The organism is Methylobacterium sp. C33D (assembly GCF_053345825.1).
On record NZ_JBKFAV010000023.1, the window covers coordinates 55,237 to 107,197 of the forward strand.

The 51,961-nt window shown below is 71.3% G+C and carries 49 protein-coding genes and 1 pseudogene (1 of these 50 cut by a window edge); 25 read left to right on the forward strand and 25 right to left on the reverse strand.

Annotated features, from left to right (window positions below; genetic code table 11):
* From ACLBXO_RS19030 to ACLBXO_RS19045, 4 genes are all read right to left on the reverse strand, one after another.
* A protein-coding gene (locus ACLBXO_RS19030) for a DUF6894 family protein (protein WP_447686320.1) crosses the window boundary here: on the reverse strand, positions 1 to 116 show its beginning. It extends 262 nt beyond the left edge of the window; only the first 116 of its 378 coding nucleotides appear in the window; its start codon is at positions 114 to 116; its stop codon lies beyond the left edge, outside the window.
* 46 nt (positions 117 to 162) lie between these two features.
* Entirely contained in the window at positions 163 to 396 is a 234-nt protein-coding gene (locus ACLBXO_RS19035) for a hypothetical protein (RefSeq protein WP_447686321.1), read from the reverse strand.
* Between the two features lie 145 nt (positions 397 to 541).
* The gene (locus ACLBXO_RS19040) at positions 542 to 1,459 is read right to left on the reverse strand and encodes a response regulator (RefSeq protein ID WP_447686322.1); all 918 of its coding nucleotides are present in this window, start codon (positions 1,457 to 1,459) and stop codon (positions 542 to 544) included.
* Complete coding sequence (locus ACLBXO_RS19045) at positions 1,452 to 4,826, reverse strand: hybrid sensor histidine kinase/response regulator (protein ID WP_447686323.1); 3,375 nt, start codon at positions 4,824 to 4,826, stop codon at positions 1,452 to 1,454. Before ACLBXO_RS19045 ends, ACLBXO_RS19040 begins: the two co-directional genes overlap by 8 nt.
* 295 nt (positions 4,827 to 5,121) lie before the next feature.
* Here ACLBXO_RS19045 and urtA point away from each other — a divergent pair, with 295 nt between their 5' ends.
* From urtA to ACLBXO_RS19095, 10 genes are all read left to right on the forward strand, one after another.
* Complete coding sequence (urtA, locus tag ACLBXO_RS19050) at positions 5,122 to 6,390, forward strand: urea ABC transporter substrate-binding protein (RefSeq protein WP_447686324.1); 1,269 nt, start codon at positions 5,122 to 5,124, stop codon at positions 6,388 to 6,390.
* A gap of 90 nt (positions 6,391 to 6,480) precedes the next feature.
* Entirely contained in the window at positions 6,481 to 7,407 is a 927-nt protein-coding gene (gene urtB / locus ACLBXO_RS19055) for an urea ABC transporter permease subunit UrtB (RefSeq protein ID WP_012322399.1), read from the forward strand.
* An 11-nt stretch (positions 7,408 to 7,418) separates the two neighbouring features.
* On the forward strand, positions 7,419 to 8,588 hold the full coding sequence (gene urtC, locus ACLBXO_RS19060) for an urea ABC transporter permease subunit UrtC (RefSeq protein WP_331312760.1): 1,170 nt from the start codon (positions 7,419 to 7,421) through the stop codon (positions 8,586 to 8,588).
* A gap of 7 nt (positions 8,589 to 8,595) precedes the next feature.
* Positions 8,596 to 9,381, forward strand: coding sequence for an urea ABC transporter ATP-binding protein UrtD (urtD, locus tag ACLBXO_RS19065; RefSeq protein ID WP_447686325.1), 786 nt, complete (start codon positions 8,596 to 8,598; stop codon positions 9,379 to 9,381).
* Positions 9,382 to 9,383: 2 nt separating this feature from the next.
* Complete coding sequence (gene urtE / locus ACLBXO_RS19070; protein ID WP_447686326.1) at positions 9,384 to 10,148, forward strand: urea ABC transporter ATP-binding subunit UrtE; 765 nt, start codon at positions 9,384 to 9,386, stop codon at positions 10,146 to 10,148.
* 9 nt (positions 10,149 to 10,157) lie between these two features.
* Positions 10,158 to 11,177, forward strand: coding sequence for an alpha/beta fold hydrolase (locus tag ACLBXO_RS19075; RefSeq protein WP_447686327.1), 1,020 nt, complete (start codon positions 10,158 to 10,160; stop codon positions 11,175 to 11,177).
* Positions 11,178 to 11,239: 62 nt separating this feature from the next.
* Positions 11,240 to 12,469: a formamidase gene (gene fmdA, locus ACLBXO_RS19080; RefSeq protein WP_012322394.1), complete on the forward strand. Its 1,230-nt coding sequence runs from the start codon at positions 11,240 to 11,242 to the stop codon at positions 12,467 to 12,469.
* 156 nt (positions 12,470 to 12,625) lie between these two features.
* Positions 12,626 to 12,943, forward strand: a complete 318-nt coding sequence (locus ACLBXO_RS19085; RefSeq protein WP_447686328.1) for an FmdB family zinc ribbon protein — start codon at positions 12,626 to 12,628, stop codon at positions 12,941 to 12,943.
* 46 nt (positions 12,944 to 12,989) lie between these two features.
* Positions 12,990 to 14,045, forward strand: a complete 1,056-nt coding sequence (locus tag ACLBXO_RS19090) for an aliphatic amidase (protein WP_020090552.1) — start codon at positions 12,990 to 12,992, stop codon at positions 14,043 to 14,045.
* A gap of 56 nt (positions 14,046 to 14,101) precedes the next feature.
* Complete coding sequence (locus ACLBXO_RS19095; protein WP_447686329.1) at positions 14,102 to 14,671, forward strand: ClpP family protease; 570 nt, start codon at positions 14,102 to 14,104, stop codon at positions 14,669 to 14,671.
* A 102-nt stretch (positions 14,672 to 14,773) separates the two neighbouring features.
* Here ACLBXO_RS19095 and ACLBXO_RS19100 read toward each other — a convergent pair whose 3' ends face one another.
* Together ACLBXO_RS19100 and ACLBXO_RS19105 are read right to left on the reverse strand one after the other, a co-directional pair.
* Positions 14,774 to 15,622: an oxidoreductase gene (locus ACLBXO_RS19100; RefSeq protein WP_447686330.1), complete on the reverse strand. Its 849-nt coding sequence runs from the start codon at positions 15,620 to 15,622 to the stop codon at positions 14,774 to 14,776.
* A 27-nt stretch (positions 15,623 to 15,649) separates the two neighbouring features.
* Positions 15,650 to 17,611 (reverse strand): cytochrome C oxidase Cbb3, encoded by a 1,962-nt coding sequence (locus tag ACLBXO_RS19105; protein ID WP_447686331.1) that lies wholly within the window; start codon positions 17,609 to 17,611, stop codon positions 15,650 to 15,652.
* A gap of 119 nt (positions 17,612 to 17,730) precedes the next feature.
* On the opposite strand from ACLBXO_RS19105, the pseudogene ACLBXO_RS19110 reads away from it, so the two are divergent.
* Positions 17,731 to 17,868: pseudogene (locus ACLBXO_RS19110) on the forward strand (LysR family transcriptional regulator); the annotation flags it as partial.
* A gap of 10 nt (positions 17,869 to 17,878) precedes the next feature.
* Here the strand turns inward: ACLBXO_RS19110 and ACLBXO_RS19115 are convergent.
* Positions 17,879 to 18,820 (reverse strand): 2-hydroxyacid dehydrogenase, encoded by a 942-nt coding sequence (locus ACLBXO_RS19115; protein WP_447686332.1) that lies wholly within the window; start codon positions 18,818 to 18,820, stop codon positions 17,879 to 17,881.
* A gap of 104 nt (positions 18,821 to 18,924) precedes the next feature.
* On the reverse strand, positions 18,925 to 19,212 hold the full coding sequence (locus tag ACLBXO_RS19120; protein WP_447686333.1) for a hypothetical protein: 288 nt from the start codon (positions 19,210 to 19,212) through the stop codon (positions 18,925 to 18,927).
* Between the two features lie 159 nt (positions 19,213 to 19,371).
* On the opposite strand from ACLBXO_RS19120, the gene ACLBXO_RS19125 reads away from it, so the two are divergent.
* On the forward strand, positions 19,372 to 20,844 hold the full coding sequence (locus tag ACLBXO_RS19125) for an MFS transporter (RefSeq protein WP_447686334.1): 1,473 nt from the start codon (positions 19,372 to 19,374) through the stop codon (positions 20,842 to 20,844).
* A gap of 50 nt (positions 20,845 to 20,894) precedes the next feature.
* On the opposite strand, the gene ACLBXO_RS19130 is transcribed toward ACLBXO_RS19125, so the two are convergent.
* From ACLBXO_RS19130 to otsB, 3 genes are all read right to left on the reverse strand, one after another.
* Positions 20,895 to 21,896: a glucokinase gene (locus tag ACLBXO_RS19130; RefSeq protein WP_447686335.1), complete on the reverse strand. Its 1,002-nt coding sequence runs from the start codon at positions 21,894 to 21,896 to the stop codon at positions 20,895 to 20,897.
* Between the two features lie 117 nt (positions 21,897 to 22,013).
* Positions 22,014 to 22,418, reverse strand: a complete 405-nt coding sequence (locus ACLBXO_RS19135) for a DUF4260 domain-containing protein (RefSeq protein ID WP_331312772.1) — start codon at positions 22,416 to 22,418, stop codon at positions 22,014 to 22,016.
* A 27-nt stretch (positions 22,419 to 22,445) separates the two neighbouring features.
* Positions 22,446 to 23,189, reverse strand: coding sequence for a trehalose-phosphatase (otsB, locus tag ACLBXO_RS19140; RefSeq protein ID WP_447686336.1), 744 nt, complete (start codon positions 23,187 to 23,189; stop codon positions 22,446 to 22,448).
* A gap of 114 nt (positions 23,190 to 23,303) precedes the next feature.
* Here otsB and ACLBXO_RS19145 point away from each other — a divergent pair, with 114 nt between their 5' ends.
* Together ACLBXO_RS19145 and ACLBXO_RS19150 are read left to right on the forward strand one after the other, a co-directional pair.
* The gene (locus ACLBXO_RS19145; protein ID WP_331312774.1) at positions 23,304 to 23,813 is read left to right on the forward strand and encodes a DUF427 domain-containing protein; all 510 of its coding nucleotides are present in this window, start codon (positions 23,304 to 23,306) and stop codon (positions 23,811 to 23,813) included.
* A 52-nt stretch (positions 23,814 to 23,865) separates the two neighbouring features.
* Positions 23,866 to 25,089, forward strand: coding sequence for a serine hydrolase domain-containing protein (locus tag ACLBXO_RS19150; protein WP_447686337.1), 1,224 nt, complete (start codon positions 23,866 to 23,868; stop codon positions 25,087 to 25,089).
* 28 nt (positions 25,090 to 25,117) lie between these two features.
* Here the strand turns inward: ACLBXO_RS19150 and ACLBXO_RS19155 are convergent, their stop codons facing one another.
* The 5 genes from ACLBXO_RS19155 to ACLBXO_RS19175 form a co-directional block, all read right to left on the reverse strand.
* The gene (locus ACLBXO_RS19155; RefSeq protein WP_331312776.1) at positions 25,118 to 25,732 is read right to left on the reverse strand and encodes a DUF2147 domain-containing protein; all 615 of its coding nucleotides are present in this window, start codon (positions 25,730 to 25,732) and stop codon (positions 25,118 to 25,120) included.
* Between the two features lie 241 nt (positions 25,733 to 25,973).
* Positions 25,974 to 26,504 carry an N-acetyltransferase family protein gene (locus ACLBXO_RS19160; protein WP_447686338.1) on the reverse strand — a complete coding sequence of 177 codons (531 nt, stop codon included), beginning with the start codon at positions 26,502 to 26,504 and terminating at the stop codon, positions 25,974 to 25,976.
* A 139-nt stretch (positions 26,505 to 26,643) separates the two neighbouring features.
* Complete coding sequence (locus tag ACLBXO_RS19165; protein WP_331312778.1) at positions 26,644 to 26,853, reverse strand: hypothetical protein; 210 nt, start codon at positions 26,851 to 26,853, stop codon at positions 26,644 to 26,646.
* A 396-nt stretch (positions 26,854 to 27,249) separates the two neighbouring features.
* The gene (locus ACLBXO_RS19170) at positions 27,250 to 27,450 is read right to left on the reverse strand and encodes a hypothetical protein (protein WP_331312779.1); all 201 of its coding nucleotides are present in this window, start codon (positions 27,448 to 27,450) and stop codon (positions 27,250 to 27,252) included.
* Between the two features lie 98 nt (positions 27,451 to 27,548).
* Entirely contained in the window at positions 27,549 to 28,652 is a 1,104-nt protein-coding gene (locus ACLBXO_RS19175) for a helix-turn-helix transcriptional regulator (RefSeq protein WP_447686339.1), read from the reverse strand.
* 458 nt (positions 28,653 to 29,110) lie between these two features.
* On the opposite strand from ACLBXO_RS19175, the gene ACLBXO_RS19180 reads away from it, so the two are divergent.
* From ACLBXO_RS19180 to ACLBXO_RS19200, 5 genes are read left to right on the forward strand one after another with little or no spacing between them, the layout of a single operon-like run.
* The gene (locus ACLBXO_RS19180) at positions 29,111 to 30,259 is read left to right on the forward strand and encodes a polysaccharide biosynthesis/export family protein (RefSeq protein WP_447686340.1); all 1,149 of its coding nucleotides are present in this window, start codon (positions 29,111 to 29,113) and stop codon (positions 30,257 to 30,259) included.
* Entirely contained in the window at positions 30,256 to 31,788 is a 1,533-nt protein-coding gene (locus tag ACLBXO_RS19185) for a GumC family protein (RefSeq protein WP_447686341.1), read from the forward strand. Before ACLBXO_RS19180 ends, ACLBXO_RS19185 begins: the two co-directional genes overlap by 4 nt.
* Positions 31,785 to 32,426, forward strand: a complete 642-nt coding sequence (locus tag ACLBXO_RS19190) for a CpsD/CapB family tyrosine-protein kinase (protein WP_447686342.1) — start codon at positions 31,785 to 31,787, stop codon at positions 32,424 to 32,426. Before ACLBXO_RS19185 ends, ACLBXO_RS19190 begins: the two co-directional genes overlap by 4 nt.
* On the forward strand, positions 32,423 to 34,027 hold the full coding sequence (locus ACLBXO_RS19195) for an O-antigen ligase family protein (protein ID WP_447686343.1): 1,605 nt from the start codon (positions 32,423 to 32,425) through the stop codon (positions 34,025 to 34,027). The genes ACLBXO_RS19190 and ACLBXO_RS19195 overlap by 4 nt, the downstream gene beginning before the upstream one ends.
* Positions 34,024 to 34,956: a glycosyltransferase family 2 protein gene (locus ACLBXO_RS19200; RefSeq protein WP_447686344.1), complete on the forward strand. Its 933-nt coding sequence runs from the start codon at positions 34,024 to 34,026 to the stop codon at positions 34,954 to 34,956. The genes ACLBXO_RS19195 and ACLBXO_RS19200 overlap by 4 nt, the downstream gene beginning before the upstream one ends.
* A gap of 13 nt (positions 34,957 to 34,969) precedes the next feature.
* On the opposite strand, the gene ACLBXO_RS19205 is transcribed toward ACLBXO_RS19200, so the two are convergent.
* Positions 34,970 to 35,707 (reverse strand): class I SAM-dependent methyltransferase, encoded by a 738-nt coding sequence (locus tag ACLBXO_RS19205; protein WP_331312785.1) that lies wholly within the window; start codon positions 35,705 to 35,707, stop codon positions 34,970 to 34,972.
* A gap of 39 nt (positions 35,708 to 35,746) precedes the next feature.
* Between ACLBXO_RS19205 and ACLBXO_RS19210 the strand changes: the two genes are divergently transcribed.
* Positions 35,747 to 36,922, forward strand: coding sequence for a DUF1972 domain-containing protein (locus ACLBXO_RS19210; protein WP_447686345.1), 1,176 nt, complete (start codon positions 35,747 to 35,749; stop codon positions 36,920 to 36,922).
* A gap of 28 nt (positions 36,923 to 36,950) precedes the next feature.
* Here ACLBXO_RS19210 and ACLBXO_RS19215 read toward each other — a convergent pair whose 3' ends face one another.
* The gene (locus tag ACLBXO_RS19215; RefSeq protein WP_331312787.1) at positions 36,951 to 37,541 is read right to left on the reverse strand and encodes a serine acetyltransferase; all 591 of its coding nucleotides are present in this window, start codon (positions 37,539 to 37,541) and stop codon (positions 36,951 to 36,953) included.
* 8 nt (positions 37,542 to 37,549) lie between these two features.
* The gene (locus ACLBXO_RS19220) at positions 37,550 to 38,071 is read right to left on the reverse strand and encodes a serine acetyltransferase (protein WP_447686346.1); all 522 of its coding nucleotides are present in this window, start codon (positions 38,069 to 38,071) and stop codon (positions 37,550 to 37,552) included.
* Between the two features lie 259 nt (positions 38,072 to 38,330).
* Here ACLBXO_RS19220 and ACLBXO_RS19225 point away from each other — a divergent pair, with 259 nt between their 5' ends.
* The 4 genes from ACLBXO_RS19225 to ACLBXO_RS19240 are packed head-to-tail and all read left to right on the forward strand — an operon-like array spanning position 38,331 to position 43,207.
* A complete protein-coding gene (locus tag ACLBXO_RS19225; RefSeq protein WP_447686347.1) occupies positions 38,331 to 39,761 on the forward strand; it encodes a lipopolysaccharide biosynthesis protein in 1,431 nt (476 codons plus the stop codon).
* Complete coding sequence (locus ACLBXO_RS19230; RefSeq protein WP_447686348.1) at positions 39,758 to 40,699, forward strand: glycosyltransferase family 2 protein; 942 nt, start codon at positions 39,758 to 39,760, stop codon at positions 40,697 to 40,699. The genes ACLBXO_RS19225 and ACLBXO_RS19230 overlap by 4 nt, the downstream gene beginning before the upstream one ends.
* Positions 40,696 to 42,078, forward strand: a complete 1,383-nt coding sequence (locus ACLBXO_RS19235) for a right-handed parallel beta-helix repeat-containing protein (protein WP_447686349.1) — start codon at positions 40,696 to 40,698, stop codon at positions 42,076 to 42,078. Before ACLBXO_RS19230 ends, ACLBXO_RS19235 begins: the two co-directional genes overlap by 4 nt.
* A 1-nt stretch (position 42,079) precedes the next feature.
* Positions 42,080 to 43,207, forward strand: coding sequence for a glycosyltransferase family 4 protein (locus ACLBXO_RS19240; protein WP_447686350.1), 1,128 nt, complete (start codon positions 42,080 to 42,082; stop codon positions 43,205 to 43,207).
* Positions 43,208 to 43,231: 24 nt separating this feature from the next.
* On the opposite strand, the gene ACLBXO_RS19245 is transcribed toward ACLBXO_RS19240, so the two are convergent.
* Positions 43,232 to 44,545 carry an MFS transporter gene (locus ACLBXO_RS19245; protein ID WP_447686351.1) on the reverse strand — a complete coding sequence of 438 codons (1,314 nt, stop codon included), beginning with the start codon at positions 44,543 to 44,545 and terminating at the stop codon, positions 43,232 to 43,234.
* 179 nt (positions 44,546 to 44,724) lie between these two features.
* On the opposite strand from ACLBXO_RS19245, the gene ACLBXO_RS19250 reads away from it, so the two are divergent.
* Positions 44,725 to 45,876: a dimethylmenaquinone methyltransferase gene (locus ACLBXO_RS19250; RefSeq protein ID WP_447686352.1), complete on the forward strand. Its 1,152-nt coding sequence runs from the start codon at positions 44,725 to 44,727 to the stop codon at positions 45,874 to 45,876.
* Between the two features lie 36 nt (positions 45,877 to 45,912).
* Here the strand turns inward: ACLBXO_RS19250 and lptB are convergent, their stop codons facing one another.
* From lptB to ACLBXO_RS19275, 5 genes are all read right to left on the reverse strand, one after another.
* Positions 45,913 to 46,755, reverse strand: coding sequence for an LPS export ABC transporter ATP-binding protein (lptB, locus tag ACLBXO_RS19255; protein ID WP_419539296.1), 843 nt, complete (start codon positions 46,753 to 46,755; stop codon positions 45,913 to 45,915).
* Positions 46,756 to 46,763: 8 nt separating this feature from the next.
* Complete coding sequence (locus ACLBXO_RS19260; RefSeq protein WP_447686353.1) at positions 46,764 to 47,435, reverse strand: LptA/OstA family protein; 672 nt, start codon at positions 47,433 to 47,435, stop codon at positions 46,764 to 46,766.
* A complete protein-coding gene (lptC, locus tag ACLBXO_RS19265; protein ID WP_331312796.1) occupies positions 47,432 to 48,151 on the reverse strand; it encodes an LPS export ABC transporter periplasmic protein LptC in 720 nt (239 codons plus the stop codon). The genes ACLBXO_RS19260 and lptC overlap by 4 nt, the downstream gene beginning before the upstream one ends.
* Before the next feature lie 229 nt (positions 48,152 to 48,380).
* Positions 48,381 to 50,213 carry a molecular chaperone HtpG gene (gene htpG / locus ACLBXO_RS19270; RefSeq protein ID WP_447686354.1) on the reverse strand — a complete coding sequence of 611 codons (1,833 nt, stop codon included), beginning with the start codon at positions 50,211 to 50,213 and terminating at the stop codon, positions 48,381 to 48,383.
* Positions 50,214 to 50,345: 132 nt separating this feature from the next.
* Positions 50,346 to 51,961 (reverse strand): potassium transporter Kup (locus tag ACLBXO_RS19275; RefSeq protein WP_447686355.1); only part of this gene is annotated, 1,616 nt, incomplete at its 5' end.

The following is a 51,961-nucleotide window of genomic DNA, read 5'->3' on the forward strand; positions in this document are numbered from 1 at the left end:
CCCTGCACGATCGTGCGCGCGGTCGACCGGGCGGCCTCGACATCCTCGACCCACTGGGCCGCCGAGGCCGGGAGCGAGGCGTTGCCGAGGCGGATGGTGAAGTGGGCGCGGACCATGGAGCGCTCCTGGAAGGGACCGGCGGCACGCCGCCGGCAACGGGTGTCAGGCGGCCTGGGCGTCGTCGACCGGCTCGCCGGCGGATTCGGCGACGGGCTCGGACCTCTCGGCCGCGGATTTCGGATCGAAGGCATCCGCGAGCAGGCCGAGGCGCCGCGCCATGTCGCGCACCTCGTTCAGGGCGATCGACTTCTGGCCTTCCTTCACCGCCCGCGTGATGTCGCTGACCTGGGTGGTGGCGATCCGCTTCAGTTCGTCGGCGAGCTGCTGGCTGGTCATCATCGCATCCGGACTCGGCATGTCGGGTTGAGCCGGGACCGTGGGGCGGCGGGGCTTACCAAGGCGTTTCGCCGCGGAACGAGGCCTGTGGACAAGCTTGGGGATTCGCGGCCGGCGCAACCCTGCCGTTCGGTTTCGAGCGGGCTCAATCCTGCAGGTGCCGCGCCGCGATGATCGAGGCCGCCGTGCGGTTCTCCACGCCGAGCTTCGCGTAGATGCCCTCGAGGTGCTTGGTCACGGTCCGGTGACTGAGCCCGAGGATCTCGCCGATGTCGCGGCTCGACTTGCCCCGGGACAGCCAGAGGAGAACCTCCGCCTCGCGCCCGGTGACCGGCAGGCGCGCCCGCAGCCGCTCGACCCCCGCCGAGAGCGCGTCGCGCGACAGCCGGAGCAGGATCTCGTCCGGGGTGCGGCCGATGAAGCTCAACGCGTAGGCGACGCCGTCGCGATCGGTCAGCGTGAGCGGCTGGGCGGCCCCGGCGAGGCACCCGCGCAGCCACTCGCGGGCCTTGGCGGGCAGCCCGTTCGCGGCGGACGTGTCCGCCCCGAGCCCGGCGAGGAGCCGCCCGGCCTGCGGCGTCGACCATAGGACCGTGCCGTCCTCCGCGACGGCGAACAGCGTCCGCCCCGCCGTGTCGAGGGCGGCCCGGGCGCTCTGCGCGGCGCGGGCGCTCGCGAGATGCACGCGGATCCGGGCCAGGATCTCGTCGGGGGCGATGGGCTTCGTGACGTAGTCGATCCCGCCGGCGGAGAGCCCCTTCACGATGTGCTCGGTCTCGCTCAGCCCGGTCATGAAGATCACCGGCACGCCGGCGAGCTGCGGCTTGGCCTTCAGCCGCCGGCAGGTCTCGAACCCGTCGAGGCCGGGCATCACCGCGTCGAGGAGGATCACGTCGGGGGTGATCTCGTCCACGAGTGTCAGGGCGAGGTCGCCGCCGACCGCGACCAGCACGGTGGCGCCGGACCGCTCGATCGCCTCGGTGAGGAAGCTCAGCGTGTCGGGCGAATCGTCGATCACCAGGACGATGTCCCTGTGCGGCTGGGTCTTCGGCGCCTCAGTCATGGCGGGCGAGTTCCTGCAGGACCGCCAGGTAGCGGCGAAGGTCGTACCCTTCGACTAGACCGCGCATCCGGGCGACGAAAGCGGGCGGCACGGCCGCGTCGGCCTCCATCTGGGTCAGCTTGGCCTCGATGGCGCGGATATGCCCGATCCGGCCGAGGCGCAGGAGCTCGCCGACATGCTCGGGCCCCGGCCCCGGGAGGTCCGCCGCGGCCGCGGCCGGCTCGGGCCGCGCCGGCCCGGCGTTCTCGGTCCATTCGAGGTGCAGGAGCTTGCCGATGCGCTCCATCACGTCGCGCAGGTCGAAGGGCTTGGCGAAGATCGCGTCGTGGGGGGCGTCGTCGCCCCGGGTCGGGCTGATCTCGTGGACGTTGGCGGACATCATGGCGATCGGGCCGGTATGGCCGGCCTGCCGAAGCGCCGCCGCCGCCGCCCAGCCGCTCATACCGGGCATCGCGATGTCGAGGAGGACGAGGTCGATGCCGCCCAGCGCGACCGTCGCGAGGCACTCGGTCCCCGACCCCGCCTCCCGCACGGAGATGCCCTGCGGCTCCAGGATCGCCCGCATCAGCGCGCGGTGCGCGCTGTCGTCGTCGGCGACCAGGACGGTCCGGCGCGCGCCCGCGTAGGCCCGCTCCGGGGCCGCGACCGGCGCGGGCGGCGCGATCGGCGCGGGCTGGGCCACGGAGGCCAGCATCAGGCGCAGCCGCGCCTGCGTGCCGCCGCCGGGGGCGGCGGTCACGGTGATCTCGCCGCCCAGGAGCTGCGCCAGCAGGTTGGCGATGGTCAGCCCGAGTCCGGTCCCCGGCGTGCTGCGGGCGGCCGGGGTCGAGCCGCGCTCGAACGGCTCGAAGATCCGCGCGAGGTCCGCCTCCGGGATGCCCGGCCCGGTGTCGCGGATCGTGAACACCGCGATCTGGCTCCGGTAACTCAGGTCCAGCGACACGGTGCCGGCTTCCGTGAACTTGATGGCGTTCGACAGCAGGTTGAGCAGCACCTGCCGCAGGCGCTTCTCGTCGGTGGCGACCACCGCGGGCAGGATCTCGGGCCGTGAGAACCGGAACTCGAGCCCGGCCTCCCGGGCCTGGAGGCGGACCATATCGACCAGCTGGTCCAGGAAGTCGGTCAGCCGGACCTCGTCGCGGTGGATCTGGAGGCGGCCGGCCTCCATGCGCGAGATGTCGAGGAGGCCGTCGATCAGGCCCGACAGGTGCTGGGCGCTGCGCCGGATCACCCGCAGGCCGTTGACACGGTGAGCCGGGATCGCCGGGTCGGATTCGAGGAGCTGCGCGTAGCCGAGCACGGTGGAGAGCGGCGTGCGCAGCTCGTGGCTGATCCCGACCACGTAGCGGCTCTTGGCCTGATTGGCGGCCTCGGCCCGCTCCTTGGCCTCCTGCAGCTTGGCGTCGGTGACCTTATGGGCGGCGATCTCGGCCTGGTAGAGCGCGGTCTGGCGCATCGTCTCGGCCTGGGCGACGCGCCGGCTCTCCTGCGCGAGCACGAACAGCCACGCCACGACGCCGAGGATCACCACCAGGGTGAAGAACACGCTGGTCAGCGCTGTGCGCAGGAACTCGCGATTCTCCGGGTGGGCGATCGTCGCGCCCGCGTGCACGATGCCGAGAATCAGCCCGATCACCGCGCAGAGCGTCAGCATCACCGCGAGGTAGCGGCCGAGCGGGGCGCCGATCCAGGCAGCGGTGCGGACCGGCAGGATCCGCGCGACGGCAGCCTGCGCCTGCACCTCCAGGCGTCCGTGGGGCTTGCACAGGTCGCCGCAGCGGGCGTCGAGCGAGCAGCAGAGGGAGCAGATCGGCGCGTCGTAGGCCGGACAATGGGCCATGTCCTCGCCCTCGAAGGGCAGTTCGCAGACCCGGCAGACCACCTCGGCCGCGCCCCAATCCCGCTTCGGCGTCCGGGCGAGATACCAGCGCCCGGCGGTGGCCCAGGCGATCGCCGGGGCCGCGCAGAACGCGATGGCGAGGGTGAGCAGCGGCGCGAAGGGCTGCAGGGTCGCGCCGAGCCAGCCGACATAGGCCGCGCCTCCGGCCGCGAGGGCCAGCGCCATGGCGCCGGTCCCCACCGGGTTCACCGCGTAGAGATGGGCGCGCTTGAACTCGATGCCGGGGGGCGAGAGGCCGAGCGGCTTGTTGACCGCGAGGTCGGCGGCCAGCGCCCCGACCCAGGCCGAGACCACGGAGGCGTAGAGCGGCAGCGTGCTCTCGATGGTCTTGTCGATACCGAGCTCCATCAGGAGCACCGCGATGGCGACGTTGAACACGAGCCAGACCACCCGCCCCGGATGGCTGTGGGTCAGGCGCGAGAAGAAATTCGACCACGCGATCGAGCCGGCATAGGCGTTGGTGAGATTGATCTTGAGCTGAGAGACGAGAACGAACAGCCCGGTGAGCAGCAGGGCCGCCCGGCTCCCCTCCCCCGTCAGGTAACCGAACGCGACCGCGTACATGCGGGTCGGCTCGGCGGCGTGCTCGGCGGGGACGCCATGGTCCAGCGCCAGGACCGCCAGTGCGGCGCCGAGCAGGATCTTCAGCATCCCCGGCAGGATCCAGCCGGCGCCCCCGGCCAGGACGGCGAGCCACCAGCGGCGGTCGCGCGGGCCCTCCGGCTCCGGAACGAAGCGCAGGAAGTCGACCTGCTCGCCGACCTGGGCGAGCAGCGCCAGCAGGACGCCGGTGGCCAGGCCGAAGCGCGCGAGATCGAAACCGCCCCCGCCGCCGTCGAGGCCCGGGAAGCCCGCGAGCGCCCGCAGCGGCGCCGCGCCCTGCGCCGCCACGAAGATCAGCGGCAGCAGGCTCAGGCCGAGCCAGATCGGCTGGGTCCAGATCTGGAACCGACTGATCAGCCGGATCCCGTAGACCACCAGGGGAATCACCGCCCCGGCGCAGAGCAGGTAGCCGACGCCGAGCGGCAGCCCGAAGCAGAGCTGCAGCGCCAGCGCCATGATCGCCGCCTCGATGGCGAAGAACAGGAAGGTGAAGCTCGCGTAGATCAGCGACGTGACGGTCGAGCCGAGATAGCCGAAGCCCGCGCCCCGGGTGAGCAGGTCCATGTCGACGCCGTAGCGGGCGGCGTAGACCGTGATCGGTGCCGCCGTGGCGAAGATGATCAGCCCGACGACCAGCACGGCGGCGACCGTGTTGGGAAAGCCCGCGGTGAGCGCCAGCGTCCCGCCGATCGCCTCCAGCGCCAGGAACGAGATCGAGCCGAGGGCGGTCTGCGCCACCTCGAGGCTCGACCAGCGCCGCGCCTTCTTGGCGGTGAACCGGAGGGCGTAATCCTCCAGCGTCTCGTCGGCGACGAAGCGGTTGTAGTCCCGACGGATGGGGATGATGCGCTGCGGACCGCTCATCGGGCCCCGGCCGGCACGATCCGGCCGCCGCGCCCCGGCGGCACTCTCGCCGCGGTCGCGCACGGGCGGCCGCGCGGCGCGCGCGCGCGCGAAACACCGGACACCGGCGCGGTGTCCTCACCCTGCGCGCTTTTAACCACCCCGACCTCGAAGTATTCCGTCGCGATGGTGCAGCGCATGCAAGAGCACGGCCATACGCAAAATCGCGTATAGGCCGCACCGCAACCCAGGACCTAGCCTGCGCTCGTCGATCCGGGCCGCCTCTCAAGGCCCGGACGCGAACAGGGTCAGGCACATGGCAGACGACACCGAGACCGGCGCCGATCACGGCTTGCGCTCCCCGCTGCGGCGCAGGCTGCTCATGGGGTTGGCGGGCGCCCCGGCACTGGCGCTGTTGCCGCGCACTGCGTGGGCGGCGCCGCCGACCTCGGCGGTGAACACCACGGGCCTCGCGGTGACCGACAGCGAGGTGACGGTCGGCATCCTGCACTCGATCACCGGCACGATGGCGATCTCCGAGACGGGCGCGCAGGAAGCGGAGAAGCTCGCGATCCAGCAGATCAACGATTCCGGCGGTGTGCTCGGCCGCAAGATCAAGATCATCCAGGAGGACGGCGCCTCCGATTGGCCGACCTTCGCCGAGAAGGCCAAGAAGCTCCTCGTCAACGACCATTGCGCGGCCGTGATGGGCTGCTGGACCTCGGCCTCGCGCAAGGCCGTGCTGCCGGTCTTCGAGCAGTATAACGGCCTGCTCTACTACCCGACCTTCTACGAGGGCCTGGAGCAGTCCAAGAACGTCTTCTACACCGGCCAGGAGGCAACCCAGCAGATCCTCGCGGGCCTCGACTGGGTCCACAAGGAGAAAGGCGGCGACAGCTTCTACTTCATCGGCTCGGACTATATCTGGCCGCGCACCTCCAACAAGATCGCCCGCAAGCATGTTGAGAACGTGCTCAAGGGCAAGGTCGTCGGCGAGGAGTACTTCCCCCTCGGCCACACCCAGTTCAACTCGGTGATCAACAAGATTAAGCTGACCAAGCCGAAGGTGATCTTCGCCGACGTGGTCGGCGGCTCGAACGTGGCGTTCTACAAGCAGCTCAAGGCGGCGGGCATCGACCTGTCCAAGCAGGTGCTGATGACGATCTCGGTCACCGAGGACGAGATCGACGGCATCGGCGGCGAGAACATCGCCGGAGCCTATGCCTGCATGAAGTACTTCCAGTCGATCGACAACGAGAACAACAAGGCCTTCGTGGCCGCGTTCAAGAAGATGTGGGGCGAGAAGACCGTCATCGGCGACGTGACGCAGGCGGCCTATCTCGGACCGTTCCTGTGGAAGATGGCCTGCGAGAAGGCCGGCTCGTTCGACGTGGACAAGGTGGTGGCGGCCTCGCCGGGGATCGAGTTCAAGGGCGCGCCGGAAGGCTACGTCAAGATCGACGAGAACCATCACCTCTGGTCGAAGACGCGGGTCGGCCGGGCGAAGACCGATGGTCAGTTCGAGATCGTCTACACCAGCCCGGAGCTGATCAAGCCGGACCCGTTCCCGAAGGGATATCAGTAAGCGCACCGATTTTTCCCTCCCCCCTCAGCGGGGGAGGGAGAGCGGCGCGGGCTTCAGTCGCGTAGTCTCTCTCGCAGAAGGCCGAAAGACATGCTCGGCGACTATTCCCTCGGCGACCTCGGCGCGATCTTCGCCATGCAGGGCTTCGCCGGCCTGATCCTGTTCTCCGTCTACCTGCTGATGGCGCTCGGGCTCGCCATCATCTTCGGCCAGATGGGCGTGATCAACATGGCGCACGGGGAGTTCATGATCCTCGGCGCCTACGTCACCTATCTCTGCTCGACCTTCTTTCAGACCTACCTGCCGGCGCTCTTCCCGATCTATTTCTTCATCGCGATGGGCCTGGCGTTCCTCGCCTCCGGGGCCTTAGGGATGCTGGTGGAATGGGGCCTGATCCGGTTCCTCTACAAGCGCCCCCTCGACACGCTGCTGGCCACCTGGGGCCTCTCGTTGATCCTCCAGCAGGCCTACCGGTCGATCTTCGGCGCCCGCGAGGTCGGCGTCGAGCTGCCGTCCTGGCTGATCGGCTCCGTGCAGGTCACCGACACGATCGAGATCCCGATCAACGGCCTGTTCGTCATGGCCGTCACCATCCTGATCACCGTCAGCGTCGCGCTGCTGATCTTCCGCTCGCGCTTCGGTCAGCAGGTCCGCGCCGTCATGTCGAACCGCGCCATGGCGGGGGCGGTCGGCATCGATACCGAGAAGGTCGACCGCTACACGTTCGGACTCGGCTGCGGCATCGCGGGCATCGCCGGCTCGGCCTTCACGATGATCGGCTCGACCGGACCGACCTCGGGCCAGCTCTACATCGTCGACACCTTCCTGATCGTGGTGTTCGGCGGCGCCGCGAGCCTGCTCGGCACCATCGCATCGGCCTTCTCGATCTCCCAGACGCAGTCGACCCTGGAGTTCTTCCTCTCCGGCTCGATGGCCAAGGTGATCACCCTGCTGGCGGTGGTCGGCATCCTGATGCTGAGGCCGCAGGGCCTCTTCACCCTCAAGGTCCGGCGCTGAGGATTTTCCCGATGACGAACCCGGTCCAGACGCTCACCAAGTCGGTCACCGTCAACGACAACCCGTTCATGAAGCCGGTCGAGTGGCTGAGCTTGGCTCTGCTGGCCGGGGTGATCCTGGTGGTCCTGCCGCTGGCCCTTGACGCCTTCCGCCTCAACCTCGTCGGCAAGTACCTGACCTACGCCTTCGTGGCCCTCGGGCTGGTGATCTGCTGGGGCTACGCGGGCATCCTGTCGCTCGGCCAGGGCGTGTTCTTCGGCCTCGGTGGCTACTGCATGGCGATGTACTTGAAGCTGGAGGCTTCGAGCATCGAGAACACGAAGATCCAGTCGACGCCCGGCATCCCGGACTTCATGGACTGGAACCAGATCACGGCGCTGCCCTGGTTCTGGCAGCCGTTCAAGAGCCTGCCGCTGACGCTGATCCTGGCGGTCGCCGTCCCGGTCCTGTTCGCGATGCTGATCTCCTTCGCGATGTTCAAGCGCCGGGTCGGCGGCACCTACTTCGCGATCATCACCCAGGCGATCGCCGCGATCCTGACGATCCTGATCGTCGGCCAGCAGGGCTACACCGGCGGCATCAACGGCATCACCGACCTGCGCACCCTCCACGGCTGGGACATCCGCACCGACGGCGCCAAGACCATCCTGTATTTCGTCAACGGTGGCCTGCTGATCGCCTGCATCCTGGCGGCGCAGTACGTCAAGAAGTCGAAGCTCGGCCGCATCCTCGTCGCCATGCGCGACAAGGAGGACCGGGTCCGCTTCTCCGGCTACTCGGTGGCGGGGTTCAAGGTCTTCGCCTTCTGCTTCGCGGCCGGGTTGGCGGCCATCGGCGGGGCGATGTTCACCCTGCAAGTGGGTTTCATGTCCCCATCCTTCGTCGGCATCGTCCCCTCGATCGAGATGGTGATCTACGCCGCGGTCGGCGGGCGGCTGTCCCTGTTCGGCGCGGTCTGGGGCACGCTGCTCGTCAACTGGGCCAAGACCAGCTTCTCCGAGAGCTTTCCGGACCTCTGGCTGTTCGGCCTCGGCGCCCTGTTCATCGCCGTGGTGCTGGCCTTCCCGAACGGCCTCGCGGGGATCTGGCGGGAGCACATCGAGCCCCGCCTCACGCGCCGCGCCAAGAGCCTGCAGGCGCCCGCGCCCGCCATCGCCCCCCATGGCGCCCCGGCCGAGTGAGTTACCCATGAACGCCGCGATCCTCTCCTCCCCCGTGGTCGGCGCCGAAGCCGCCCCGCCCGACCACCTCCTCGCCGTCGAGGCGCTGACCGTCTCGTTCGACGGGTTCAAGGCGGTGAACGACGTGTCGTTCTATGTCGAGCCCGACGAGATCCGGGTGATCATCGGCCCGAACGGCGCCGGCAAGACCACGGTCCTCGACCTGATCTGCGGACGCACCCGGGCGAGCGCCGGCTCGATCAAGTACAAGGGCCAGGAACTGACCAAGCTCTCCGAGAGCGCGATCGTGCAGGCCGGCGTCGGCCGCAAGTTCCAGACGCCGTCGATCTACGACGACCTGACGGTGTTCGAGAACTTGGAGATCTCGTTCCCCCGCGGCCGCTCGGTCTTCGGCGCCCTCACGTTCAAGCGGGACGCGGAGGTCCGCGACCGCATCCACGCCATCGCCGAGACGATCTTCCTGAAGGACCAGCTCCGGGAGCGGGCCGAGTTCTTGAGCCACGGCCAGAAGCAGTGGCTGGAGATCGGCATGCTGCTGATCCAAGACCCGGAATTGCTGATGCTCGACGAGCCGGTGGCCGGGATGAGCGTCGGCGAGCGGATCAAGACCGCCGAGCTGCTCAACCAGATCATCAAGGGCCGCTCGGTGCTGGTGATCGAGCACGACATGAAGTTCGTCGAGGACATCGCCCACCGGGTGACCGTCCTGCACCAGGGCAAGGTGCTGTCCGAGGGTTCGATGGAGCGGGTCAAGAACGACCCCAAGGTCGTCGAAGTTTATTTGGGACATTAGCCATGGCGTCGCTTCAGACCGCGCACGTAAGCCCCGCCCATGCGCCCCCGCTCGCTACGATTCCATCCGCCACGCCGGCGCTCGCCGTCGAGGACCTGCACGCCGCCTACGGCCAGAGCGAGGTCCTGCACGGGCTCACCTTCTCGGTGGCGCCCGGCGAGATCGTCGCCGTGATGGGCCGCAACGGCATGGGCAAGACCACGCTCATGAAGACTCTGATGGGCCTCGTGCCGGTCAAGGCCGGCTCGATCCAGGTCGAGGGCGCGGACGTCGCCGGGCTGAAGAGCCACGCCCGGGTCGCCAAGGGCCTCGCCTACGTGCCGCAGGGCCGCATGATCTTCTCGACCATGACGGTCCAGGAGAACATCGAGACCGGCCTGACGGTCACCGGCGCCCGCAAGGTGCCGCAGGACCTCTATGACATGTTCCCGGTGCTCCTGGAGATGAAGGGACGGCGCGGCGGCAACCTCTCGGGCGGCCAGCAGCAGCAGCTCGCCATCGCCCGGGCGCTCGCAAGCCGGCCGAAGGTCCTGCTCCTCGACGAGCCCACCGAGGGCATCCAGCCCTCGATCATCCGCGAGATGGGCCGGACCCTGAAGGCGATCCGAGACGTGCGCGGCCTCTCCATCGTCGTGTCCGAGCAGGTCCTGAGCTTCGCCCTCGACGTCGCCGACCGGGTGATCGTGCTGGAGAACGGCGCCGTCGTCCACGAGGCCCCGCGCGACGGGATCGACGAGGCGGCGGTGGCCCGGTTCCTGTCGGTCTAGGGGCGCAGCATGGCCGATCACGCGATCTTCGAACTCGGCGACTTCGTCCTCCAGTGCGGCAAGACGCTGCGCGCGGCCAAGCTCGCCTACAAGACCTTCGGGACGCTGAGCCCGGCCAAGGACAACGCCATCGTCTACCCGACCTGGTACTCAGGCCAGCACACCGAGAACGAGTGGCTGATCGGCCCCGGCAAGGCGCTCGACCCGGACAAGTACTTCATCATTATCCCGAACATGTTCGGCAACGGGCTCTCGTCATCGCCGAGCAACACGCCCGCGCCCTGGAACGGGCCGCGCTTTCCCAACGTCACCGCCTACGACAACGTCCGCGCCCAGCACCGCCTCGTCACCGAGCATTTCGGCATCGAGAAGCTGGTCCTCGTCACCGGCTGGTCGATGGGGGCGCTCCAGACCTACCACTGGGCGTCGATGTACCCCGACATGGTGCCGAGGATCCTGCCGTTTCAGGGCTCGGCCAAGTGCTCCCGGCACAATTACGTTTTCCTGGAGGGCGCCAAGGCGGCATTACAGGCCGACGCCGCCTGGGCGGAGGGCTGGTACACGAGCCCACCGACGCGAGGCCTGCGCGCCTTCGGCCGGGTCTACGCGGGCTGGGGCCTGTCGCAGACCTTCTACCGGCTCGAGGCCGACATCACCCACATGGGCTACGCCTCGCTGGAGGACTTCCTGATCGGATTCTGGGAAGGCCTGTTCTATGAGCGCGACGCCAACAACCTGCTCGCCATGCTGTGGACGTGGCAGCACGGCGACATCAGCGCCAACGACACCTTCAAGGGCGATTTCAAGGCCGCGCTCGGCGCCATCCGCGCCAGGGCGATCCTGATGCCCGCCTCGACCGACCTGTATTTCCCGCCCGAGGACAACGCCATCGAGGCGGCCGCCATGCCGAACGCGGAGCTGCGCGTGATCGACACGTGGTGGGGCCACTTCGCGGGCGGGCCCGGCACCAGCCCGGACGACATCAAGGTCCTCGACGACGCGCTCAAAGAGCTGCTCGCGAGCGGGTGAGAGACGCGCAGCGGCGCGCGGACGGGGCCTGCCCCGGAGAGTCAGGGAGCTGGAGACACGAGATGCCCGAGACGCTGATCAAGGTCGATCTCACGCAATCGGCCTACGACAACGACATGGTGCACAACCGCTGGCACCCCGACATCCCGATGGTCGCCTATGTGAAGCCGGGCGCGGACTTCATCGTCGAGACCTACGACTGGACCGGCGGCTTCATCAAGAACAACGACTCCGCCGACGACGTGCGCGACATCGACCTGTCGATCGTGCACTTCCTCTCGGGCCCGATCGGCGTCGAGGGCGCCGAGCCCGGCGACCTGCTGGTGGTCGACCTCCTCGACATCGGCGCCAAGCCCGAGAGCCAGTGGGGCTTCAACGGCTTCTTCTCGAAGAAGAACGGCGGCGGCTTCCTCACCGAGCACTTCCCGCAGGCCCAGAAGTCCATCTGGGACTTCGAGGGCATGTTCACCAAGTCGCGCCACGTCCCGGGCGTGCGCTTCCCCGGGCTGATCCATCCCGGCCTGATCGGCTGCCTGCCCGATCCGAAGATGCTGGAGACCTGGAACACCCGCGAGAAGGCGCTTTACGACACCGATCCCGAGCGCGTGCCGGCGCTCGCCACGCTGCCCTTCGGGCCGACCGCCCATATGGGCCGGCTCAAGGGCGACGCGAAAGACGCGGCCGCCGCCACCGGCGCCCGCACGGTCCCGCCCCGCGAGCACGGCGGCAATTGCGACATCAAGGATCTGTCGCGCGGCTCGAAGATCTACTTCCCGGTCTACGTACCCGGCGCCGGCCTCTCCATGGGCGACCTGCACTTCAGCCAGGGCGACGGCGAGATCACCTTCTGCGGCGCCATCGAGATGGCCGGCTGGGTGCATCTCAAGGTTGAGCTGATCAAGGACGGCATGGCGAAGTACGGGATCAAGAACCCGATCTTCAAGCCGTCGCCAATCACGCCGAAATACGACGATCACCTGATCTTCGAGGGCATCTCGGTCGACGAAAGCGGTGGCCAGCACTACCTCGACGTCCACATCGCCTACCGGCAGGCCTGCCTGAACGCGATCGAGTACCTCAAGAAGTTCGGCTACTCGGGCGCGCAGGCCTACTCGATCCTCGGCACGGCGCCGGTCCAGGGCCACATCTCGGGCGTCGTCGACATCCCGAACGCCTGCGCGACGCTCTGGATACCGACCAAGATCTTCGAGTTCGACATCAATCCCGGCGCCGATGGGCCGACCAAGTTCCTCGACGGCTCGATCCAGATGCCGCTCTCGCCGGATCTGTGACCTGCTCCCTCTCCCGAGCAAGAGAGGGTTGGGGTGAGGGACGAGAACTCTACGGAGAGGTCACACCCCTCACCCTGTCCCTCTCCCGCACGGGAGAGGGGACACGCGGTCGTTCGGCACCGTTCGCGCCTATCAAGACCCTGCTGAGAGCACCTCATGCCCGTCTACGACTACGCCTGCGAGGCCTGCGGGCCGTTCACGGTGATGCGGCCGATGTCGGAGTTCCGCGAGCCGCATGACTGCCCGGATTGCGGGACCACGAGCCAGCGGGCCTTCCTCACCGCGCCGCGCATCGCCGGCATGGATGCGGGGCTGCGGGCCGCCCACGCCACCAACGAGCGCAGCCGCCACGCGCCCAGGCGCTCCGGCAGTCACGGGGCCGGCTGCGGCTGCTGCTCACCCAAGAAGGCGACCGCGGCGCCTGCCGCCGCCAAGAGCTTCCCGAAGGCGCGGCCCTGGATGATCAGCCACTGAACCAAGCGCATCCCAGGGATAATCAAGGTCAGGAGGACATCACGCCATGATGCACGGAGACATCTCGTCCAGCCAGGACAGCGTCGGCGTCGCCGTCGTGAACTACAAGATGCCGCGCCTGCACACCCGCGCGGAGGTGCTGGAGAACGCCAAGGCGATCGGCAAGATGATCGTCGGCATGAAGACCGGCCTGCCCGGCCTCGACCTCGTGATCTTCCCCGAATACTCGACCCACGGCATCATGTACGACGCCGCCGAGATGTACGAGACCGCCTCGACGGTCCCGGGCGCCGAGACCGAGGTGTTCGCCGCCGCCTGCCGGGAGGCCAAGGTCTGGGGCGTGTTCTCGCTGACCGGCGAGCGCCACGAGGAGCACCCGCACAAGGCGCCCTACAACACCCTGATCCTGATGAACGACCAGGGCGAGATCGTCCAGAAGTACCGCAAGATCATGCCCTGGACCCCGATCGAGGGCTGGTACCCGGGCGACCGCACCTACGTGTCGGACGGGCCGAAGGGGCTGAAGATCAGCCTCATCATCTGCGACGACGGCAATTATCCGGAAATCTGGCGCGACTGCGCCATGCGGGGCGCCGAGCTGATCATCCGCTGCCAGGGCTACATGTACCCGGCGAAGGAACAGCAGGTCGTCATCTCGAAGGCGATGGCGTTCGCCAACAACACCTACGTGGCGGTGGCCAACGCGGCGGGCTTCGACGGCGTCTACACGTATTTCGGCCACTCGGCGATCATCGGCTTCGACGGGCGGACCCTCGGTGAGTGCGGCGAGGAGGAGATGGGCATCCAGTACGCCGCCCTCTCCAAGTTCCTGATCCGCGACTTCCGCGCCCACGGCCAGTCGGAGAACCACCTCTTCAAGCTCCTGCACCGCGGCTACACGGGCATGATCAACTCGAAGGAGAACCGGCACGGAATGTCGGAATGCCCCTACGACTTCTACCGGCGCTGGATCGAGGATCCCGACGGAACCCGCGACGCCGTCCGGGCCATTACCCGTCAGAGCGTCGGCACGGAGGAGTGCCCGATCGAGGGCATCCCGTTCGTGGGCAAGGGCGCGGGCGCGCCCGACCCGGCGCGCTGATCGACGGCCAGGCGCCGCGGGCGCGGCCCTGGGCCGGACATTGGACCAGGAGAACCATGGACACGACTTCCCTCGGCCCCACCGCCTTCAGGGCCCCCGCGGTGCTGCTCTCCGGCCCGGTCGACTACGACATGTACAAGGACTTCCGCCGCCAGCTCGACGCGGCGGCGGACCGCGAGATTGTCGTGATCGAGCTGACGACGCTCGGCGGCGATCCGGAGGTCGCGCGGATGATGGGCGAGGACATCCGCTTCAACAGCGCGATGGACCCGAACCGGCGGTTCGTGTTCCTCGGCAAGGCGGCGATCTACTCGGCCGGCACCACCTTCATGAGCTTCTTCGCGAGGCCGAACCGCTACCTGACCTGCGGCACGCGGCTGATGATCCACGAGCGCAAGATGAACAAGCAGCTCCACGTCCAGGGGCCGCTCACCACCTGCATTGCCTCCGTGAAGGCGACGCTCAACGAGATCCTGTGCTCGATCGAGATCCAGAACGAGGGGTTTGCCAATCTCGTCGCGGGCTCGGACGTCACCCTTGACGAGGTGCTCGAGAAGGCGCCGGCCAACTGGTACCTGGAGGCCGAGGAGGCCAAGCGGCGCGGCCTGATCGAGGCGGTCATCTGAGCCGCGTCCTCGCGGACTCAGGCAAGCAATCCAGGGACGCGCGACATCGGCGCGCGTGGCGCCGCTGGATTGCTTCGCTCCGCTCGCGAAGACGGTGAGCCGTTACCCCTCCGGGTAATCGGCCCGGAGGCTCGTCTCGCGCCACGCCTCGATCTCGGTGATCCGCTGCTTCAGGCGCGTCGTCACCGCGTCGTAGCCCCAGCCGCCCAGCACGAGGTGGCGTGGCGGCTCCGCCGTCTCGGTCACCCGGATCATCGCCTCTCCGGCCCGCACGGGATCACCGGCCTGGGTGCCGCTCTTCTCCGACGTCGCCTTGAGGCGGGCGCCGGCGGTCTCGGCGTAGTCCGCGATCGCATTCGGTGTCTGGACCAGGGAGCGTCCGGCCCAGTCGGTGCGGAACGGCCCCGGCTCGATGCAGGTGACGCGGATGCCGAGCGGTCCGGCCTCGGCAGCGAGGGAATCCGAAAACCCTTCGACGGCGTGCTTGGTGGCGGCGTAGTATCCCGAGGCCGGGAAGCCCACGAAGCCCGCCACGGAGGTGACGTTGAGGATGTGGCCGGCGCGCTGCGCCCGCATCACCGGAAGTACCGCCCGGGTCAGGGCGAACAGCCCGAACACGTTGGCGTCGAACTGGGCGCGGATCTTGTCCTCCTCGCCCTCCTCGATGGAGGATTGATAGCCGTAGCCGGCATTGTTCACGAGCACGTCGATCCGGCCGAACGTGTCCATGGCGGCACGCACGGATTCGGCGATCTGGCCGGCCTCGGTCACGTCCAGGGACAGGGCCAGGACCCGGTCCTCGGCCCCCTGCGCGAGGTCGGCGACTTTGGCGCGGTCCCGTGCGGTCACGACGGCCTTCCAGCCGCGCCCGATGACGAGTTTGGCGAGTTCCAGGCCGAAGCCGGTCGAGCAGCCGGTGATGAACCAGACCGGAACGCTGTTCTGCGTCATGGCGTGTCCTGAACGCGTGTGGCGGGATCAGGGCGTCGCGGCCGGCTCCGTGAGGCGATCGACCGAGAGCAGGTAGGCGATCAGCGCCGTCTGCTCCTCGGCCGTCACACCGGATCCGGCATCCGCCCAGAAGGCGTGCCCCTTACCGGTAACGCGGGCGATCCGCGCGGTATCCGAGGCGGCGTTGGCGGCGATCACCTTGGCCCGCAGATCCCGGTCGACCAGGGCGCGCAGGCTGTTGGCGGGATCGGGAGCGACGCCCCGGTACAGCGTGCCCGGGACGCCGAGCTGACCCTCGGCATCGGGCCCGACCGCGACGCCGGAATCGTGAAGATACGGCGCCGTCCAGGCCAGACCCACGAGGTTCGGCACCTTGTAGCCGCCCTCGGTGCCACCCTGTCCCCAGGCGAGTTGCACCTGCGCGAGCGCCGCGCCCGAGAGCGGCACCGGGACGATGACCGGTTCGGCCGGGACCGGGAAAGGCGTATCGGTGGCGAACATCGCCGGCGCCGACAGGCGCGCCTCCATCTTGGCGCCTGCCCGCGCCCGGGTCGGCTCGGTGCCGATCTCGGCCTCCGGGACGACCCGGTGGTTGGTGAGTGCCGGCCCGGAATGGCAGGTCCCGCAGCCGGCCTTCTCGAACACCGCGCGGCCCGCGCGGATCCGGTCCGGATCCTGACCGGCGGCCGGCGGGTGCAGCAGGTTCTGGAAGGCCGACATGGCGTTGTTGGCGTGGTTGACCGGCTCCCCGGGGACCGAGGTGAACAGGCCGTTGTCGGTGACGTAGTTGGTCGCCGGATAGGTCGGCAGCACCGCGTAGCTGTTCAGGCCCGGCGAGGCCGGGGTCGGATCGACGCTGCGCAGCACCTCCGACGGGCTCCGGCCCCCGTCCGGCCGGTAGCGGAACGCCTCGGTGGCCGACCCGCGCAGCACGATGCCGAGATACGTCTCCGGATCCATGCCGAACAACCAGGGCGCGGCGGCGGCGAGCTGGGTCGTGTCGGAATTGGCCGCGTGGACGTTGTTGTTGAGCGAGGACAGGCCGGCGAACGGCCCGATCGCCTCGCGCCCGCTCCAGCTGTAGGGCTCGCCATGGGCGGAGAAGCTCGACGGGATCGAGGTCGGGTTGGTGACGCGGTCGGCGGACGAGTCGAAGCTGCCCGGCGGCCAGCTCGCCACCTGCACCTTGGTGGCCGCCTCGACGGAAGCGGCGTCGGGAAGCGCCGGCCCCGTGCCGGTCGAGCCGGTGTGCTGCGGATCGGCGGAGGGCCGGGTGTCCGCCTCCGGAACGCTGGCGTGCATGAAGTAGGCCGAGGAGTTCTTGGCGAGCGCCATCAGCAGCCCGGCATTGAGGTCGGTGTTGGGCGCGCCCTCGACCACCTTGCCGGTGCCGGGATCGACCGCCGCGTGGCACAGGGCGCAGGTGATGCCCATGCGCAGGTGGCCGCGGTCGGAGAAGGTCTTGATCCCGATGATGAAGGCGCCGCCCTTCGGAACGTCGAGACCGGTCGGGACCAGCTCGCCCGTTCGGTAGACGCGGTCGCCAACCCGCACATCCCTGGCCATGGCAACCTGGAGATTGGTGGTGCCCTGCCCGCCGAGCTTCGCCACCGCCAGGGCGACGGCGCCGGGCGTCAGGCCGCCGTCGAGCATGCCCATGACGTCGGTGAGGAAGACCTCGTTGCCGAACGTCTCCTGATAGAAGGCCTGCCGACCGCGCTCGACCATGGCCGGATCGATCGCGACCGCGCCGCTCCTGGGTGAGAGTTCCTTCCGTCCGGCCTCGGTGCCGTTGAGCCTGTCGGCTTCCGCGCGCGAGACGCGGCGGCCGAGGATGTCGAAGGCGGTCTGGATCGGGTAGCGGTCCGGGTTGAGCAGGTCCCCCCGGTCGGGCATCGGCGCGTAGCTGAAGCGACCGAGGCTCAGCGTCGCGCCGGCCGCGACGGTCACGAGTCCGGCAGTGATCAGGATGCGGCGCGGCCAGCCCATGAGACGCGGATGTCCTTCCCGGCGCCCGCCCGCGGGGAAGCGGGACCGGAGGGCCGGGCCATTAACCGCCGGGCACTGCCAGGGTTCACCCCGCCGGCCGGGACCGGGTGTCGCGTCCCGGCCGGCTCGTGCCCGTCTATCCGGACTGGCAGGGGCAGCCCGGGATCGTGCACATCGCCTTCACGACCCGGCGCGGGTTGCCGCCGGCCGTGCGCGTGCCGATCGACCAGCTCGCGGCGACATTCCCGCAGCTGTGAGCCGCGCGCCCTAGTACCCGCGCGCCGCGTCGACGCCGTCCGGCACCCGACCGGTCCGCCGGTAGGCCCGCAGGTTGGCCGCCACCGTGGCGGCCGCCGAATCCATGTCGGTCGGTCCCGAGACGTGCGGCAGCACCGTCACCCCGGGATGGGCCCAGAGCGGCGATTCCGCCGGCAGGGGCTCGACCGCGAAGACGTCGAGCACCGCGTGGGCGAGGTGGCCGTCTTCGAGGGCGGCGATCAGATCCTCGGAGACGACGATCGGACCGCGGGCGAAGTTGATCAGCGCGGCGCCCGGCTTCAGGGCGGCGAGGCGCTCGGCGTTCACGAGGCCCCGCGTCTCCGGCGTCAGCGGCACGAGGCAGACGAGGATGTCGCACCGGCCGAGCATGGCCGGGAGGCTGTCGGCGCCGTGGAACGTGTCGAGGCCCGGCACCGCCTTGGGGCTGCGGCTCCAGCCGACGACGCGGAAGCCCGCGCCGGTGAGCCGCTCCGCCGCCGCGGTCCCGAGCGCGCCGAGGCCGAGCAGGCCGACCGTGGTGTCGGACGGCTTGCGGTAGGCGTGCGGGCGCCAGACCCGGTCCCGCTGCTGCCGGGCGTAGGCCGGCATGTCGCGCTGGAGATAGTAGGTCCAGGCCAGCACGGCCTCGGCCATGGTGCGGGCCATCTCGCGGTCGACGAGGCGGACGATCGGCAGCGGCCGGTCGAAGGCGCCGACGAGCTTCTCGACCCCGGCCCACAGGCTCTGCACCCAGACGAGCCCCGGCAGCGCCGCGACCTCGGCCGGATCGGGGTTGGCCACGACGGCGACCCGGGCCGCCGTCCGCGCCGCGTCGTCCATCGCCCGGAACGGGATCAGGCGCTCCTCCGGCATGGCCGTCGACAGGATTCGCAGGTACTCCGCCTCCTGGTCCGGTCCCTTGCACCCGACCAGGGCGATCGCCTCCGCCATCCGCGTCCTCCGCACCGTACCGCTGAACTCGTCCACGCGCGGACGAAGCAGGCGCTGTGCCTGACGGGATCCGGTCCGTCGAGATGGTTCGGGCGTCGGCGCCGTCAGCGCGCCTCGATCAGCGCCGGGTAGACGAGGCGGACGTTGCGGCGGTCCGCGGGGATCGCGGTCTCGGTCCGCGCGCGGATGCTGCCGGTCGTCGTCGCGACGACGGGCTCGGTCGGCCGCAGGCGCCAGCGCTCGGCTGCCTGCATCACCACGCGGGGCTTGGGCCGCTCGAGGTGCCGGTCCGCCCCCTCGGTGGGTGCGGTGGCGAGCCCGCCGAGCGTCATGGCGGCCAGCAGGGCGTAGCGTGGCCAGGATCGGCCGGAACGGGCGGGACAGGAGGACATCGGAGGGGCACCGCGTGGACCTCCCTGTTCTGCGCGGCGCGCGTGAAGACGAAATCGAACCGAATCGATTTCCAACCTGTTCCCAACACCTGCCTACGGTCGCGGTAAATGCCCGCTGTCCAGGCACGGTAAACGGGTGGAACGGGAGAACACGCGGACATGGCGAGCAAGGTCGAGGGGGGATCCGGGACACCGGAGCGTGCGGAGATCGGCCGCGTGATCGACACCGACATCTCCGCGCGCCTGGACCGGCTGCCCTGGGGCCGGTTCCACGTCCTGGTGATCGTGGCGCTCGGCATCACCTGGGTGCTCGACGGCCTCGAGGTGACGCTCGCCGGCTCCCTGGTCGGCGCCCTGCGCCAGCCGCCCATGTCGTTCTCGGAATTCGACGTCGGGCTGGCGGCCTCCTGCTACCTCATCGGCGCCGTCACCGGCGCGATCGGCTTCGGCTGGCTCACCGACCGGATCGGCCGGAAGAAGCTGTTCTTCATCACGCTCGCCCTCTACCTCGTCGCCACGGCGGCCACCGGCCTGTCGTGGAACATCTGGAGCTTCTGCCTCTTCCGCTTCCTCACGGGCGCGGGGATCGGCGGCGAGTACACGGCGATCAACTCGACCATCCAGGAGCTGGTCCCGGCGCGGGTTCGCGGCTGGACCAACCTCGTCATCAACGGCTCGTTCTGGATCGGCGCGGCGCTCGGCTCGTTCATGTCGATCGTGCTCCTGAAGCCCGAGGTGATCGACCCGGCCTGGGGCTGGCGCGTCGCCTTCTTCACCGGCGGCGCCATCGGCCTCGTGATCCTGCTGCTGCGCACCTGGATCCCCGAGAGCCCGCGCTGGCTCGCGACCCACGGCTACGCGGCGGAAGCCGACCGGGTCGTCACCGGCATCGAGAAGCGCTTCACCGAAGAGGGCGTGACCCTGCCGCCGGTGGACGAGAGCAAGCGCATGAAAGTCCGCACCCGCGACCACACCCCGCTCTCCGAGGTGTTCAAGGCGCTGTTCGTGACGAGCCGCAAGGAGACCATGGTCGGTCTCGCGCTGATGATCGCGCAGGCCTTCTTCTACAACGCGCTGTTCTTCACCTACGCGCTGGTGCTGGAGCGCTTCTACCAAGTGCCCGGCAACCATGTCGGTTGGTACCTGCTGCCCTTCGCGCTCGGCTCGTTCCTCGGCCCGCTGCTCCTCGGGCGCCTGTTCGACACGATCGGCCGCCGCAAGATGATCGCCTTCACGTACGGCATCTCGGCGCTGCTGCTCGCCGGGGTCGGCCTGCTGTTCCGCCTCGACGTGCTCGGGCCGGTCGGCCAGACGGCGGCCTGGATGGTAGTGTTCTTCTTCGCCTCGGCGGCGGCGAGCTCGGCCTATCTCACGGTCTCCGAAACCTTCCCGCTGGAGATCCGGGCGCTCGCCATCGCGGCCTTCTACGCGGTCGGCACCGGCATCGGCGGCGTCTCGGGCCCGCTCCTGTTCGGAACCCTGGTCGAGACCGGATCGCGCGACTGGGTGCTGTTCGGCTACGGCCTCGGCGCGGTGCTGATGCTCATCGCCGCGATCGTCGGCGGCATCTGGGGCACGGCCGCGGAGGGCAAGTCCCTGGAGGAGGTGTCGAAGCCGCTGGCGGCGGCCTGAGGGCCGCCGGGCCTCGCCCCGCGTCGCGGGCGCGGCGCGGTCGCGATGCGTCACGCCTCCTTGCGCCACACCTGCCCGTGGTAGACGAACTTGGCACCCTCGTTCGCGAGGGCCGCCAGGCCCCGGAAGGCCGGGTCGTGGACGGTGATCACGCTGGTCGGGATCCGGCGCATCATGGCGGCGAAGGGCGCCTTCTTCTCGAAGGCGGTGCGGAAGCCGCTCTCCTCCAGCACCTTGAGGATCCGGGGCGCGATGCCCCCGCCGATATAGACGCCGCTCGTCGCCAGGAAGGTCAGCGCGAGGTCGCCGCAGACGCGTCCGAGCACGCGGCCGAACAGTTCGAGCGTCTCGGCCGCGTGCGGATCGGTGGCGTTGAGGCCGGCCTCGGTGACTGCGGCCGGCTCGATCTTCTCGTGCGGCTGCCCGGTCCGGACATGCGCGACGGCCGCGTGGAGCCGCGACAGGCCCGGCCCCGACAGCACCGTCTCCACGGTGATCCGGTCCTCGACCCGCTCCAGCGCGTGCCAGACCTTCTCCTCGAAGGCGTCGGCCGGGCCGATATCGGTGTGGCCGACCTCGGTGGAGACGATGGCGAGGTGCGCCGAATAGGGGACGAGCGCGGCCGCACCGAAGCCGGTCCCGGGGCCCAGCACCACCCGGGCGCCGCCGGGCACGGGCGGACAGGGCCCGACCGGCGTGAGGTCGTGGGGCTCGATATCGGCGGCGCCGGCCGCCACCGGGACGTAGTCGTTGACCACCGTCGCGGAGGAGAGGCCGAAATCCTCCGCGATGCGCTGGCCGGCGATCTTCCAGTGCGCGTTCGTCAGCTGGATCTCCGGCCCGTCGACCCGGCCGGCGATCGCCAGGATGGCCGAGCGCGGCGCCGGTCCGCCGCCCTTGGCCAGCGACGCCCTGATGGCGCTCGACGGGTCGGGATGGTCGGCGGTGGCCTCGTGCGCGAGGAGCCGGGGCTGGTCGCCGGCCTTCTCGATCAGACCGAACCGCGCGTTCGTCCCGCCGATGTCGCCGACCAGAACCGGAAACTCGAACATCGCAACTAGCCCCTGCTCACTGGCCCGCCGCGACGGGACTCGCGCCCGGCACGGCTCCGGCGATTGATCGGCCCCGCGACCCCGCGCGGGCAAGTCCCAATCGGCTGCACCCGTCCCTCAGGACGGCGCGATCGTCTTGTCACGCGGCCGGCCGATCGCGCCAAGATGCGTATCACCGAATCCGCTCCCGTATTTGAGACCGTAACCGAGGGCGCGGTCGAGACCGATATGGGCCAGCCAGATCAGGATCGCTGCTGCGGCCTCGGGACGTCCCAGGGCGATCGCCAGGGACAGGCCGACGAGCGGCAGCGCGAGGGTGTGCGCCGCGTTGTAGAGGACGGCGCCGACCAGGGGGCCTGCCGCGTAGCCCAGCATGCTCAGGTCGGGGACGAAGAGCAGCGCCGCGAAGAGCCACCACGACGACCCGAGCCAGCCATAGGCGAGCAGGGCGGCGACGAGGATGCACGCTCCTTCCAGCCGCAGCAGCAGGCGCGGCCAGCCCGTGACGGAACGCCCCGACATCGCGGTCTCCCTGGACGGCGCGGCGCGTCAGGCCGGCGGCAGCGCGTGCAGGTCGATCGCGCCGCCGGCAGCCCAGTTGCTCAGCAGGGCACGGACGGCGGCGGGGTCGGGCAGGCGTCGCCGGGCGACGGTCTCGCCGTCCCCGACGCGCACCGCGACGCCGCCGTCCTCGTTCACCGACGCGAAGGCGATCTCGTCGGTGCGGTCGTCGCCGAAGAAGACGGGTGTCCGTCCGGCGTAGGGCGTCTGCGCCATGAAGGCCCGGATCGCGTGCGCCTTGGTGGCCTGCGCGGGGACGATCTCGCCGACCGCCTTGCCGAGCTGCAGGCGGTAACCGGCGCCCAGCGCCTCCGCCGCGCCCTTCACCAGGGTCTCGGCCCGCAGGGCATCGTCCGGGTTCGCGAGCCGCCAGTGGACCGCCACCGAGGCGCCCTTGTCCTCGATCAGGACCTGCGCCAGCGCGGCGGTCTCGGCCTGCAGGCGCGCGACCTGCCGGCGCAGGTCGGGGTGATCCTCCGCGCGGCCGCCCGTGAGCGCGCCGCTGACCCGGCGCTCGACGCCGTGGAGACCGGCCGCGTCCAGGCGCGCGGGCGTCAGGAAGCCGTCGATCACCGTGACCGGCCGGCCGGTGACGATGGCCAGGGCGCCGTCGAGGCGTGCCCGCAGCCGTTCCAGATCCTCCACGAGGCCCGGCTCGACCCGCACGGCGTCCGGCCGCGGGGCGATCTCGGCGAGCGTGCCGTCGAAGTCGAGGAAGAGGGCGATGTCCATCGCGGGCGATCCCGGGCTCGAGTGTCGGCGACGGGCTAGCACGGTCGCGCCGGACGACAAACGCCGGCCGCACCGCCCTATCTGGATCAGGAATCGCACGTCACGAGGTTTTCCATGCGCGGATCACCCTTCCGGCCCGTCCCCGATCCGGTCAGGCCGGGCGAGGAGAGCGTCTGGGACTATCCGCGGCCGCCGCGGCTGGAACCCGTCCCGGAGCGGCTGCGGGTCGTGCTCGACGGCCGCGTCATCGCCGAGACGGGCTCCGGGTTCCGGGTCCTCGAGACCTCGCACCCGCCGACCTACTACCTGCCGCCCGCCGACATCGCGGACGGGACGCTCGTGAACCGGCGGCGCGGCGGGATCTGCGAGTGGAAGGGACAGGCGGTCCTGTTCGACGTGCGCGCCGGCGACCGCCTCGTGCCGGGAGCCGCCTGGGCCTATCCGGACCCGACCCCGGATTTCCGCCCGATCGCCGGCCACGTCGCGTTCTACGCCGGCCCGATGGACGCCTGCTACGTCGGGGCGGCCCAGGTGACGCCGCAGCCCGGAAGCTTCTACGGCGGCTGGATCACGCCCGGCATCGTCGGGCCGTTCAAGGGCGGTCCCGGGACGATGGGCTGGTGATTTCGTCCCCCTCCCCTTCTACGCTTCCGGATCGCCACGACGAGGAGACCGCATGAGCGCGCTGACCGAGACCGATCCGAGGGGCGCCGGGTTCAGCCCGGAGGGCCTCGCCCGGATCGCGCCGTGGATGGACCGCCTCGTCGACGACGGCCGGCTGGCCGGCCTGTCGGTCACCGTGGCACGGCGCGGCCGCATCGCCTTCGCGCGCGCCTGCGGGCAGGCCGACCTCGCCCGGGCGACGCCGTTCACCCTCGATACGGTGACCCGGATCTACTCGATGACCAAGCCGCTGACCTCGGTCGCGGTGATGCAGCTCTACGAGCAGGGCCTGTTCCAGCTCGACGATCCGATCCACCGGGTCCTGCCCGATTTCGCGGAGATGCGCGTCGCCGTGGGCGGCAACCGGGCGAAGCTCGAGACCGAGCCGGCCCGCCGGGCGATCACCGTGCGGGACCTGCTGACCCACACGGCCGGGCTGACCTACGGCTTCATGGAGGCGACCCTGGTCGACGCGCAGTACCGCGAGCAGGGCGTCGACTTCCTGGCGCGCGCGGGCACGCTCGCCGAGATGACCGCGCGGGTTGCCAAGCTGCCGCTCCTCGCCCAGCCGGGCAGCGCCTGGAACTACAGCGTCGCCACCGACGTGCTCGGCCAGTACGTGGCCGCGCTGACCGGCCGCCCGTTCGCCGACCACCTCCGCGAGGCGGTGATCGCGCCCCTCGGCATGGTCGATACCGACTTCCACGTGCGGCCCGAACTGATGGCGCGCTTCTGCGCCACCTACGCGTACGATCGCTCGCGTCAGCTGCGCCTGTTCGACGATTCCGTGGAGACGGCCTTCGCGCGCCCGCCCGCCATCGCGTCGGGCGGCGGCGGCCTCGTCTCGACGGCCGCGGATTACCAGCGCTTCTGCCGGATGATCCTCAACCGGGGGACCCTCGACGGCGCGCGCCTCCTGGGCCGCAAGACGGTCGACCTGATGCTGGCGAACCACCTGCCGGGCGATCTCGCCGCGATGGGCACGCCGCGCTTCGCCGAGACCTCCTACACCGGTATCGGCTTCGGCCTCGGCTTCTCGGTGATGCTCGACCCGGCGCGGGCCCAGATCCTCGGCACGCCCGGCGAGGTCGCCTGGGGCGGTCTCGCCTCGACGGCGTTCTGGATCGACCCCGCCGAGGACCTGTCGGTGGTGCTCATGACGCAGCTCGTGCCGTCCTCGGCCCTGCCGATCCGGCGCGAGCTGCGCGTCCTGACCTACGCGGCCCTGGACGATTGAGGGCCCGCCGCGCGCGGGCCCGCGCCGCTCACTCCTCCTTGGGAGCCTCGGTGGCGGCGGGCTTCTGAGCGGGCTTCGCGCCGGCCTTGGCGGTCGGCTTCGGGGCGGCGGTGGCGTATTCGGGATCGCTGCGCGGGCCGTTCGCACCGTTGGTCGGGCCGGGAAGCTGGCCCGGGGCGAGATCGGTCACCTTCGTCCAGGTCTGCGACTTGCACAGGAACGCGATCAGGCAGCCGCGCACGGTCAGCTCGCCGGGTGTCTCGGTCCAGATGGTGACGTCGTAGGACTTGCCGTCCTCGGAATTGTAGATCTTGCCCTCGTAATGGGCGTCGGCATTCGGCTTCAGGCCCAGGATCAGCTGGTGTCCGAGGGACGGCCGGGCCTGCTTCTTGGGATCGGGGTTCTTGAAGTCGATCCGCGGCTCGCCCTTGTCGTTCAGCGGGACCTTCAGCCACACCACGTAGCCGCAGAGCCGGTCGCCCGCGGTCCCGCACTTCTCGAGGCGCACGCGCGCGCGGCCGTCCTCGGTAAGATAGGTGCCGCTGGGATCGGTCGGCGTCTTGGCCTGGGCCGTGCCCGCCAGCGCCGAGAGCGCCAGGATCGCGAGCGGCGCAACCCGGCGACCGATCGATGTAAACCGCATACCCGAACTCCCATCCCTCGCGAGTCGTGATGGAGCCTTGACCGCCCGCCCTCGCGTAAACCGCTTCCGCGCGCGGACAGATCGCTCCCCCCGCGTCATCGCGCCCGCGCCGCACCGAGAACCGGACGGCGTGCGCGTCATGCCCGCCCTCTCCCGCGCGAAGTTGTCCGCATCATGACAACTCAGCCGGGGTTTCGGACGGTCATCGTTCCCGCGATACTGGCACCGGTGCGCTCGATGGTCAGATCCGCGTCGGCGGGAGGCCGCGTCCGGGTCCGAGGGCGCGCTGCATCAGCGTCACGTCGAGCCACCGCCCGTGCTTGTGGCCGACACCCGCGAGGGTCCCCACGCGCGTGAAGCCGAGGCTCGCGTGCAGCGCGATCGAGGCGGGTGAGCCGCTGTCGGCGATGATGGCGACCAGGGTCCGGCAGTCGATCTGCTCGCTCGCCGCGATCAGGGCGGTGAGCAGGCGCCGGCCGACACCGCCGCCGCGGGCGGTCCGGGCGACGTAGATCGAATCCTCCAGGGTCGAGCGATAGGCGGCCCGCTGGTGATAGGGCCCGGCATAGGCGTAGCCCGCGACCGCGCCGCCCCGTTCGGCCACCAGATAGGGAAAGCCGCCGGCGCGCAGGACCTCGAAGCGGCGGGTCATCTCGGCCAGCGTCGGCGGCTCCGTCTCGAAGCTGGCCGTGCTGGTGGTGACGGCATCGCCGTAGATCGCCGCGATGGCGGGAAGATCGGCCTCCGCGGCCGGGCGTATCACGTCTGTCACGGCCGCAGGTTACGCGAAGCCGCGCGGCTCCGGCAATGCGCCCTCCGCGAGTCGGGCCGGCCGGTCCCGCGGTCGATGATGGAGCGTCGCGGGATCCGCGCCTCGGCGCAGATCCCGCGAACCTCGAGGATGCGATGCGTTACTCGGCGGCCGTCATCTCGGCCGTGAAGTGGCCGCACCAGTCCTTCGAGGCGACGACCGGCCAGAGACCCTTCGACTCGGGCGCCGGCTGGCTGACCGGCGGATTGAAGCGGCAGAGGCCCTCGTCACCCTTCGCCTGGGCGCCGTTGAGCGTGTGATCGTCGAAGAAGCGGCAGCTTTCGCAAGCGGCGTTCGCGGAACCGGCCATCGGGTCTCTCCATCGGGAATGTCGGGTGGCGGGGCCGCAGCGGCGGCGTCACCTCCACAGTTCTTAATTAGAATAGCTCGAAAGTGCGGTCAACGGAAGGCTTGCGTGGAGCTTGCCCGGCGGCCGGTGCGGAGCGCCGTGCGGGGTGCGGACGCGACGGGGACCAGGGCCGTGACGGCGATCCGCGGCGGCGCCCGCCGCGCCGCCGGCCCCCGGCTCAGGACCAGGATCCGGGCCTCCCGCTCTGAAACTCCGGAGCGTCGCGGAGGAGCTCGGCCTCGAACGCAGCGGAGCCGGATCCCCGCGGGGAATCCGGCTCCGGAGAGGCGGCGATGATCCGGTCATCGCCGTTGTGGACCGATCCGATCGCCGTCGCGGCCGACGGCCTCGGATCGCTCAGCCCTGCTTGGCCTTCTTGCTGGCGTTGTGGTGACCGATCGCGCAGCCCGCGGCGGCGCCCATCTTGCCGTGGCCGGCCATGTGGCCGGCGACGCCGCCGACCACGGCGCCCTTGAGGCAGCCCTTCGCCTCGGCGGGCGCGCCGGCGAGCAGGCCCGCGACGGCCAGGGCGGAAACGAGTGCGATCCGGTTCGTCATCGAGATTTCTCCTGTCGTTGCTGCTGAAACGGCCGGGTCGGCCGACCCGTTCCGCCGCCGCCGGGCCGGCGCCGCGCGCCTCTCGGGACCGTGACCCGTCAGCGCGCGAGACCGGCCACGAGCCGCACGAGGTCTGACTGCCGCGTCGCCCCGGTCTTGGCGAAGATCGCCTTCAGCTGCGAGCGCGCGGTCGCCGCGGTGATCGCGAACCGCGACGCGGCTTCCGCCAGGGAGGTTCCGGTCGACAGCGCCTGGGCGAGGCGCGCCTCCGCCGGCGTCAGCCGATACGCCGCCTGGAGGATCGCGGTCGCGGGCGCGGCCGGCGTCCCGGGCACGCTCCCGAGGAGCAGCGTGCTCGCGCCGGCGAACAGGCCGCGGCTCGGCCCGACCAGCGGCACGACGTGGATCACGATCGGCGGCCCGTCCCGGCGCGCGGCCACGACGGCGGAGATCGGCGGTCGACCGAAGGGCCGCGCGAGGGCATCGAGCTGGCGCGCCGCCTCCGGATCCTCCGCGGTGAGGCGACCGCCCGCGAGCTTCAGGTCGCGGCCCAGGAGGGCGCCGAACGCGTCGTTCCAGCGGAGCGCCCGCCCCTCGGCGTCGAGGATCAGGGCTGCGCGGTCGATCAGCTCGAAGGCCTGCGTCAGCCCCGCGAGCCGGGCCCGCTCGACGATCGACGTCAGCAGGCCCGCGCGCTGCAGGAGCGGCGACAGGGTCGCGAGGCGCCGCTGCTCGTGCGGCTCATAGGGCCCCTGCTCCACGGTCCTCTGCAGCGAGAGGCACCACAGGCGTCCGTTCACGGCGAAGCCGATGCCGGCGAACCAGCGCAGGCCGCGGGAGGCCAGCAGGTCCTGGTAGAAGGGCAGGCGCGCGATCTCCTCCGGCGTGGTGAAGTCCTGGTCGACCGCGATCCCGCGCGTCCGCATCAGCGGTATGCCGCGGAGGCGATGGTCGTCACGGTGCCAGCCCTCGTCGAAATAGCGGCGCGAGGCGTCGGCGAGCGAGGCGGTGCAGAGCGATTCGAGACCGGTCCGGTCGGAGCGCAGCAGCAGGGCGCCCTCGCTGCCGGAAGCCCGCACGACGCGCTCGGCCAAATCCGGCCAGCGCGCGGGGTCGATCACGGCTTCCTCGAGGTCTTCGCGGAAGCCGGACTCGAGGTCGTCGTGCAGCCGGGCGAAGAGATCCGGTCTCACGCCCGCCATGTCGCGCGCCGCCCCCGTGACGGATACTGCCGCCCATCACCGGCCCGCCGAACGTCTGCCCGCGATCCGTACGGCTCCATACCGTCGAACTATAGATCAAGTTTCTAAATTCGGGCAAGCGCTGCGCTATATACAGATTTCGATTGGCGCAGGACGGCTGGGGACTTGCCGGAAACGGCACCGCCGCATCGGGATACCCGCATCGACCGACCGGTGCAGGGATCGACGGCGCCGCGGCCGGGCACGCCGTTCGACCCGCGCCGGAGCCTGACGCATCACGGCGAGAGCGCCCGCGGCTCAGCATTTTGCCACCGCTCGCCAATCACAACTTCTGATAGAGTTGCCGGGAGCCGGGTTCAAGCCTCGTTAACCAAGCTTGGTGATTGTATCGCGGTGCGCGGTTCGATCACGAGTTGTGATGGGGTGAGCGCAGTCGAGCAGGATGCGGCTGAAGGTCGATGGCGTTTTCCCTGTCTGCGTTCCTCGGCGTCTCGCGCCGGCGTGCCGGCCGGCCGTCCGGTTCCGCGGCGCTCGCGCTCGTCGCCTGCGCGCCGCTCCTTGCCGGCTGCAATTCCGGCCGTCCGCAGAGCGCTTCGCGCTCCGGCCTCGACGTGACGCAGACCGGCTCGGTCACCGAGGGCCTCCCGGCCGCCTTGGTCGCGGCCGCCCAGGAGGAGGTCGGGCGGACCATGCGCCTCGGACTGGCCAACTACCGCCTCAACGTCGGCGACAACCTCGAAGTCTCGTTCCTGATCGATTCCAGCGTGGTCCAGCCGACCTATCGCCTGAACCCGAACGACGAGTTCGACGTCGATTTCCGCACGCACCCGGAATACAACCGTACGGTGATCGTCCGGCCGGACGGCCGGATCTCACTGCCCGGCAAGAACGGCATCAAGGTCGCGGGCCTCTCGCCCGAGGCGGCCGCCGCGCTGATCAAGAGCACCTACGACGACGTGCTGATCGACCCGGTCGTCACCGTGATGCTGCGCCGGTTCCGCACCGTCACCGACGATTTCCGCGACCTCACCCAGCGCGCCGACATGGGCCGCGTGAAGGTCCTGGCGATCGAGCCGGACGGCAAGATCAACCTGCCGATGGTGCCCCCGGTGCAGGCGGCGGGCCGGACCGTCCACGAGGTCATGGGCAGCCTGAACGCCGCCTACAAGCACCAGCTGGCCTCGGTGACGACCAGCGTGCGGCTCGCGAGCCTCGTCCCGGCCAACACCATGGTGTTCGGCGAGGTCCGCGCCCCGGGTCCCGTCACCCTGCAGGGGCCGCGGACGCTGGCGCAGGTCCTGGGCTCGGCCGGCGGCGTCCTGCCGACCGCGGCCGGCGAGGCCGTGCGGATCATCCGCTTCGACGCCGAGGCGGCCGGCAGCGTGCGCATCGTCGACATCGGCCAGCCGGGCTTGGCGGACTCGATCGTGGTGCCGCCCAACGCCACCGTCTACGTGCCGCCCTCGCTTCTGGCCAAGACCGCCCGCGCGGTGGACCTGGTGGTGCGCCAGATCCTGCTCTTCAACGGGACCGGCTTCGGCGTGAACTACATCACCGGCCCGTCCGCCAGCACCTCCACCAGCGCCACCGTGAGGTCCGGCACGTGAGGCAGAGCGACCTGACCGCCGCCGACGCGGTCGAGGGCCCGGCCTTCGACCTCCGCGACGCCCTCGCGGCCCTGTTCCGGCACATCCGGCCGGCGCTGCTGATCCTGGTCGCGGCGATCCTCGGCGCCGGGATCTACCTCCTGCTGACGCCGGCCGAGTACACGGCCGACGCCAAGCTGATCATCCGTCTCGGCCGCGAGAAGGCGGGCGCCCCGCTCCAGGGCGGCGCGAACCAGAACTACATGTTCTCGGAGCGCGCGCAGAATGTGAACAACGAGATCGAGATCCTGCGCGACCCCAGCATCGTGCGCGACGAGTTCGCGGCGCTGAAGGCGATCACCCCGACCGGTGACCTCGGACCGCCGCCGGCGGACTGGATCGACTGGCTGATCTACCAGGGCCGCCAGGCCGTGCGCGGCGCCAAGGCCATCAAGACCTGGATCGTCGACACGGCGCGGATCCCGTTCGAGGCGGTCGGCCTGCTGCGCCACCTGAACCCGGACGAGAAGCTCTACGAGGCCTATCTCGCGGCGTTCAAGGTCGTCTTCGTGAAGGAGACGGACGTGATCCTCACGGGCTTCACCTGGACGGACCCGCACTTCGCCGCCCAGGCGCTGAACCGGCTGCTCGACGCCTACAAGCGCCGCCACGTGGAGGTCTACGCCGACGAGACTCCCGCCTCGTTCTACCAGAGCAAGCTGGAGCGCGCGCGGGCCGACCTCGCCGCCATCGACGCGCAGCTTTCGACCTACCTCAAGGGGAACAACACCGCGAGCTTCGAGATCGAGCAGCAGAACGACCTCGGTACCCTGGCCGACCTCGCCAAGCAGAAATCGGCGGCGCAGATCGAGCGCGAGGTTGTCGAGACCCGGCTCAAGCGCACCCGCGAGGCCGGACCGGACCGCTGGCAGCCGACGCCCCCCGACGCGGACCCGACGGTCACGGCCTTAGACCAGCGCTGGGCGGACCTGCGGACGAAGCGCGCCGAGCTGGCGGTGCGGTTCCGGCCGACCGCCCCCGAATTCGTAAGCCTCGATCGGGATCTGGCCGCCCTGGCGCGGCAGAAGTACCAGGCGCTCCTCGCGGCCGACGCGGCGAAGCTCGCCATCCTCGCCGAGAAGATCCAGAGCATCACGGGGATTGAGCAGACCCGCCGCCGGGCCGCCATCGGCCAGAGCGACGCCGCCCTGGCCTACGGCCGGCTGACCCAGCAGAGGGGCCTGCTCACCGACGAGATCGCCGAGACCCAGAAGCGGATCGACGCTTTGAAGACCGGCACCGGTCTCGACGCGCAGGCCGTCACCTCTTCGGCCCTCGTGGCGCGCGCCGTGCCGCCGCGGCTGCCCTCCGGCCCGAACCGGCCGCTGATCCTCGGGCTCGCGGCCGGTCTCGGCCTGCTGGCCGCCCTGGCCTACGTCGCCCTCGCGGAGATCCTGGCCCAGACCTACCGCAGCGCGTCGGAGGTCGCCCGCTCGCTGCGGGTGCCGGTGCTGGCCGCAGTGCCGCTGCAGACGGGAGCCGCCGCATGATCGCCGCCGCCATCGCGCCGAAGATCGATCCGGCGATCCTGGAGCCGGCCCTCGTCCAGCTCACCCGGCACGAGGCGCGCGTGCGCCGGGTCGGCCTCACCGCGGTCCAGCCCGGTGAGGGCGTGAGCACCCTCGCCCGCGAACTCGCCGGCGCCTACGCTTTGCGGGGTCGCAGCGCCGTGCTGATCGAGGCCAACTGGTCGCGCCCGTCGCTGGCGCAGGCGTACGGCTTGATCGGCCGGCCGGGCTTCGCCGACATCGTCGCCGGCGCGGTCGCCCCGAGCCGCGGCGTCCACGCGGTCGCCGAGAACCTGAGCGTCGTGCCGGCGGGCAGCCCGTCGGCCATCCGCGAGGCGACCCTCGACGACGGCCGCGTCGAGGATTTCCTCGCGCTGGTCGACGACCGCTTCGACCTCGCCATCGTGGATTGCGAACCGATCACCGAGATCGGCGACGCCGCCGCGCTCTCGCCCTTCGTGGACGGCTTCATCGTGGTGATCGGCGCCGAGCGCACCCGCCGGGCGGTGGCACAGCGCGCCCTCGCGGACCTCAAGGCCGCCGGCGGGGCGCCCCTCGGCGTCGTCCTCAACCGCACCCGGCGGCCGATCCCGCGATGGCTCTACCGGTGGCTCGGGTGAGCGCGGCCCCGGTCCGCGCGCTGCGGGTCCTGCCGCTCGCCGGGATCGGCTTCGCGGCGGCGGCCGGCGCCGTTGCCCTCAGCGCGGCGCCGCTGAAATTCGCCGTCGTCGGCCTCGCGGCGGCCTTCGGCGGGGTGGGCGCCCTGATCGTCGGGCGGCTCTATCGCCTCACGCCGCTCCTGCTCGTCGCCCTCGCGGTCGGGCTGACGGTCAAGCTCGACGTCAGCTTCCTCCAGCATTTCGAGGCCGTCGGGCAGTACCTGCCGAGCATCGGCGGCGGCGCCGGCCTGACGGTGAGCGTCGCCCTGCTGGTGGCGCTGGCGCTGATCGTCGCCAAGCTCACCGGCCTCGGGGAGGATTCCCCGGGCCTGCGGCTCGACCGGCCCCTCGTGCTGACGCAGCTCGGCTTCCTGATCGCGGGGCTGCTCTCGCTCTCCAACGCCACCGACCCGGCCTATCTCTGGTTCGACACGTGGCGCTTCGCCGGACTCCTCCTGGTCTCGGTCGCGGTCTCGAACCTGTCCGAGTCCGACATCCGGACCCTGGCGCTGGCGATCTGCGCCCTCTGCCTCGTCCAGACCGCGGTGGCGGGCCTGCAATACGTCTCGGGCTCGGAACTCGGCCTGTCGGTGCTGGGCGAGGAGCAAATCGTCGAGGAGAACATCAACTTCTCGGCCCAGCGCCGCGCCGGCGGGCTGAAGGTTCACCCGAACATCCTCGGCTACTACTACGAGTTCGTCTGGCCGCTCGCCCTGGCGCTGGCCCTGTCGCGCGGGCCGCTCCTCCTGCGCCTCGCGGGTGCGGCGGGCGCCGCCTCGGCCCTGGTCGGGGTGGTCCTGACCCTGTCGCGCGCGTCCTGGCTGACCTTCCCGGTCTCGGCCGCCCTCCTGATCCTGCTGGTCTACCGCGATCGCCTGTTCACCCGGACGAGCCTGATCGTCTTCGGCCTGCTGGCGGTCGCCGGCGCCGTCGCGGCGCTCTACGCCGGCCCGCTGATCTGGGAGCGACTCACCGCCGACGACGGCGGCTCGGCCGCCCAGCGCGGCCCGCTGAACGCGGCGGCCCTCGCGCTGTTCGAGCAGTTCCCGATCTTCGGCGTCGGCCTCAACAATTTCGGCAACCAGTTCGCGGTCCTCGACAGGACCGGCCTGTCCCGGCTCGCCGGCCTGTTCGACCGCTCGAACCACGTGGTGCACAACCTGCACATCCTGATCCTCACCGAGGTCGGGGTCGTCGGCTACGCGGCCTTCGCGCTGGTCTTCGGCACCGGCATCGCCCGGGGCTTCCGCGCCGCCCGCCGCGCGCCGGTGGGCGATCCGCTCGCGGCGATCGCGGCCGCCTGCGCGGTCGGCCTGATCGCGCACCTGCTGCACGGACTGGTCGATCCGGGCTTCCGCCTGAATCTCGGCATCGCCGAACTGCTCTACACCGGCCTCGGGCTGATCGCCGGGGTGCGGGCGGCGCAGCGGCGCAGGGCCGTCGACGCGTCGCGGGCGGTCGCGTCCCCGGGTCGGACCGGCGCCGCGCCCGCCCGACCGGAGCGGATCCCGGCGCCGTCCGGGCGTCGCCCCTCCCTCGCAGCGTACGGAGAGCGTCCGTGAGCGCCGTCAGCCTCAGTGTCCTGATCGTCACCTACAATGCCGGCCGGGACATCGAGACCTGCCTGGACCTGCTGGCGGCGAGCCGGGTCGGACGCCCCTACGAGGTCATCCTCGTCGACAATGCCTCGACCGACCGGACGCCGGAGCGCGTCGCGCGGGCCTTTCCCTGGGTGCGGGTCATCGCCGAGTCGACCAATCACGGCTTCGCCGGCGGCAACGCGCGCGCGCTGGAGCACGCGCGGGGCACCGCGATCCTGCTCCTCAACCCCGACGCGTTCCTGCACGACCCGGACGCGCTCTCCGGCCTCCTGGACCATCTCGACGCGCATCCGGAGGTCGGGGCGGTCGGCCCGCGCCTGACCTTCCCGGACGGGGCGCACCAGGTCGGGGACGCCGGCTACGAGCCGCGCCCGGGCGCGATCCTGGTGCACGCCGCCGGCCTGTCGGGCCGCCTCGGACTGCGCGGCCTCTACCTCGCCGGCCGCCAGGCCAGGGGGGCGCGGGCCCGCGACGTCGACTGGATCTGCGGGGCCTGCCTGCTCCTGCGCCGCACGGCGATCGCCGCGATCGGCGGGCTGGAGAGCCCGATGTTCCTTTACGGCGAGGACGTGGACTGGGGCTGCCGCCTGCGCGATGCCGGCTGGCGCGTCGCCTACCGCCCGGACATCGCCGTCACCCACCTCCAGGGCGGCTCGGGCAGCACCCGCTCGGCCCGCTGGCTCGACGGGCTGGCCGCCATCTACAGCCTGCGGAATGCCGGCCGGCCCCTGTCGTCGCCGGCCTTCTTCGCGGCCCCGCTCCGGCTCGGCTTCACCCTGCGGGCCCTGGCCTACGGTCTCGCGGCCCGGCTGCGCCGGCAGCCGGACCTCGCCCGCAAGGCCGAGGACATGCGCAGGTTCGCCGGCCACCTGCGCAGTCTTCGTCTCTGACCGCGAAGAACCGTCACGGGCGCTTGCGGATGAACACCATGTGGTAGCCCTTGAAGGGACCCGGCGTGAGCCGGAACAGCAGCTCCCAGAACTTGCCCAGGACGATGTTCTCGCCATGATAGAACGGCTGCCCGTCGAAACTGTAGGTGAAGTGCTCGAACCGGTCAGTTGGGAAAAGCCGCTTCCGCGCCGCCTCCGTGTTCATCGTGTAGAGCGGCACGAACGAGTCGATCTCGACCCGCCGCGGCTCGACGAGGCGCAGCACCCGCGCGTGCAGCCGCTTCGGCACGAGCCGCGCCCCGATCCCGACATAGCCCCAGCGGTTCGGCGTCCAGGCGCAGAGCCAGCCGCCCGGGGCGAGCACCCGGCCGAGCTCCGCCGCGGTGACCTCGGGATGCTCGATATGCTCGAGGACCGAGAAGGCCGAGATCAGGTCGAAGCTCCCGTCCGGAAATGGCAGCACCCCGTCGTGACCGATCAGCCGGACCTCGTCGGCCGACCGGTTGCCGAGGACCGCCTCGTCGACGTCGCAGGCGACGACCTGGGCGCAGCGCCCCCGGAAGTCGCCGAGGTGCCGCCGCAGTGGGACCGGATCATCGCTCCACTTGCCGCGCCCCGCGCCGAACTCCATCACCCGCATGTCCGGGCGCAGCAGCGCGTTGACGCGCACGATGTACTCCATCCGGTGGTCGTGCCGGGAATAGCCCCCGGCGCCCATCTCCCGGAACAGACGCTGTTCGACCGTGACCATGCCTCAGGCTCCTCTGAACGTGCCGCGCCGACGGCGCATGTGAAATCCGGGGGCTCGGGCGGGCGCCCGGCGGTGGCGATCCTCGGCACCCGCGGGGTGCCGGCGGCGCACGGGGGGTTCGAGACGCTGGCGGAGCGCCTCGCGCTGGAGCTCGTGGCGCGCGGCTGGCGGGTCGAGGTCTACTGTCAGGTGCGCGAGCCGGCGCCGCCGACGGTCTGGCGCGGGATCACGCTGATCCCGGTCGCGGTCCGGGGCGACGGCGCCGTCTCGACGATCGTGTTCGACCTGAAATGCACCCTGCGGGCGGCGTTCCGGCCGGCCCTGCCCCTCGTGCTCGGCTACAACACCGCCGTGTTCTCGCTGCTCTACAGGCTGACGGCCAAGCGCAGCGTCATGAACATGGACGGCATCGAGTGGAAGCGCGACCGCTGGTCGAGGCCCGCCAAGGCCTGGTTCTGGCTGAACGAGCGGCTCGGCAGCCTGTTCTCGACCCACCTCGTGGCGGACCACCCGGAGATCGCCCGGCACCTCGCCCGCGGGACGTCGGCCGCCCGGATCACCACCATCGCGTACGGTGCCGACCCGGTGCTGGAAGCCTCGACCGAGCCGCTGGCCCAATTCGGTCTGCGCCCGCGCGATTACGGCCTGCTGATCGCCCGGGTGGTGCCTGAGAATCTCGTCCTCCAGATCGTCCGGGCCTGGAGCGAGGTCCGGCCGGGCCTGCCGCTGCTCGTGCTGGGCAAGCTCGCGGATTCCGACCCGTACCACCGCACCGTCCGGGCGGCGGGGGGGCCGGACGTGATCTTCGCCGGCGCGATCTACGAGGCCGAGCGCGTGGGCGCTCTCCGCTTCCACGCCCGCTTCCACATCCACGGCCACACCGTGGGCGGGACCAACCCGTCGCTGGTCGAGGCGCTGGGGGCGGGCTCGCCGATCCTCGCCCACGACAACCCGTTCAACCGCTGGGTGGCGGGGCCGCAGGCGCTGTACTTCGGCGACGAGACCGAGCTGCGGCAGGGCATCCTGGGCCTGGTGCGGGCCGGGCCGCGCCGTCTCGCCGCAATGGGCGAGGCGTCCCGTCGCCGCCACGCCGAGGCGTTCACGTGGCGCGGCATCTTCGACGCCTACGAGCGCGTCCTGCGCCGCCAGCTCGCGCCCGAGCGGGCGGGCCGGCCGGCACCGCGGGCCGTCCGCCGGGAGCGCGGGCCCGCGTGAGGCAGGCACCGGCGGCGCGCGGCCGGTCCTAGCGGCCATGGCCGGCCTCCGGGCCCAGCCCCCCGCTGCGCACCTGCCGCTGGGCCAGCATCGTCACGGTGCCGGCCGGGACGTCCCGGAGGCTGCAGACCCCGATGCCGACCGTCGCGCCCGCGCCGATGGCGACCGCCCCCTGCACGGCGGCGTGCGCGCCGACCACCGCGCGGTCACCGAGGCTGGGGCCGTCGGCGGGGAACGGCTGGTTCGGGAAGACCCAGTCCCGCGGCCCGACCAGGGTACCCGGCAGGAGCGTGAGGTCGGCGCCTCCGGTCCCGCAGAAGGCGACCCGGGCCGGGTGGGGTACGAACAGCCCGGGTCCCACGCGCGAACCCGGATGCAGGCAGGCGCCGGTCAGCCGCAGGGACAGGTCGGCCACCAGGGCGGCGCAGCGGCGCCAGCCCCGGCCGTGGAGCAGGTGGGCGGTCCTGTGGAGGATCGCCACCTGCATGGCCGGCAGGGTGAGGTGCATCAGGCGGCGCAGCCGGGAGGTCGGCTTGCCGCCCGTGGTCTGGTGCAGGACGCGGGCGAAGTCGGCCGCCAGGAGGCGCCGCAGCCCCGACAGGGTCACGTGATCCGTCATCGCGCCGCTCACGCCGCGACGCCCCGGCCGGGGAGCGGTCGCCAGGGCTGCGGCATGACTTCCTCGTCGGCCCGGACGGCCTTGAGGATGGTCGTCCGCGGGCCGATCCGGGCCCGGTCACCGATCGCGACGGCGCCGAGCACGATCGCGCCGGCCTCCAGAACGACGTCGTCGCCCAGCACCGGCAGGCCGGGACCGCCGCCGATATCCTGATCCGGCTCCTTCAGCAGGCCGCCGATGGAGGCCTGGATCCCGAAGGCGGCGTCGCGGCCCACGGCGCCGGCGATGACCGTCCCGTAGGGCTGCGGCAGGAACAGGCCGCCGGCGATGCGGCTGGAGGGCGGGATGTCGGCGCCCGTCCACCAGCCGTTCACCAGCCACAGAAGCCACGCCGCCATCCGCCACCCGCGCTCGTGGGCGTAGCGGGACAGGCGATAGAGCCAGACCGCGTGATAGCCCCGGCGGAGGATCGCCGGCCCGCCCCCGCGCCGGCGCCAGTGAGCCCGGTCGGCGGCCAGGGCAGTCCGCACCTCCCCCCACCTCGGGCGCCGCCCCGGCTCGGCGTCCGTTCCGCGCGAGAGACACAGCTCCGGCCCAGCGGCGGTCTCGCCCATACGCAGTCCTCCGGTTTTGCAAACGCGATAACTCTGCAACCATAAATTGAGACTGCGGTTGCAAGCCATACGCAGCCTGCCACGATGCAATCGTAGGTCGCAGTTTTCAGTCAGGCTTCACCGAGAGATGCTTCGCTTGGTAAACCGATTGTCGGGACGGAGGCGCGCCGGCGGGTTGCGCTACGGCGCGAACCTGCTCGGGCAGGCGGCGGGACGCGCCGTCTATCTCGCGGCGGGCTTCGCGGCCTTCGTGATGGTCGGCCACTTCGCCGGCCCGGCGGCGCTGGGCCGCTACGGCCTCGCCCTGGCGATCCTCGCAGTGGCGCTGATCGCGGCGGATTTCGGCACCACGCTGACGTTCGGGGCGCGGATCGGCGCGCTCGGGCCGGAGATGCGCGCGGCCGAGTTCGGCCGGATGCTGTCGGCGCGCCTCGTCCTCGGCCTCGGCACGGGTGCGGTACTGCTCTGCGTCCTGCCGGTGCTGCCGGACGCGATCCGGCCCGCGCTGGCGCTCGCCGCCGCGCTGATGCCGCTCGCGGCCGCCCGCTTCCTCGACGCCCTGTTCCAGGTCTGCGGGCGGCCGGCCTGGTCCGTCTGGCCGTCGCTCGCCAACGCCGCCTTGCTGATCGGCGGGACGGCACTCGCGCTGTGGTGGCAGCTTCCGGAGGCGGCGCTCAGCCTCGTGGCGGTGGCCGCCGGCATCGCGTACGGCGCGGTCGGGCTGGCGCTGGCGCTGCGCCTCGTGCCCGCCCGTCCCGCATCGCTGCCGCACGCGCTCGCGACGATCCGTGCCGCGGCGGGGGTAGGCGTCTCGAACGCCCTCGGCTCGCTCAACGGCCGGATCAGCCTGATGATGCTGGCCGCCTTCGCGGGTGCGGCCGAGCTCGGCCAGTTCACGGCCGGGTTCCGGTTCTTCGAGCTGGGCGCCGCGGTGGCGATCACCCTGTGCGCGCCGCTGGTGCCGGTCTTCGGGCGCGCCGTCGGGCCCCTGGTCGACGGACGGTCGCGCGCCGGCACGACCGCCCTGCGCGCGCGGGTCCGCGGCGCGCTGATCCCGATCCTCGCCGCGTCCTGCGCCGGCGCGGTGGCGGCCTGCGCCCTGGCGGAGTCCCTGGTACGCCTCGCCTTCGGCCCGGATTTCGGCGGCGCCGTCCCGGTGCTGCGCGTCGCCACCGCGATGAGCGTCCTGCTGATCGCCGCCACGATCCTGTTCGCGGGCCTCGTCCCCCTGGGGCGGACCGGCTTCGCGGTGCGCGGGAGCGCTGCAGCCTGCGCTACCAACCTCATCGTCTGCGCGCTGCTGATCCCCTGGAATCCGCTCCTCGGCGCGGGCCTCGCGGCGCTGCTCGCCGAGGCCGCGATGCTCCTCGTCCTGGCCCACGCCTTCTGGCGGGAGATCGGGCCGCCCCTCGCCCTGGCCGACATGCCGACCCTCGCCGCGCCCGCCCTCCTCACCGCTCTCGCCTGGGGGGCCGGTCCCGCCGCCCTGGCGCCCGTGGCGGTGCCCGCCGTCGCGGTGCTCGCGAGCGCCTTCGCGGGGTGGCTGTGCCTGCGCCGTGCCCCGACCGATCCCCTCCCCCTCCCGCTCCCGGAAGCCTCGTCATGAGCGATCGACCCGTGCTCTCGGTCATCATCCCGACCTACAACCGCGCCGACACGCTGCGGCTGTGCCTGCGGGCCTTCGACCGGCAGGAGACGGAGGCGCCCTTCGAGATCGCAGTCTGCGACGACGGCTCGACCGACCACACCGGGACGGTCGTCAGCCGCGCGGTCGCCACCGCGCGGGTCCCGGTGGTGCACCTGCGCCAGGAGAATGCCGGGGCGAACGCCGCCCGCAACCGCGCCATCGCGGCGGCCCGGGGCGATCGCCTCCTGATCGTCAACGACGACACCATCCCGGTGCCGAGCCTCGTCGAGGCGCACCGGCTCGCCCACGCCCGGCGCGGCGGACGGGAGACCGCGATCCTCGGCCGGATGACCATCGATCCCGCCCTGCCGTTCTCGCCGTTCTCGGCGCTGCACCACGACGCGTCCTACGACGCCCTTGCGGGCCGCGACGAGGTCGGCTGGGACGCGTTCCTGACCTGCAACGTCAGCGTCGACCGGCAATTCCTGGAAGCGGCCGGCGGCTTCGACCCGAAACTGTTCTGGCACGAGGACATCGAGCTCGGGGAGCGGCTGGCCCGGCGCGGGATGCGCCTGTTCTACGCGCCCGAGGCGCTGGGCTACCACCACCACCTCCTGGACGAGGCGGCCTACCTGCGGATCGCCGAGCGCGAGGGTGCGGCGCTGGTGCTGTGGTATCGCAAGCGCCCAGACCTCGTGGCCGATCTCGGCCGGCTCGGCCTGGTCGGGCCGCCGCCGCTCGGCGCGGCGGCGCGGCACCGGGTCGCCGACCTGGCGATGCCGCAGGCCCTGCTGCCCGGCTGGCAGATGGCGGCCCGCGCGCTGACGCGGATCAGCCCCGAGGCCGGTCGCAGCGTGTGGCGCCGGCTGTTCCAGCGGCGCAAGCGCCTCGCCATCGCCCGGGCGCTCGCGGCATGAGGCGATCCAGCACGGTCCTCGGCGGCGCCCTGTCGACGCTGGTCCTGCCGGTCCTGTCCGCCTGCGGGCCGGCCGACGCGCAGGTGCAGCAGAGCATCCTGGTCGACCCCGCCGGCGGCACCAAACCCGGCTACACCACGGTGGCGCGGCTCGCCGACGTGCCCTTCGCGGCGCTCGGTCCCGGCTCGAGCGTGCTGGTCCGGGGCGGCAGCTACGGCGACGTGGTGTTCGTCGGGTCCCGCGGGACCGCGGCGGCGCCCGTGACGGTGGCGGCCGAACCCGGCACGCAGCCGCGCCTCTCCAACTCGGTGGTGTTCGAGAACGCCGCCTACGTCACGGTCACGGGCCTGACCGTGCAGGGCGCGGCGAATTCCGGCTTCATCATCCGGCGGGGATCGCGCCACGTCACGGTCGCGGGCTCGACCGTGTCCCGCTCCGGCCTGGGGATCTGGATCGGCGACGGGGCGGGGGCGGGTCACCGCATCACCGGCAACACGCTCGCCGACAACCAGACCCACGGCGTGGCCGTCGACGTGATCAACGCGCCCGCGGAGGATCCGAGCTACATCCTCGACAACACCGTGACCGGCAACGGCATCCACGGGATGGAGATCAACGGCTCCGGCTACGTCGTGGAGGGCAACCGCGTCTCGGGCAACGGCGTGGGCATGTCGGGCACCTCGGGCATCCACGTCTACGCCAAGGATGCCGCCCAGGACGCCGGCGACCGCAACATCATCCGGTACAACATCGTCACCGGCCAGAAGGAGACCACCGGCCAGGACGGCAACGGCATCCAGATCGACCAGTGGTGCGACGGCAACGTCGTCGCCTTCAACGTCGCGGCCGACAATGACGGGGCCGGGATCAACCTGTTCGACGCCGGCTCCAACACGGTGGTCAACAACACGACCACCGGCAACATGCGCGATTCCGGCGGCAAACACGTCTATCGCGGCGAGATCGTGCTCGCCTCCGACTACACCCAGCGGGTCGACCGCACGTCGAGCAACCGGGTGCTCAACAACATCGCCTACGCGACCCGGCCGAACGTGGCCGCGATCGTGGTCGAGGCGACCACCACCGACAACAACAACGCGATCGGGCCGAACTTCCTCGGCAGCGCCGTCGGCGCCCCGCTCTACCGCTGGGGCACGCAGGCCACCGGCGACGGGGCGAGCCTGCCGCTCAACGCCCAGGGTCCCGACCTCACCGGCACGCCCGCCTTCCGCGACCCCGCGAACCCCATGGCCGGCGGGCTCGCCCTGACGGCGCCCCCGGCCCGCGCCGGCATCCCGGTCGGCGCCACCCGCGACATCGCCGGCCGGGCCTACGCCCCCGGCGAGGCCCCGACCTTCGGCGCCTACAGGAGCCCGTAACATGCTTCGCATCGGCATCGACGCGCACGTGCTCACCGGCAAGCCGCAGGGCAGCCGGACCTGGCTCGTGAACATCATCGGGCGGGCCGCCGCCCGCCACCCGGACGCCACCTACGTGGTCTATTCCGGCGACCCGGAGGCCTGCGCCCGCATCGTCTCGGGCGACAACATCGAGCACCGACGGCTGCCGCGCGTGCCCGCGACCGTGCGGCTGACCCTGGTCTGGCCGTGGCTGTTCCTGCGCGACCGGCTCGACACGCTCCTGACCACCTACATCGCCCCGCCGCTGGTGCCGGGCGACCGGCAGGTGGTGGTGGTTCACGACATCCTGTTCGAGACGCATCCCGAGTTCTTCCCCTGGTCGATGCGCTGGCGGAACAAGATCCTGACCCGGCTCTCGGCGCGGCGCGCCAAGCTGGTCCTGACCATCTCCGACTACAGCCGGGACTCCATCGCCACCGTCTACGGCATCGCGCGGGAGCGCATCGCCGAGGTGCGCTGCGGCTCCACGCCGCCGCAGGCGGTCACGGAGCGGACGCCGCTCGCCGACGGGCGCCCCTACCTGCTGATGGTCGGCCGGCTGGAGCCGCGGAAGAATCTCGGCCTCGTCCTCGACGCCTTCGCGCGGCTCCCGGCGGGCGCGGCCCGGCTGATCGTGGTCGGCAAGGGCGACGGCGAGCGGCCCGAGACCCTCGACCGCCTCGCCCGGACGCCGGACGCGGTGCACATCGCCGGCATCGACGACCGGGGCCTGTCCGACCTCTACGCCCGGGCGGCCGCCCTGGTCTTCCCGAGCCGCGGCGAGGGCTGGGGCATCCCGGTGCTCGACAGCCTCGCCCGGGGAACCCCCGTCATCGCCTCGAGCCTGACGGCCATCCCGGAAGCCGGCGGCAGCGCGGCGAGCTACTTCGACCCGGACGCACCCGACCGGGTCGAGCGGCTCGCCGAGCTGATGGCGGCGGCGATCGAGGGGCGGCTGCCCTTCGACGCGAACGCCGCGCGGGCCCACGCGGCGCGCCACGACTGGGACGGGCCGGCCGCCACCTTCGTCGACCTGATGCGCCGGAGCTTCACGGCCCGCACGCATCTGCGCGACCTGATCCTGGCCGCGCCGAACCTGCGGGGGTGACGCGAGAGGGCGCGATCGGCCCGCCTAGCGCGCGGCCCCGAGCGCGCCGACGATCGGGCTCTCAGGCCCCTCGTCGGCGATGGGATCCTGGATCAGCGTCCAGTAGCCCAGGGCCGCCACCAGGGCGATCGCGGCGCCGGTGATGAAGGCCACGGAGAAGTGGCCCGTGCCGCCGACGATGAAGCCGGTCACGGTCGGCGCCAGGGCGCCGCCGATGTAGCCACCGAAATTCTGCATGGCGCCGAGCGACGCCGTGCAGCTGGCCGGCGCCGCCACGGAGGCCATCGCCCAGGCCGAGGACGAGCTCATGTAGACCAGGAACAGCGAGGCCGAGATGCAGGCGATCGCGAGGGTGTCGCTCGGCGTCAGGGCCGCCACCACCGTGAAGGCGGCGGTCGCCACCAGGGAGCCGACCATCGGGATCTTGCGGCTGCGGATCGGGTCGACGCCGCGGCGGACGAGGACATCGACGACGCGGCCGCCCAGGATCCCGCCCAGCACGCCGAACGCGAAGGGGATCGAGCCGACGAGGCCGGTCTTCTGCAGGGTGAAGTGCCGCTCGATCTCGAGGTAGCTCGGCAGCCACGCGGTGTAGAGCCACGTCATGTAGATGCAGCCGAAATAGCCGACGATCATCCCCCAGCTGGTGCGGAACCCGAAGAGCCGCCGCCACGCGCCCCAGGTGACCGCGCGGCTGGCGTTCGGGGCATCGCCCTCCTCCAGGAAGGCCCGCTCCGCCGGCGTCAGGTCGGTCTCCCGCGGGTTGCGGAACACGAGGTAGACGACCGCGGCGAGCGCGAGGCCGGCCGCGCCCATGATGACGAACATCGCCCGCCAGCCGAAGCTCACCATGAGGAAGGTGAGCAGCGGCAGGGCGAGGAAGGTGCCGAGCGAGGAGGCGCAGTTCCAGATCCCCGTGGCGGTGCCGCGCTGGCGGATGTTGAACCAGTCGCGGGAGACCCGGGCGCAGGTCGGGAAATGCGGCGCCTCGCCGACCCCGAGCACGATCCGCGCGCTCACGAACTGCCAGAACGACGTCACCGCGCCGCCGAGCATCTGGCCGAACGACCAGCAGGTCAGGCCGAGCGTCAGCGTCAGGCGCGGGCCGAGCCGGTCGGCGAGCGCGCCGGCGGGCAGCTGCGCGAAGGCGTAGGCCCAGAGGAAGGCCGAGAGCAGCAGGCCCATGTCGGGGATCGAGAGGCCGAGATCCTCGCGGATCAGCGGGTTGGCCACCGCCAGGGTGGCCCGGTCGACGTAGTTGACGACGCCCGCCGTCACGAGCAGGGCGAGCGAGATCGTCTGGATGCGGCGCACGCGCGGCGTTGCGGCCAGGGCCATCGTGTCCTCCCGGTATGACGGGCCCCTTGGGGGTCTCCGCGGCCGGCCGGTCCTTCGCGACTCGTGGCGGCCGAAGTGCATTCTGCACCGAACGCCGCCGGACGGAAGGGCCCCCGCCCCTCGCCTCGCGGCGCCGGGCGTCGTAGACGGGCCGCTCCGTCACCCTTCGAGTCCGCCAGTTGCGCCTGATCCAGATCACCCACCACGACCTCGACGGCTACGGCGCCTCGACGGTCGCCGCCGCCTGCGCCACGGTCGAGCGCGTCGTCCACGTGCCCCGCTACAGCGATGTCGGCCCGGTCTTCGAGGACGAGATCAAGCGCCTCGGCCGCGCGGCGGAGCGCGAGGTGCTGCTGATGACCGACCTCGGCCTGGAGGAGCAGACGATCGCGGGGCTGAAGAAGTTCGCCGCGATGAACCGGCGCCGCGCGGACGGTCAGAAGCACCGCCTCGTGGTCCTCGACCACCACGCCTCGTCCCTCGACCAGATGCGGCGCCTGGGCCTCGAGGCGGCGCCCGACGCCGAGCGGCCGGCGCTCCACCGGATCGACCTGGGCGACCCCGAGATCGCCGTGCTGATCGAGGACGACATCTGCGCCACGCGGATGACCTTCGAGCACCGAGCCCTGTTCGCCGCGCACGAGCCCGCGACCGACCTGTCGAGCCTGCTGACCGCGGTCGATGCCCTCGACCTCTGGCGCAAGGAGAGCCCGGCCTTCCGGGGCGGCCTCGCCCTGGACGAGCTGTTCTGGGAGGCCGTGTCGAGCTACGTGCCGGTCGGACATCCCTGGCACGACCGGTTCGTGTCCGAGATCCTGCTCGCGGCCGCCGCGGCCCTCCGGGACGGTGCGAGCCCGGCCGAACTGGAGCGCCGCGCCTCGGCGATCCGGGCCGGCGTCGTCGACACCCTGCTGCGCGACGCGCCGGACGACGATCCGGCGCTGACGACGCGCATGCGGCTCGCCCGGGCGCTCGCCCGCTCGGATTCCCTGTTCCGCCCGCTGAAGGACGGCACGCTCCTGTCCTTCGCCCTCGATTCGGGCACCTTCCAGCGGGTCTCCGACCTGATCATGGACGCGGGCCGCGCCAAGCGCGTGGTCAACGTCCAGCGGATGGGCACGCTGTCGTTCCGGTCCAACGACGGCACGGCCCTCGACGGCGCCCGCCTGTTCCGCGGCGGCGGCCACCGCGACGCGGCGGGCGGCCGGCTCCAGAGCGGCTCGGCCTTCTCGATGGCGGACGCGATCGCCCAGGTGGAGCCGGTGCTGAACCCGGAGAAGCCGGCCGGCTCGGACAGCCCGTTCGCGGCTTTGAAGAACTGGAAGGGGTGAGCGCTCGCCCGTCGCCCAACCCGTTCGGCAACGGCCCTAGAGCCGGAAATCCTCGCCGAGATACAGCCGCCGCGCGTCCGGGTTCGCCACGATCTCCTCGGGCGTGCCCTCCGTCAGGATGCGGCCGGAATGGGCGATGTAGGCGCGGTCGATCAGGCCCAGCGTCTCGCGGACATTGTGGTCGGTGATCAGCACGCCGATGCCGCGCTGCTTCAGGTGCTTCACCAGGTCCTGGATGTCGCCGACCGCGATCGGGTCGATGCCCGCGAAAGGCTCGTCCAGCAGCATGAAAGTCGGCGACGAGGCGAGCGCGCGGGCGATCTCGCAGCGCCGCCGCTCGCCGCCGGAGAGCGCGATCGAGGGCGACTTGCGCAGGCGCGCGATGTCGAACTCCTCCAGCAGCGAGTCGAGCTTGCGGGCGCGCGTCTTGCGATCCGGCTCGACCACTTCCAGCACCGCGCGGATGTTGTCCTCCACGGTGAGCCCGCGGAAGATCGAGGCCTCCTGCGGCAGGTAGCCGATCCCGAGCCGGGCCCGCTGGTACATGGGCAGGTGCGTGATGGGCAGTCCGTCCAGGGTGATGTGGCCGCGATCGGCCGCCACCAGCCCGGTGATCATGTAGAAGATCGTGGTCTTGCCGGCGCCGTTCGGCCCGAGCAGCCCCACGGCCTCGCCGGTGCGGACCGTCAGCCCCGCCTCGTGCACGACCGTGCGGGCACCGTAGCTCTTGCGCAGCCCGCGCACGCTGAGGATGCCGAGGCCGCCCTCCTCCGCCGCCGACCAGCCGTCGGCGGCCTCGGGCCGGGGCGCGCGCCGGCCGAACAGGCGGCCGAGCCAGCCCGTCCGGGCCGGCTCCTGCGGGCCCGCCTGGAACGCCACGGCGCCGCTCAATCGACCTGCGCCTTCGGCCTGGGCGGCGGCTGCGTGCAGCCCTTCGCCTTGCCGTCCTTGGCGTCGGACTTCTCGCCGGGCACGAACAGGGCCGAGACTCGGCCGCCCGCCACCGGGTCCATGTTCGCGCGCCCGGTGTTCATGTCGTAGACGAGGCGCTGGCCGCGGGTGACGTTCTGGCACTGGCTCAGGACGACGTTGCCGGTCAGCACGATCCGCTTGGCATCCTGGTCGAACACCGCGTGATCGCCGGTGGCGACCTGATCCTTCTGCACCACCGTCACCGGCCCGGCGCAGTCGACCTTCTGGATCCCGTTCTCGGCGGGGTTGCGCGGGGCCGCGTCGGCACCCTCGTCCTTCGCCTCACCCTTGGCGTCGCTTTTCGCGCCCTTGCCGGGCGCGTCCTTGCCGCGCTTGTAGGTCACCGTCATGGTCGAGCAGCGGATGGTGCTGTCGCCCTGCACGGCCACGACGTTGCCGGCGAAGACCGCCTTGTTCTCGCGGTCGAATACGTCGAGCCGGTCGGCGTCGATCTTGATCGGGTCCTTGCCGCCGCCGCCGATATTGCCGAAGGGCGAGTCCTTGCGGGCCGGCTTCTCGGCCAGCGCCGGGCCTGCGAGGACCAGTCCGGTTGCCAGGGCAACCCAGAGGGTGCGGGCGGCGCTCATCGGGCACCGTCCGCGGCTTCGGCATCCGAGGTCAGGAGGCGGGCCTGCGGCTTCTCCCCCGGATCGTCGCTCACGATGACCACGTGGACGTTCCCCACGAAGGAGATCCGCTTGCCGTTCTCGACGACGTCGAGCGTGTCGGCCTTCACGGTGGCCCGCGGGCTCGAGACCGTGACGGGTTCCTGCGAGCTGATGGAGCCGGTCTTGAATGCGACGGCGGCGGAGCGCAGGCGCGCCTCCTCGCCCTTGTCGGTCCAGATGCGGATGTCGTCCTTCAGGTCGAGCGCCTCGCGGGCGGTGTCGAACAGGCCCGACGTCGCCGAGAGGCGGGCGATGCCGCCCTGGTCGTCGGTGGCGATGTGGCCGCGCATCTGCTGCAGCTCGATCTGGCTCGGCTTGCGCACGTCCTGGAGGGCGGCGTCGGCCGTCACCTCGTAGCCGCGCGTGCCCTGACGGAAGCCCGCGAGCCGCGGGTTCTCCATGCGGACCTTGGAGCCGGCCAGCGTCACCGGGCCGACCGAGACGCCCGGCAGCTGCGCCGCGAAGGGGTTGAACAGATAGCCCAGCAGCAGCGCCACCGCGCCGCCGGCGACCACCGGGATCAGCCGGCGCATGGTGCGCACGCGTCCGCTGTGGCGGTACGCCCGGGCGTGGGCCCGGGTCCGCGCCGCCGCGACCGCCTGTCCGTTGCCGGCTTCAGCCTCGACCGGGTTCATGCAGCGTCCGTGAGGCGCGCTCGAGGCGCGCGAGAGGGTTCGGCTCAGACGCCTGCGGCCCCCACCGCGCCCGCGCCTTCGGCCGGGCAATGATCCCGACCGGTGGCGAAGTTATGGCTCGACCATTTCCGAATGATCAACCGAACCCGCAATCATCCCGAGCGGATGTGTGTGGAGACACACGCCGCGCGCGACCTCACGGCAGCGCGCGGCGCGGGTCTCCGTAGTCCTACGCGCCGCGCGCGGCCGCGAGAGCCGCCGCCACCGTGCGGGCGAAGGCGGCCGGGTCGCGGGGGCTGTCGCCGTCCTGGATCCGGGCGAGGTCGAGGAGCGTCCCGGCAGCCTGCGGCACCTCCGATTCGGGCGCCGCGGACAGCGCCCGAATCAGCGGGTGGCGCGGGTTGATCTCCAGGACCGGCTGCCCGGCACCGGCACGCCCGGCCCGGCGCATGAGCCGCTGCATCTGCAGGTCGGGTCCGCCGGTGCCGGCCGAGAGGACGACCGCCGAGTCGACGAGCCGGTCGGTGGTGCGCACGTCCGAGACCTCGGCGCCGAGGGCGGCCTTCACGGCGGCGACGAAGGCGTCGATGCCCTCCGGCGCCTCCGGCTGCCCGCCCTCCGGCGCGAACTTCGACAGGTCGAGGCCGCCCTTGGTGATCGAGCGGAGCGGCTTCTCGTCGAAGGTGCCGAGCTGATCGGGCCAGAACGCGTCGACGTGGTCGGAGAGGAGCAGCACCTCGAGGCCGCGGGCCCGGAAGCCCTCCAGCTGCGGCGACGACTTGAGCGCCTCGGCATCGTCGGCGACGAGGTAGTAGATCGCCTCCTGGCCGTCCTTCATGCGGGACACGTAGTCGGGCAGCGAGGTCCAGCCCTCGACGGCCGAGGAGCGGAAGCGCAGGAGCGGCGCGATCTCGCCCCGGCGCTCGAAATCCTCGTAGATCCCCTCCTTGAGGACGGGGCCGAAATTCTCCCAGAAGGACTGGTAGCCCTCCGCGTCCTTGGCGCGGGTCGTGAGTTCGGAGACCACGCGCCCGGTGACCGCGCGGCGGATCCGGGCGAGGGCCGGGGTCGACTGCAGCATCTCGCGGGAGACGTTCAGCGGCAGGTCCTCGGTGTCGACCACGCCCTGGACGAAGCGCAGCCACGGCGGCAGCAGCTCGGCCTCGTCGGTGATGAACATCCGCCGGACATGCAGCCGGACCTTGCTCTGCCGCTCGTTCTCGAGGGCCTGGAACGGCTTCGAGCCGGGGATGAAGAGCAGGGCGGAGAATTCGAGCTGGCCCTCGGCGCGCCAGTGGAGCGTCGCCCACGGCTTGTCGAAGTTCATGCCGATGGAGTGGTAGAATTCCTCGTACTGCTCCTCGGTGACCTCGGACTTCGCCTTGCGCCAGAGCGCGGTTCCCTGGTTGGCCGATTCGTCCTTGCCGTCGCGCACGACGGCGATCGGCACGGTGATGAAGTCGGCCCATTTCCGCACGAGATGGTCGAGGCGGTAGGGCTCGAGGTACTCGTCGGCATCCGCCTTGAGGTGCAGCACGATGTCGGTGCCGGGCTCGCCGCGCGTCGCCGGCTCCAGCGTGTAGCTGCCCTGCCCCTCCGAGGCCCAGGTCCAGGCCTCGTCGCTGCCGGCGCGGCGCGACGTGACGGTCACCCGGTCGGCGACCATGAAGGCCGAGTAGAAGCCGACGCCGAACTGGCCGATCAGGCTCGGCCGGTCCTCGGCCTTGGCGGATTCGAGCGTCTGCGAGAAGGCGCGCGTGCCGGAGCGCGCGATGGTGCCGAGGTTGGTGGCGAGATCCTCCTTGGTCATGCCGATGCCGGCATCCGACACGGTCAGGGTCCGCGCCTCCTTGTCGGGCGCGATCCGGACCTTGGCGTCCGGCGGCAGGGCGCTCGCCGCCGAGGTCAGCGCCTCGAACCGCCGCCGGTCCATGGCGTCGGCGGCGTTGGCGACGAGTTCGCGCAGGAAGATCTCGCGGTCGGAGTAGAGCGCGTGCACGACGAGGTCGAGGAGGCGACCCACCTCCGCCCCGAACTCGTGCCGCTCGATCGTCTCGCTCACGGGTGATGCCTCCGCTGTGGGGGAAATTGCGGTGGCGATATGCTGGCGAACGGGGCCGTTTTCAATGCGGAAGGCGGCCAGCCCCCGCTCCCGATGCACGCCTCAGGCACTGCCCCAGCGCGCCACGGCCTGTCAGATCTCGATCTCGGTCCCAACCTCTACGATCTGCCGCGTCGGCAGGCCGAAATGGGCACCGGTGCGTTCCGCGTTCCGCTTCATGAAGGCGAACAGGCCCTCCCGCCAGGGCGCCATGCCCGGGTGGGTCGGCGACGGGATCACCACCTCGTGGCCGACGAAGTAGGTCATGTCCTCCAGGTATTCCGGCGGCAGCAGCCCGCTCGCCACCGCGCATTGCAGGCCCTCGGGGATCGAGGCGGTCTGCATGAAGCCGTAGCGGAGGACGACGCGCTCCATGCCGGGCGTGTACTTGGAGATCGCCTTGCGGATGCCCTGCGCGACCAGCGTGACCTGCGCCCGCTCGCTCGCCGGGATCACCGGCTCCTCCTCGTAGATCACGGTGATCAGCAGGATCCGCTCGTGCAGGCAGCGGCTGCGCTCCAGCAGGCGGCCGAGCGCCATCGGGATGCCCTCGGTGGCGGCGGTCAGGAAAGCCGCGGTGCCGGGCAGCGTCACCGGCGGGTGCGAACTGAGGCTGGACAGGAAGGCGGCCTCGGACATGCGCATGGTCTGGCGGACCGTTTCGAGGACGTGGTTGCCCTTCATCCAGGTCAGCATCAGGAACGCGACCGCGCCGGCGAGCAGCAGCGGAAACCAGCCGCCCTCGAACAGCTTCACGCTGTTGGCGGCGAAGAACACGGCGTCGATGGCCAGGAAGAAGCCGTTGACCGCGAGGACCAGGACCGGGTTGTAGCCCCAGCGCAATGCGATCAGCGCGGCGAGCAGGGTGGTGATCCCCATCAGCGCCGAGACCGCGATGCCGTAAGCGCCGGCCAGGGCGTCGGAGGAGCCGAACACCACCACGGCGGTCAGGGTCGCGGCGGCGAGCAGCCAGTTCACCGCCGGCACGTAGATCTGGCCGCGCTCGTCCTGATCGGTGTGCACGACCCGCATCATCGGCATGAAGCCGAGCTGGATCGATTGCTGCGTCAGCGAGTAGACGCCCGAGATCACCGCCTGCGAGGCGATGACGGTCGCCATCGTGGCGAGCGCCACCAGCGGGTAATGCGCCCAGTCCGGCGCGAGCCGGTAGAACGGGTTCTCGATCGCGCTCGGGTCGGCGATGATCAGCGCGCCCTGGCCGCAATAGTGAATCAGCAGCGCCGGCAGGACGAGGCCGAACCACGCGATCCGGATCGCCGGGGCGCCGAAATGGCCGAGATCGGCGTACATCGCCTCGCCGCCGGTCACCGCCAGGAAGGCCGCGCCCAGCATCAGGAAGCTGACGTGCCAGCCCGCATGGACCAGGAAGTCCACCGCCCGCCAGGGGTTGGCCGCTCCGAGGATCTCCGGCGTGCGCAGGATGCTGGGGATCGCGAGCAGGACCAGGACGACGAACCAGACCAGCATGACGGGCCCGAACACCCGGCCGATGGCGGCCACGCCCTTGTGCTGGACCAGGAACAGCCCGACCAGGATCACCAGGGTGATCGGCACCACGTACGGCCCGAGCGCCGGCGCGTCGATCTTCAGCCCCTCGATCGCCGACAGCACCGAGATCGCCGGCGTGATCGCGCCGTCGCCGTAGAGCAGGGCCGCGCCCACCAGCCCGACCACCAGCAGCAGCGCCT

Coding starts and splice junctions, on each gene's coding strand:
- ACLBXO_RS19205 (WP_331312785.1), bottom strand. CDS start 35,707: ATGGTCACGGTCGAACAGCGTCTGTTCCGGGAGATGGGCGCCGGGGGC.
- ACLBXO_RS19240 (WP_447686350.1), top strand. CDS start 42,080: ATGCTTCGCATCGGCATCGACGCGCACGTGCTCACCGGCAAGCCGCAG.
- ACLBXO_RS19035 (WP_447686321.1), bottom strand. CDS start 396: ATGACCAGCCAGCAGCTCGCCGACGAACTGAAGCGGATCGCCACCACC.
- ACLBXO_RS19040 (WP_447686322.1), bottom strand. CDS start 1,459: ATGACTGAGGCGCCGAAGACCCAGCCGCACAGGGACATCGTCCTGGTG.
- ACLBXO_RS19215 (WP_331312787.1), bottom strand. CDS start 37,541: ATGACGGATCACGTGACCCTGTCGGGGCTGCGGCGCCTCCTGGCGGCC.
- ACLBXO_RS19245 (WP_447686351.1), bottom strand. CDS start 44,545: ATGGCCCTGGCCGCAACGCCGCGCGTGCGCCGCATCCAGACGATCTCG.
- ACLBXO_RS19150 (WP_447686337.1), top strand. CDS start 23,866: ATGAGCGCGCTGACCGAGACCGATCCGAGGGGCGCCGGGTTCAGCCCG.
- urtA (WP_447686324.1), top strand. CDS start 5,122: ATGGCAGACGACACCGAGACCGGCGCCGATCACGGCTTGCGCTCCCCG.
- urtD (WP_447686325.1), top strand. CDS start 8,596: ATGAACGCCGCGATCCTCTCCTCCCCCGTGGTCGGCGCCGAAGCCGCC.
- fmdA (WP_012322394.1), top strand. CDS start 11,240: ATGCCCGAGACGCTGATCAAGGTCGATCTCACGCAATCGGCCTACGAC.
- otsB (WP_447686336.1), bottom strand. CDS start 23,189: ATGGACATCGCCCTCTTCCTCGACTTCGACGGCACGCTCGCCGAGATC.
- ACLBXO_RS19100 (WP_447686330.1), bottom strand. CDS start 15,622: ATGACGCAGAACAGCGTTCCGGTCTGGTTCATCACCGGCTGCTCGACC.
- ACLBXO_RS19190 (WP_447686342.1), top strand. CDS start 31,785: ATGATCGCCGCCGCCATCGCGCCGAAGATCGATCCGGCGATCCTGGAG.
- ACLBXO_RS19075 (WP_447686327.1), top strand. CDS start 10,158: ATGGCCGATCACGCGATCTTCGAACTCGGCGACTTCGTCCTCCAGTGC.
- ACLBXO_RS19145 (WP_331312774.1), top strand. CDS start 23,304: ATGCGCGGATCACCCTTCCGGCCCGTCCCCGATCCGGTCAGGCCGGGC.
- ACLBXO_RS19155 (WP_331312776.1), bottom strand. CDS start 25,732: ATGCGGTTTACATCGATCGGTCGCCGGGTTGCGCCGCTCGCGATCCTG.
- ACLBXO_RS19115 (WP_447686332.1), bottom strand. CDS start 18,820: ATGGCGGAGGCGATCGCCCTGGTCGGGTGCAAGGGACCGGACCAGGAG.
- ACLBXO_RS19090 (WP_020090552.1), top strand. CDS start 12,990: ATGATGCACGGAGACATCTCGTCCAGCCAGGACAGCGTCGGCGTCGCC.
- ACLBXO_RS19170 (WP_331312779.1), bottom strand. CDS start 27,450: ATGACGAACCGGATCGCACTCGTTTCCGCCCTGGCCGTCGCGGGCCTG.
- lptC (WP_331312796.1), bottom strand. CDS start 48,151: ATGAACCCGGTCGAGGCTGAAGCCGGCAACGGACAGGCGGTCGCGGCG.
- urtE (WP_447686326.1), top strand. CDS start 9,384: ATGGCGTCGCTTCAGACCGCGCACGTAAGCCCCGCCCATGCGCCCCCG.
- ACLBXO_RS19165 (WP_331312778.1), bottom strand. CDS start 26,853: ATGGCCGGTTCCGCGAACGCCGCTTGCGAAAGCTGCCGCTTCTTCGAC.
- urtC (WP_331312760.1), top strand. CDS start 7,419: ATGACGAACCCGGTCCAGACGCTCACCAAGTCGGTCACCGTCAACGAC.
- ACLBXO_RS19130 (WP_447686335.1), bottom strand. CDS start 21,896: ATGTTCGAGTTTCCGGTTCTGGTCGGCGACATCGGCGGGACGAACGCG.
- ACLBXO_RS19180 (WP_447686340.1), top strand. CDS start 29,111: ATGGCGTTTTCCCTGTCTGCGTTCCTCGGCGTCTCGCGCCGGCGTGCC.
- ACLBXO_RS19235 (WP_447686349.1), top strand. CDS start 40,696: ATGAGGCGATCCAGCACGGTCCTCGGCGGCGCCCTGTCGACGCTGGTC.
- ACLBXO_RS19175 (WP_447686339.1), bottom strand. CDS start 28,652: ATGGCGGGCGTGAGACCGGATCTCTTCGCCCGGCTGCACGACGACCTC.
- ACLBXO_RS19095 (WP_447686329.1), top strand. CDS start 14,102: ATGGACACGACTTCCCTCGGCCCCACCGCCTTCAGGGCCCCCGCGGTG.
- ACLBXO_RS19085 (WP_447686328.1), top strand. CDS start 12,626: ATGCCCGTCTACGACTACGCCTGCGAGGCCTGCGGGCCGTTCACGGTG.
- ACLBXO_RS19135 (WP_331312772.1), bottom strand. CDS start 22,418: ATGTCGGGGCGTTCCGTCACGGGCTGGCCGCGCCTGCTGCTGCGGCTG.
- ACLBXO_RS19125 (WP_447686334.1), top strand. CDS start 19,372: ATGGCGAGCAAGGTCGAGGGGGGATCCGGGACACCGGAGCGTGCGGAG.
- urtB (WP_012322399.1), top strand. CDS start 6,481: ATGCTCGGCGACTATTCCCTCGGCGACCTCGGCGCGATCTTCGCCATG.
- ACLBXO_RS19120 (WP_447686333.1), bottom strand. CDS start 19,212: ATGTCCTCCTGTCCCGCCCGTTCCGGCCGATCCTGGCCACGCTACGCC.
- ACLBXO_RS19260 (WP_447686353.1), bottom strand. CDS start 47,435: ATGAGCGCCGCCCGCACCCTCTGGGTTGCCCTGGCAACCGGACTGGTC.
- ACLBXO_RS19105 (WP_447686331.1), bottom strand. CDS start 17,611: ATGGGCTGGCCGCGCCGCATCCTGATCACTGCCGGACTCGTGACCGTC.
- ACLBXO_RS19045 (WP_447686323.1), bottom strand. CDS start 4,826: ATGAGCGGTCCGCAGCGCATCATCCCCATCCGTCGGGACTACAACCGC.
- ACLBXO_RS19230 (WP_447686348.1), top strand. CDS start 39,758: ATGAGCGATCGACCCGTGCTCTCGGTCATCATCCCGACCTACAACCGC.